General features: G+C 68.4%; 50 protein-coding genes (2 of these 50 running past the window's edge). 16 read left to right on the top strand and 34 right to left on the bottom strand.

Annotated elements, in window-relative coordinates:
- Window positions 1-1,226, bottom strand: partial view of an ATP-dependent helicase gene (locus tag ET475_RS14260; RefSeq protein ID WP_129391671.1) — the start only. It extends 2,053 nt beyond the left edge of the window; the window shows 1,226 of its 3,279 coding nt (coding positions 1-1,226); it begins with the start codon at window positions 1,224-1,226; its stop codon lies beyond the left edge, outside the window.
- Window positions 1,223-4,366 carry an ATP-dependent helicase gene (locus ET475_RS14255; RefSeq protein ID WP_129391668.1) on the bottom strand — a complete coding sequence of 1,048 codons (3,144 nt, stop codon included), beginning with the start codon at window positions 4,364-4,366 and terminating at the stop codon, window positions 1,223-1,225. The genes ET475_RS14260 and ET475_RS14255 overlap by 4 nt, the downstream gene beginning before the upstream one ends.
- 141 nt (window positions 4,367-4,507) lie before the next feature.
- Between ET475_RS14255 and ET475_RS14250 the strand changes: the two genes are divergently transcribed.
- Window positions 4,508-4,732, top strand: a complete 225-nt coding sequence (locus ET475_RS14250; protein ID WP_129391665.1) for a DUF3107 domain-containing protein — start codon at window positions 4,508-4,510, stop codon at window positions 4,730-4,732.
- Window positions 4,732-5,022 (top strand): hypothetical protein, encoded by a 291-nt coding sequence (locus ET475_RS14245; RefSeq protein WP_129391662.1) that lies wholly within the window; start codon window positions 4,732-4,734, stop codon window positions 5,020-5,022. The genes ET475_RS14250 and ET475_RS14245 overlap by 1 nt, the downstream gene beginning before the upstream one ends.
- A gap of 9 nt (window positions 5,023-5,031) precedes the next feature.
- Here the strand turns inward: ET475_RS14245 and ET475_RS14240 are convergent, their stop codons facing one another.
- The gene (locus ET475_RS14240; protein ID WP_129391659.1) at window positions 5,032-5,745 is read right to left on the bottom strand and encodes a ferritin-like fold-containing protein; all 714 of its coding nucleotides are present in this window, start codon (window positions 5,743-5,745) and stop codon (window positions 5,032-5,034) included.
- 176 nt (window positions 5,746-5,921) lie between these two features.
- Here ET475_RS14240 and ET475_RS14235 point away from each other — a divergent pair, with 176 nt between their 5' ends.
- Window positions 5,922-7,424 (top strand): DEAD/DEAH box helicase, encoded by a 1,503-nt coding sequence (locus ET475_RS14235; RefSeq protein WP_129391656.1) that lies wholly within the window; start codon window positions 5,922-5,924, stop codon window positions 7,422-7,424.
- 29 nt (window positions 7,425-7,453) lie between these two features.
- Here ET475_RS14235 and ET475_RS14230 read toward each other — a convergent pair whose 3' ends face one another.
- Window positions 7,454-8,314 (bottom strand): PHP domain-containing protein, encoded by an 861-nt coding sequence (locus tag ET475_RS14230; RefSeq protein WP_129391653.1) that lies wholly within the window; start codon window positions 8,312-8,314, stop codon window positions 7,454-7,456.
- Window positions 8,315-8,378: 64 nt separating this feature from the next.
- Here ET475_RS14230 and ET475_RS14225 point away from each other — a divergent pair, with 64 nt between their 5' ends.
- The 3 genes from ET475_RS14225 to ET475_RS14215 are packed head-to-tail and all read left to right on the top strand — an operon-like array spanning window position 8,379 to window position 11,412.
- Window positions 8,379-9,398: an endonuclease/exonuclease/phosphatase family protein gene (locus ET475_RS14225; RefSeq protein ID WP_129391650.1), complete on the top strand. Its 1,020-nt coding sequence runs from the start codon at window positions 8,379-8,381 to the stop codon at window positions 9,396-9,398.
- A gap of 46 nt (window positions 9,399-9,444) precedes the next feature.
- Window positions 9,445-9,945 (top strand): adenylyltransferase/cytidyltransferase family protein, encoded by a 501-nt coding sequence (locus tag ET475_RS14220; RefSeq protein WP_207205358.1) that lies wholly within the window; start codon window positions 9,445-9,447, stop codon window positions 9,943-9,945.
- 57 nt (window positions 9,946-10,002) lie between these two features.
- The gene (locus ET475_RS14215; RefSeq protein WP_129391647.1) at window positions 10,003-11,412 is read left to right on the top strand and encodes an aminopeptidase P family protein; all 1,410 of its coding nucleotides are present in this window, start codon (window positions 10,003-10,005) and stop codon (window positions 11,410-11,412) included.
- Between the two features lie 10 nt (window positions 11,413-11,422).
- Here ET475_RS14215 and ET475_RS14210 read toward each other — a convergent pair whose 3' ends face one another.
- Window positions 11,423-12,535, bottom strand: coding sequence for a citrate/2-methylcitrate synthase (locus ET475_RS14210; protein WP_129391644.1), 1,113 nt, complete (start codon window positions 12,533-12,535; stop codon window positions 11,423-11,425).
- A gap of 84 nt (window positions 12,536-12,619) precedes the next feature.
- Here ET475_RS14210 and ET475_RS14205 point away from each other — a divergent pair, with 84 nt between their 5' ends.
- The gene (locus tag ET475_RS14205; protein WP_129391641.1) at window positions 12,620-13,810 is read left to right on the top strand and encodes a citrate synthase; all 1,191 of its coding nucleotides are present in this window, start codon (window positions 12,620-12,622) and stop codon (window positions 13,808-13,810) included.
- 43 nt (window positions 13,811-13,853) lie between these two features.
- Here the strand turns inward: ET475_RS14205 and ET475_RS14200 are convergent, their stop codons facing one another.
- Both ET475_RS14200 and ET475_RS14195 read right to left on the bottom strand, forming a co-directional pair.
- Window positions 13,854-14,495, bottom strand: a complete 642-nt coding sequence (locus tag ET475_RS14200) for an alpha/beta hydrolase family protein (RefSeq protein WP_242497650.1) — start codon at window positions 14,493-14,495, stop codon at window positions 13,854-13,856.
- Between the two features lie 13 nt (window positions 14,496-14,508).
- Window positions 14,509-15,465, bottom strand: a complete 957-nt coding sequence (locus tag ET475_RS14195) for a general stress protein (RefSeq protein ID WP_340638620.1) — start codon at window positions 15,463-15,465, stop codon at window positions 14,509-14,511.
- A 75-nt stretch (window positions 15,466-15,540) separates the two neighbouring features.
- On the opposite strand from ET475_RS14195, the gene ET475_RS14190 reads away from it, so the two are divergent.
- The 3 genes from ET475_RS14190 to ET475_RS14180 are packed head-to-tail and all read left to right on the top strand — an operon-like array spanning window position 15,541 to window position 18,512.
- Window positions 15,541-16,824 carry a magnesium transporter gene (locus tag ET475_RS14190; protein WP_129391634.1) on the top strand — a complete coding sequence of 428 codons (1,284 nt, stop codon included), beginning with the start codon at window positions 15,541-15,543 and terminating at the stop codon, window positions 16,822-16,824.
- Window positions 16,825-17,337, top strand: coding sequence for a DUF1003 domain-containing protein (locus ET475_RS14185; RefSeq protein ID WP_129391631.1), 513 nt, complete (start codon window positions 16,825-16,827; stop codon window positions 17,335-17,337).
- The gene (locus tag ET475_RS14180; RefSeq protein WP_129391628.1) at window positions 17,334-18,512 is read left to right on the top strand and encodes an Mrp/NBP35 family ATP-binding protein; all 1,179 of its coding nucleotides are present in this window, start codon (window positions 17,334-17,336) and stop codon (window positions 18,510-18,512) included. Before ET475_RS14185 ends, ET475_RS14180 begins: the two co-directional genes overlap by 4 nt.
- Here the strand turns inward: ET475_RS14180 and ET475_RS14175 are convergent.
- Window positions 18,503-18,952 carry a hypothetical protein gene (locus ET475_RS14175; protein ID WP_129391625.1) on the bottom strand — a complete coding sequence of 150 codons (450 nt, stop codon included), beginning with the start codon at window positions 18,950-18,952 and terminating at the stop codon, window positions 18,503-18,505. The two genes, ET475_RS14180 and ET475_RS14175, sit on opposite strands and share 10 nt — an antisense overlap.
- A gap of 89 nt (window positions 18,953-19,041) precedes the next feature.
- Window positions 19,042-19,392, bottom strand: a complete 351-nt coding sequence (locus tag ET475_RS14170; protein WP_129391622.1) for a twin-arginine translocase TatA/TatE family subunit — start codon at window positions 19,390-19,392, stop codon at window positions 19,042-19,044.
- Window positions 19,393-19,469: 77 nt separating this feature from the next.
- Between ET475_RS14170 and ET475_RS14165 the strand changes: the two genes are divergently transcribed.
- Window positions 19,470-20,111: an O-methyltransferase gene (locus tag ET475_RS14165; protein ID WP_129391618.1), complete on the top strand. Its 642-nt coding sequence runs from the start codon at window positions 19,470-19,472 to the stop codon at window positions 20,109-20,111.
- Between the two features lie 52 nt (window positions 20,112-20,163).
- Here ET475_RS14165 and ET475_RS14160 read toward each other — a convergent pair whose 3' ends face one another.
- The 3 genes from ET475_RS14160 to dapE form a co-directional block, all read right to left on the bottom strand.
- Window positions 20,164-20,334: a DUF3117 domain-containing protein gene (locus ET475_RS14160; RefSeq protein WP_084515728.1), complete on the bottom strand. Its 171-nt coding sequence runs from the start codon at window positions 20,332-20,334 to the stop codon at window positions 20,164-20,166.
- A gap of 83 nt (window positions 20,335-20,417) precedes the next feature.
- Window positions 20,418-21,641 carry a hypothetical protein gene (locus ET475_RS14155; RefSeq protein WP_242497648.1) on the bottom strand — a complete coding sequence of 408 codons (1,224 nt, stop codon included), beginning with the start codon at window positions 21,639-21,641 and terminating at the stop codon, window positions 20,418-20,420.
- Entirely contained in the window at window positions 21,623-22,699 is a 1,077-nt protein-coding gene (dapE, locus tag ET475_RS14150; protein WP_129391615.1) for a succinyl-diaminopimelate desuccinylase, read from the bottom strand. The genes ET475_RS14155 and dapE overlap by 19 nt, the downstream gene beginning before the upstream one ends.
- A gap of 62 nt (window positions 22,700-22,761) precedes the next feature.
- On the opposite strand from dapE, the gene dapD reads away from it, so the two are divergent.
- Entirely contained in the window at window positions 22,762-23,715 is a 954-nt protein-coding gene (gene dapD / locus ET475_RS14145) for a 2,3,4,5-tetrahydropyridine-2,6-dicarboxylate N-succinyltransferase (protein WP_129391612.1), read from the top strand.
- 777 nt (window positions 23,716-24,492) lie between these two features.
- Here the strand turns inward: dapD and ET475_RS14140 are convergent.
- Window positions 24,493-25,461 (bottom strand): hypothetical protein, encoded by a 969-nt coding sequence (locus ET475_RS14140; RefSeq protein ID WP_129391609.1) that lies wholly within the window; start codon window positions 25,459-25,461, stop codon window positions 24,493-24,495.
- 433 nt (window positions 25,462-25,894) lie between these two features.
- Between ET475_RS14140 and ET475_RS14135 the strand changes: the two genes are divergently transcribed.
- Window positions 25,895-26,347, top strand: a complete 453-nt coding sequence (locus tag ET475_RS14135; RefSeq protein WP_129391606.1) for a MarR family winged helix-turn-helix transcriptional regulator — start codon at window positions 25,895-25,897, stop codon at window positions 26,345-26,347.
- Window positions 26,344-30,156: an ABC transporter ATP-binding protein gene (locus tag ET475_RS14130; RefSeq protein ID WP_129391603.1), complete on the top strand. Its 3,813-nt coding sequence runs from the start codon at window positions 26,344-26,346 to the stop codon at window positions 30,154-30,156. Before ET475_RS14135 ends, ET475_RS14130 begins: the two co-directional genes overlap by 4 nt.
- A 13-nt stretch (window positions 30,157-30,169) precedes the next feature.
- Here the strand turns inward: ET475_RS14130 and ddaH are convergent, their stop codons facing one another.
- From ddaH to ET475_RS14040, 18 genes are all read right to left on the bottom strand, one after another.
- Window positions 30,170-30,931 (bottom strand): dimethylargininase, encoded by a 762-nt coding sequence (ddaH, locus tag ET475_RS14125; protein ID WP_129391600.1) that lies wholly within the window; start codon window positions 30,929-30,931, stop codon window positions 30,170-30,172.
- Window positions 30,931-32,229 (bottom strand): citrate synthase, encoded by a 1,299-nt coding sequence (locus tag ET475_RS14120; protein WP_129391597.1) that lies wholly within the window; start codon window positions 32,227-32,229, stop codon window positions 30,931-30,933. The genes ddaH and ET475_RS14120 overlap by 1 nt, the downstream gene beginning before the upstream one ends.
- 113 nt (window positions 32,230-32,342) lie before the next feature.
- A complete protein-coding gene (gene dapC, locus ET475_RS14115; RefSeq protein ID WP_129391594.1) occupies window positions 32,343-33,452 on the bottom strand; it encodes a succinyldiaminopimelate transaminase in 1,110 nt (369 codons plus the stop codon).
- A 2-nt stretch (window positions 33,453-33,454) separates the two neighbouring features.
- Entirely contained in the window at window positions 33,455-33,775 is a 321-nt protein-coding gene (gene fdxA / locus ET475_RS14110) for a ferredoxin (RefSeq protein ID WP_129391591.1), read from the bottom strand.
- A 9-nt stretch (window positions 33,776-33,784) separates the two neighbouring features.
- Window positions 33,785-34,174 (bottom strand): DUF6113 family protein, encoded by a 390-nt coding sequence (locus tag ET475_RS14105; RefSeq protein WP_129391588.1) that lies wholly within the window; start codon window positions 34,172-34,174, stop codon window positions 33,785-33,787.
- Between the two features lie 574 nt (window positions 34,175-34,748).
- Window positions 34,749-35,063: an AzlD domain-containing protein gene (locus tag ET475_RS14100; protein WP_129391585.1), complete on the bottom strand. Its 315-nt coding sequence runs from the start codon at window positions 35,061-35,063 to the stop codon at window positions 34,749-34,751.
- Window positions 35,060-35,803 (bottom strand): AzlC family ABC transporter permease, encoded by a 744-nt coding sequence (locus tag ET475_RS14095; protein WP_129391582.1) that lies wholly within the window; start codon window positions 35,801-35,803, stop codon window positions 35,060-35,062. Before ET475_RS14095 ends, ET475_RS14100 begins: the two co-directional genes overlap by 4 nt.
- Before the next feature lie 132 nt (window positions 35,804-35,935).
- Window positions 35,936-37,849: a translational GTPase TypA gene (gene typA, locus ET475_RS14090; RefSeq protein WP_129391578.1), complete on the bottom strand. Its 1,914-nt coding sequence runs from the start codon at window positions 37,847-37,849 to the stop codon at window positions 35,936-35,938.
- A gap of 624 nt (window positions 37,850-38,473) precedes the next feature.
- Window positions 38,474-40,180 (bottom strand): ABC transporter family substrate-binding protein, encoded by a 1,707-nt coding sequence (locus ET475_RS14085; protein ID WP_165310944.1) that lies wholly within the window; start codon window positions 40,178-40,180, stop codon window positions 38,474-38,476.
- A gap of 55 nt (window positions 40,181-40,235) precedes the next feature.
- Window positions 40,236-42,344 carry an ABC transporter ATP-binding protein gene (locus tag ET475_RS14080; protein WP_129391572.1) on the bottom strand — a complete coding sequence of 703 codons (2,109 nt, stop codon included), beginning with the start codon at window positions 42,342-42,344 and terminating at the stop codon, window positions 40,236-40,238.
- Window positions 42,337-43,269: an ABC transporter permease gene (locus tag ET475_RS14075; protein WP_129393996.1), complete on the bottom strand. Its 933-nt coding sequence runs from the start codon at window positions 43,267-43,269 to the stop codon at window positions 42,337-42,339. Before ET475_RS14075 ends, ET475_RS14080 begins: the two co-directional genes overlap by 8 nt.
- 7 nt (window positions 43,270-43,276) lie before the next feature.
- The gene (locus ET475_RS14070; RefSeq protein WP_129391569.1) at window positions 43,277-44,257 is read right to left on the bottom strand and encodes an ABC transporter permease; all 981 of its coding nucleotides are present in this window, start codon (window positions 44,255-44,257) and stop codon (window positions 43,277-43,279) included.
- Window positions 44,258-44,519: 262 nt separating this feature from the next.
- Window positions 44,520-45,050 (bottom strand): hypothetical protein, encoded by a 531-nt coding sequence (locus tag ET475_RS14065; RefSeq protein ID WP_129391566.1) that lies wholly within the window; start codon window positions 45,048-45,050, stop codon window positions 44,520-44,522.
- Window positions 45,047-45,577 (bottom strand): PH domain-containing protein, encoded by a 531-nt coding sequence (locus ET475_RS14060; protein WP_129391563.1) that lies wholly within the window; start codon window positions 45,575-45,577, stop codon window positions 45,047-45,049. Before ET475_RS14060 ends, ET475_RS14065 begins: the two co-directional genes overlap by 4 nt.
- 26 nt (window positions 45,578-45,603) lie before the next feature.
- Window positions 45,604-47,274 (bottom strand): dipeptide ABC transporter ATP-binding protein, encoded by a 1,671-nt coding sequence (locus tag ET475_RS14055; RefSeq protein ID WP_129391560.1) that lies wholly within the window; start codon window positions 47,272-47,274, stop codon window positions 45,604-45,606.
- Window positions 47,271-48,209, bottom strand: coding sequence for an ABC transporter permease (locus ET475_RS14050; RefSeq protein ID WP_129391557.1), 939 nt, complete (start codon window positions 48,207-48,209; stop codon window positions 47,271-47,273). Before ET475_RS14050 ends, ET475_RS14055 begins: the two co-directional genes overlap by 4 nt.
- Window positions 48,199-49,128, bottom strand: coding sequence for an ABC transporter permease (locus tag ET475_RS14045; RefSeq protein WP_129391554.1), 930 nt, complete (start codon window positions 49,126-49,128; stop codon window positions 48,199-48,201). The genes ET475_RS14050 and ET475_RS14045 overlap by 11 nt, the downstream gene beginning before the upstream one ends.
- Before the next feature lie 173 nt (window positions 49,129-49,301).
- Window positions 49,302-50,936, bottom strand: coding sequence for a peptide ABC transporter substrate-binding protein (locus ET475_RS14040; RefSeq protein WP_129391551.1), 1,635 nt, complete (start codon window positions 50,934-50,936; stop codon window positions 49,302-49,304).
- 173 nt (window positions 50,937-51,109) lie between these two features.
- Here ET475_RS14040 and ET475_RS14035 point away from each other — a divergent pair, with 173 nt between their 5' ends.
- Both ET475_RS14035 and ET475_RS14030 read left to right on the top strand, forming a co-directional pair.
- Entirely contained in the window at window positions 51,110-51,922 is an 813-nt protein-coding gene (locus tag ET475_RS14035) for a CPBP family intramembrane glutamic endopeptidase (RefSeq protein ID WP_422879917.1), read from the top strand.
- 251 nt (window positions 51,923-52,173) lie between these two features.
- On the top strand, window positions 52,174-53,256 hold the full coding sequence (locus tag ET475_RS14030; RefSeq protein ID WP_129391548.1) for a hypothetical protein: 1,083 nt from the start codon (window positions 52,174-52,176) through the stop codon (window positions 53,254-53,256).
- 636 nt (window positions 53,257-53,892) lie between these two features.
- On the opposite strand, the gene gcvP is transcribed toward ET475_RS14030, so the two are convergent.
- The 3 genes in view from gcvP to ET475_RS14015 are tightly spaced (at most 50 nt apart) and all read right to left on the bottom strand, a layout consistent with a single transcriptional unit that may run on beyond the window.
- A complete protein-coding gene (gene gcvP / locus ET475_RS14025) occupies window positions 53,893-56,715 on the bottom strand; it encodes an aminomethyl-transferring glycine dehydrogenase (RefSeq protein ID WP_242497859.1) in 2,823 nt (940 codons plus the stop codon).
- 50 nt (window positions 56,716-56,765) lie between these two features.
- Window positions 56,766-57,143: a glycine cleavage system protein GcvH gene (gene gcvH / locus ET475_RS14020; RefSeq protein ID WP_129391542.1), complete on the bottom strand. Its 378-nt coding sequence runs from the start codon at window positions 57,141-57,143 to the stop codon at window positions 56,766-56,768.
- Window positions 57,140-57,671, bottom strand: the final stretch of a protein-coding gene (locus ET475_RS14015) for a glycine cleavage system aminomethyltransferase GcvT (protein ID WP_129391539.1). 638 nt of this gene lie beyond the right edge of the window; the window shows 532 of its 1,170 coding nt (coding positions 639-1,170); its start codon lies beyond the right edge, outside the window; it ends in the stop codon at window positions 57,140-57,142. The genes gcvH and ET475_RS14015 overlap by 4 nt, the downstream gene beginning before the upstream one ends.

Here is a 57,671-nt window from a genome sequence, read left to right as displayed (position 1 = left end):
GCCGCCAGCGGCGTGAGCACCGCGCCGGCGGCCGACAGCACGCGTGCGCTGTTGCGCCAGCTGGTCATCAGCGAATACCGGCCCGCCGCACCGTCGGGGGCGAACGCGCTCTGAAAGCCGCCGAGGTTTCCCGCGCTGGCGCCGCGCCATCCGTAGATGGCCTGGTGCGGGTCGCCGACGGCCATCACCGTCGCTCCGGCGAAAAGTCCCGACAGCAGTCGGGTCTGCACGACCGAAGTGTCCTGGTACTCGTCCAGCAGCACCACCCGATACCGACCCCGCAGCTCAGCAGCCACCGCCGGATGGGAGTCGACGACTTCGAGAGCCCCGGCGACCTGATCAGAGAAGTCGAGCACGCCCAGCCGCCGCTTCTGCACCGCGTACTCCCGCGCCAACTCGACCAGGATCTCGAGGGCGTCGACATTCGTCGACGCCGAGGCGACACCGGCGTAGACGGTCGTTCCTTTTCGCGTGGAGGGCGCCTCGAGCACGCGGCGGAACCGGGCCGGGAAGGCGGCGAGCTGGTCGAGGTCGACGAGGTTGTCGACGGCGTCGCGGGCGATGCGCAGGGCGGCATCGATGACAGTCCGCGGGGCGCGGTCGATGTTCTCCAGCCGTTCGTCGTCGCAGCCGAACACGACCCGGCGCATGAGCAGCCACGCCGCCGTCTCGCTCATCACGACCGCCTCGGGGTCACGTCCGATTCGCACCGCGTGCTCCCGCACGATCGAATCGGCGAAGCTGTTGTAGGTGGCCACCGTCGGCCGATGCAGCAGGGTTTCGTCGTCGCCGACAGCCGGCTCGGCGCCGATCCGTTCGGCGAGGTCGGCCATGGCCTTCCGCCGTGCGCGATCCGAGCCCCCGTCACGTTCGAGGTCGGCGAACACCTGCAGCGCGCCGTCGGCGTGCAGCCGGGGCAGGTGCGGCAGAAGACCTTTCCGCTCGAACTCTGCGAGGCGTGCCAGCCGGCGCTGGATGCGCTCGGCCAGTTCGCCGGCGGCCTTGCGGGTGAAGGTGAGGCCGAGCACCTGATCACGTCGGACGATGCCGTTGGCCACGAGCCAGACGACGCGGGCCGCCATCGTCTCGGTCTTTCCGCTGCCGGCGCCGGCGACCACCAGCGCGGGAGCCAACGGCGACGCTATCACTTCGGCCTGCTCGGCCGTCGGGGCGAACTGCCCGAGCGCGGCCGCGATGAGGCCGGGGGTCAGCAGTGGCGCGCTCACGACGCGCTCACCACCCCGATGGTGTGGATGCGGCACAGCCCGTGACTGTGCTCATCGCGGCAGTGCTCTTCGAACGGGGCCGTGAAGCGCGCCGCCTGCATCACCTCCACCGCCGCGCGCACCCGTTCCGTGAAGGCGACGCGGGTCTGATCATCGAAGGGCGGCTGCCAGGGCTCGGCGTACTCCTTGCCCTTGGCCGACGGCCGCAGGACCAGCAGCTTGGCGCCTCCGGGGGCGAGTCCCGACGTTCCCTCGATGGTCCCCGACTCGAAGGCGAGCTGGTAGGCGGCCAGCTGGGGGTTGTCGACGACCTTTGCATCGCTCTGCGGCTCGCTCTTGCCCGTCTTCAGGTCGACGATGACCACCCGCCCGTCGGCGGTGAGTTCGACGCGATCGATGTACCCGCTCAGCAGTGCCCGATACGGTGCATCCGCGTCGATGGCGACGGGCACCTCGAAGTGCGGCTCTGCCTCGAGCAGCCGGCCGCCGGATGCCTCGAATCGGTGCAGATACACCGACAGACGATGCACCAGGTCACGGGCCTGTCGTCGCGTGGCGCGGTCGAGCCACGGCGCGTCGAAGTCCAGTTCGCCCCACCGCTGTTCCACGATCTGCCACAGCTGCTGCTCGTCAGGGCCGGCGGCATGCTCGAGGGCCGAGTGGATGATGGTGCCCAGTCCCGCCGTCGCGCCGCCCGCGTCACCGCCGAGGTCGCCGATGACCCAGTCGAGCTGACAGGTCTCCAGCGCCGCCAGGCGCGACGGCGAGACCCGCACATCCTCCCTGTGCAGGTCGCGCAGCGGCGCGCTCGAGGTGGGGTCGGCCAGCCCGTACCACTGCAGCGGATCCGCCCCCGGCACGTCGGCGGCTGCCAGGAGCGCCAGCTGACCGGCGGCGTGTGCGCGCCGGACGCCGTCATGCACCATGCGCGGATCGGTCAGCGTGCGCCGGTGCTCACAGACCAGCCCGCGCAGCGAGAGCGGATGCTCGGCCAGATGCCCCGGCGGAGTCGGCTGTGGGAGAAGCTCGAAGAAGGCGCTGGGGCCGGTGTCATCGTCGTCGACGGCGGTGACGATCAGACGCGAGCGCGCACGCGTGACAGCGCGTGCGAAAAGCCGCAGCTCGTCGTGCATCGCCTGCCGTCGCCGGTCGAGCACATCGGGCGAGCCCGCGTCAGCCGGATCGCGCGCGATGGCGTCGGCCAGTCGCCAGGTGTCCAGCAGGCTGCCGCGCAGCCGGGTGTTGGGCCACACGCCGTCTTGCACGCCGGCGACCACGACGGTGTCGAATTCGGCCCCCAGCGCGGCGGCGGGGGTCAAGACGGCCACGGCCTCGGAACCCGCGTCAGCTTCGAGGCGGTCTTCGGCGACATCGCTGTGCAGGATGCCGCGAATGAAGATCATCGGATCATCGGCTGCGGCATCCTGTCGCTCACCGAACCTCTTGGCGGCTTGAAACAGGGCGACAACGGCATCGAGGTCGCGATCTGCCTGTTCGGCGAGCGGTCCATTGCCCCGCCTCGCCTGCGACCACACGCGCGCCAGGCCCGATCCCTCCCACACCGTCCAGAGCAGCTCGTGGGCGCTTGCGCCCAGGGCGCGCTGCTCGCGCACCCGGTGCAGCGTACGGGCGCACCGTGCTGCACGACGCGCCTCGCGCATGTCGATGAGATCGAATTCGAGAGGATGCCGCATCGCAGACAGCAGCAGCTCCTTGCCGGACCGCAGGCCCTCGGCACGCAGCTCTTCATGTCGCAGCGCGGTGCGCAGCCGCCGCAGCTGCACGGGGTCGAACCCGCCGACGACGCCGCTCAGCGCATCGGAAACGTCATCTGCCGTCCAGGCCTGCGGGTCGAGCGCGGCGAGCTCGACCACGCGCAGCAGATCTTGCACCGGGCGCAGCTCACCGAGGGCACGGCCCGGGCCGGCGGCGCGCGCGGGCACTTCACGGGCCGAGAGCTCCGCTTCCAGAGCCGCCACCTGCCGGGTGTCGTGTGCTATCACGGCGCACGCGCTCCACGGCACGTCGTGGCGCACGTGCCGCTCGCGCAGCAGACGCGCTATCACGTCGTATTCCTCAGCCGCTGAGCGCAGCAGCATGGTCTGCACTGATCCGTCGTCGTCGGCTCCTGCGGGCGGCCGTCGATGGGCGACCCCGCCGGCGGTGCCGATGTGGGCTGTCACGGTGCGCGCCAGATCGGCCTGAAAAGCAGTGCCACGGTGCACCGTGGCCAGCACGTGCCCCGCACCCAGTGCACGCTGCAGGCGGGCGAAGTTCTCGGGCGTCGCCCCGCGGAAGGCCCCCGCTCCGACATCGGGATCGCCGAACGCGAGCACCGCGACGCCCGCGGCCCGGCACGCCTCGAGCAGTTCGATGCCCCCGAGGGTGAGCTCCTGCGCGTCATCGACGAGCATCGCGCGCGGAAGCAGGCCGCGCACGGACTCATCGCCCGTGCGCACCAGCCCGACAGCCTCGCGTATCAGCCCGGCCGCGTCGCGATGCGCGCCGCGCATATCGGCGCGCACCTGCACGTACTCCCGGAAGAACGAGGCCACCGCCCCCCAGGTGTCGATGCTGAATCGCGCACCCAGTGCCGCCAGCCGATCAGGTTCGACGCCCAGGGTCGTGCATTCGGCCAGAAATGCCCGCATCTCGCTGCGGAAGCCCCTCGTCGCACGCACGTCGGCAGAAAGCCAGGCAGGCCAGCGCACGACGCCGGCGGCCTCGTCTTGCGCATCACCGTCGAGCAGATCGCGGATCAGCTGGTCTTCATCGCCCCCGGTCAGCAGCCGGGGTGGTTCGCCGCCCGCGCGCACCTGTGCGGCCCGCACCAGCCGGAAAGCGAAGGATGCCACCGAATGCGCCAACGCACCCGAGGTCGCGCGTTCGACGGCAAGCCCCAGCCGGTCGCGCAGCACAGTGGCCGTCACCCGACTCGGCGTCAGCACCAGCACATCGTCGGGCTGCCCTGCCCTTGCCAGCGCCTGCACCCGTGCGACCAGTGCAGTGGTCTTGCCGGTCCCCGGCGCGCCCACCACCGTGCCCGACGATGCCGCAGGCAGGTCGACGATCGTGCGCTGCGCGGGGTCGAGGGGGTCGACGGCGGCCAAGGCGGGCGGCGTGCGGGTGGTGCTGTCCATTGTTCTGCCACGCTAGCGCCTGACACCGACACCGGCTGCCGGCGCGTTCGCGCAGAGCGTGCGGTGCCCGAGCCGAGGTGGGGTGAGGGTGCCGTAGAGTCGTCACATACCCGCCCGAACGGCATGGAAAGGCAGTGATCCGTGGAGATCCGCATCGGCATCGTGAACACCGGACGTGAACTGAACTTCGAGAGCGACGACACGGCCGACGCCGTGCGCGCCACAGTGACCCAGGCACTCGAGTCGGGTGCTCCGCACGTCACGCTCAGCGACGCCAAGGGCAACTCCTACATCGTTCCCACCGCGGGTCTCGCGTACGTCGAGCTGGGCACCGAAGACGTGCGCAAGGTTGGATTCGTCGCCTGATGGAGATCGTCCTCGCCCTCATCTACGGGGCGGCGATCGGCGCGCTGGCGCACTTCACTGTTCCCGCACGCGACACCCGCGGCGCGGGCCTGGGCCCCATCGTGGGCGCTGTGGTCGGATGCGCCGTCTGGGCGCTGCTGACCTGGCTCGGAGTAACCACAGCCTCGGCCTGGCTGTGGCTGGCCGCCGCCTTCGTGCCGGCCGCGATCGTGTACGCGCTGTTGCCGCTGCTTGCCCGCATCCGCAACGCGCACGACGAGCGCGAGCGCAAGCGCCTGCGCATCGCCTGACGGGCCGCCTCAGGCGGTCAGTCCCATCGCCTGCATACGACGCGCGTGCGCGGCCAGCAGCTCGGTGAAGACCGGCTCGACCTGCTCGGACGCCGCCGCGTCCAGCATCCGCTCGCGCAGGGCTGCCCGCGCGATCAGGATGGTGTCACCGACCAGGCGCCTCCCCCACATCGCCAACAGCGAGCGCAACTCGTCATCGTCGGCGATGGCCTCGGCGACGAGGTCGACGATGGCCTGCCGATCATCGTCGGCTTGAAGGATGCGCGCCACCCGCGCGCCGGTCTCGCCGTAACTGTGCGAGAGGGCGTCGTAGAAATCGTCGAGCATCCCTGCCGTGATGTGCACCGACAGCATCGTCTCGTGCCGGCGCACGCCGTGCGTGGCCGCACGGAAGGCGTCCAGCGGCTCACGGAACGGCAGCATGAGCGCGGTGGGATCTCCCTCGCGCTCACGGATCAGTGCGACGATCTCCCGATGCTTGGTCAGCGCCGCACCGGCGGCCTTCGACAACGCTTCTTTGTGGGCGAGATCGGGCGTCGCGGTGATCAGTTCGCTCAGCGTCTCGAAGACGCCCAGCTGCAGATAGGCAGCCTGCCCGAGGAAGGTGTCCGCATCGGGCGCCAACGCCTCGAAGGCGACGCGAATGGCATCGCCCTGCTCGCCACGCGAGCGCAGACGCAGCACCCGCGCCGCAGGCCGGCGACCTCTGAACCACCCGAACACGCGTTACAGCCTACGGCCCTGCGCGGCGTGCCCGGGAGTCGTCAAGACCCCCTCGGGTAGACTCGTGCCGTCCCGGCGACGGATCGGGACCCCGCGCCTGGCTGACGACGAAAGGGCGTGGACCTTTTCGCACGGCGGTTCCGAACCGCCTCTGACATCAGACAGGCACATCTATCGTGACGACTTTCGCCGACCTCGGCGTGGAACAGGACATCGTTCAGGCGCTGTCCGCACGCGGCATCATCGACTCGTTCCCCATCCAGGAGCAGACCATCCCCCTGAGCCTTCCGGGCCAGGACATCATCGGCCAGGCCAAGACCGGCACCGGAAAGACCTTCGGCTTCGGCATCCCCGTCGTCCAGCGTCTCGGTCTCGATCCCGAGCCGGGGGTGAAGGCGCTGATCGTGGTGCCCACTCGTGAACTCGCGGTGCAGGTGTACGAAGACATCGACATGCTCACTTCCAACCGCGCCACCAGCGTCGTGGCCATCTACGGCGGCAAAGCCTACGAGGGACAGATCGAGCAGCTGCGCGCGGGCGCACAGATCGTCGTGGGCACCCCCGGGCGACTCATCGACCTGGCCGGGCAGCGTCTGCTCGACCTGTCGAACGCGCACGAGGTCGTGCTCGATGAGGCCGACAAGATGCTCGACCTTGGCTTCCTCCCCGACATCGAGAAGATCTTCCAGAAGGTTCCGGCGGTCCGTCACACGCAGTTGTTCTCGGCCACCATGCCCGGCCCGATCGTCGCCCTGGCCCGCCGGTTCATGTCGAGCCCGATCCACATCCGCGCCTCCGACCCCGACGAGGGCATTGCGCAGGCGAACATCCGCCACCTCGTCTACCGCGCCCACGCGCTGGACAAGGACGAGGTCATCGCACGCATCCTGCAGGCCCGCGACCGCGGCAAGACCGTCGTGTTCACGCGCACGAAGCGCGCCGCTCAGAAGCTCGTCGACGAGTTGAGCGACCGCGGCTTCAACGCGGGCGCCGTGCACGGCGACATGAGCCAAGAGGCGCGGGAGCGCTCCATGGCGGCGTTCAAAGCAGGCAAGCGCGACGTACTGATCGCCACGGAGGTCGCCGCGCGGGGCATCGACGTCGATGACGTCACGCACGTCATCAACCACACCGTGCCCGACGATGAAAAGGCGTACCTGCACCGGGTCGGACGCACCGGCCGTGCAGGCAAGACAGGCATCGCGGTGACCTTCGTCGACTGGGAAGACCTGCACAAGTGGGCCCTCATCAACCGGGCGCTGGAGTTCGGCAAGCCGGAGCCGATGGAGACGTATTCGTCCAGTCCGCACCTGTACGAAGAGCTCGACATCCCCGAGGGCACCAAGGGCCGCATAGCGACGGCGCCGCGCACGCAGTCGGTGAAGACGCAGAAGACCCCGGCACGGGCGACGGATGCCGCAGCCGAGGGCGAGGCGGGCACGAAGCGTCGTCGCCGCCGGCGCCGAGCCGACGAGCAGGACCGCGTCGGCTCTACGTTCGAGCAGGGCGAAGCCAACCCGGCCGAAGAGTCCTCCGCAGCGTCGGAGGACGTGACCGGTGACGGCGCCGGCACGCACGACGGTGCGGGCAAGGAGCATCACGACGGCAAGCCGGCTGCTGCCCGGCGTCGGCGTCGGCGGCGCCGTTCGGGCGCCGGTTCACCGACACCCGGTGCCTGAGGCCTGACGCCCGCCGTCGCCGGCGGGCTTTAGCTGTAGATCGGGGCCGTCCCCGACGCGGTGTCGATGATGCGCTGCACCATGTCGTCGCTCGTGGTGTTCTCGCCGGGCAGGTTCGGCTTGCCCGCGCCGTGATAGTCGCTTGAGCCGGTGACGATCAGAGCGCGCTCGTCGACAAGTCGCCGCAGTGTGCGCACCCCCTCCGCCCTGTTCTCGCGGTGGGCGAGCTCGAAGCCGGCCAATCCCGCATCCAGCATCCTTCGCAGAACGTCATCGGGCAGCACCCCCGCACGACCGGCGGGGTGCGCCACGATCGGCACTCCCCCGGCCCCGACCACGAGACGCACCGCGGTGACCGGATCGGGGGCGTACAGAGCGACGTAGTAGTCGCCGCGTGGATTGAGGATGCCCGAGAAGGCCTCGGTGCGATCGCGCACGTGGCCCTTGGCCACCAGCGCATCGGCGATGTGCGGACGACCCACGGTTGCGCCGTCGCGGGTATGCGCGAGGATGTCGGGCCAGCTGAGGTCGTAATCGCGCGCGATCCGATCCGCCATCGTGCGCGCCCGATCCAGACGCGAGGATCGCACCCGCGTGACCTCGGCCCGCAGCGGTGCGTCATCAGGATCGATGAGATACGCGAGCACGTGCACGCTGCGCCCGTGATAGCGCGCCGACATCTCCATGCCCGGCAGGAACGTCATACCCAGCGATGTCGCCGCCGTGGCGGCCTCGGCCCACCCGTCGGTCGTGTCATGATCGGTCAGTGCCGCGGTGCGCACTCCGTGCTCGTGCGCGGATCGCATCACCTCTGCCGGTGTTTGGGTGCCGTCGGAGCGCTCCGAGTGCAGGTGCAGATCACTCGGACCCCGAAACTGGTGGGCGGCCATGATCCGAGGGTAGCGCGGGCGCCCCGTGCGTCGATCTCACAGGCTGCTGACCTAGAGTCACCTCGTGCTTCGCCTTCTCGGGATCCTGGTGACGGTGCTGTGCGCCATCGGCGCAGCCATCCTGAGCTGGCCGCAGTTCTTCCACCTCGAACGGACCTGGCCGATCGCACAGCTCGTGGCTTTCCGCGGGATCATCGTGCTGGCCTGCGCGGCGGTGCTGGTGGTCATGCTGCTTCTCATGCTTATCCGGCCGCTGCGCGGGTTCGCGGCATCCATCGCTCTCATCGCCGTGCTGGCAGGAGCGGCCAATGCGGGGATCATCGCCTCCCGCGGGCTGGGAAACGATGCCCTGCCCGCCAAGACCTCCCAGAGCCTGCGCGTCATGACGTGGAACACCGCGGGCTCGGCCACCGACCCCGACACCATCGCTCGCACGGCCGTGGCCATGGACGCCGACATCGTGACACTTCCCGAGACCACCATCGACACCGGCGAGAAGGTGGCCATCGCGATGCGCGGGCTCGGTCATCGCATGTGGGCCTACCACACCCAGTACGGCGAGCACGGTTGGGATGCCAGTTCGACGACGGTGCTCATCTCGCCCGACCTCGGCGACTATTCCGTGGTCGAGTCCACCTCAGACGGCACCACGAACACATCGACGGTGCCCTCAGCGGTGGCCATGCCCGTCGACGGCGACGGGCCGATCATCGTGGCCGCCCACGCCGTGGCACCGCGCCAGTCGTACATGGCCAGCTGGGAGAACGACCTGCGCTGGATCGCGAATCAGTGCGCAGCAGACAACGTGATCATGGCCGGGGACTTCAACGCCGGCATCGACCACATGGCAGCCCTCGGCGTGGACGGGGCCACGATGGGCCGCTGTCACGACGCCGCCTCGGCGACGGGGACCGGGGGCGTGGGAACGTGGCCGACCGACATGCCCGCGCTGTTGGGTGCCCCCATCGACCACGTGATGGCCACGGATGCCTGGATCCCGACCGGCTCGGTGGTGCTGACCTCGCTCGACGGCAGTGGCAGCGACCACCGACCGCTCGTGGTGCAGCTTGACCGGGCGAAGTGAGGTCATCACGGCGCGCAGTGTCTGTGGCGGCCGATAAAGTTCTCACGTGCCTGATCACCGAGAAGATGCGACGACGTCCGCTGACGTGAAGAAGCCGCAGGATTTCAACCCCGGTCCGCGAGTGGGGATCACTTTCTCCACTTTCGACCTGCTGCACGCCGGTCACATCATGATGCTGGCCGAAGCCAAGCGGCAGTGCGACTACCTGATCTGCGGGCTCCAGATGGACCCGACGATCGATCGGCCGGAGAAGAACGCACCGACCCAGACCGTCGTCGAGCGCTACATCCAGCTGCGTGGCTGCCAATATGTCGATGAGATAGTGCCCTACTCGACCGAGCAAGACCTCGAAGACATCCTCCGCTCGTTCAAGCTCGACGTGCGCATCGTCGGCGACGAGTACCGCGACCGTGACTTCACCGGCCGTGCGTACTGCGAGCAACGCGGCATCGAACTGTACTTCAACGGCCGAGATCACCGGTTCTCCAGCTCGGGGCTGCGCAAGATCGTCGCTGCCCGAGAGGCCGAGCGCATCGCACGGGCGTAGCCCTGCCGCGCTCGCCGATCCGGGGTCCGCGCATGCACGACGTGCGACACTGGAAGCATGAGCAGCACAGGCGAGACCACCACCGCCACCGCGGCGGCCACTGACTCGACGCAGAACCGCAAGCAGCCGTTCCCGCAGGGGTTCCTCGACACGATCTCAACCGGGTGGGCGGCACGGCCCGAGACGGCACCGCCGGCCCGAGACCAGGCACCGTACGCCGCGGCACGGCGTACGAAGCTTTCGGCGCAGTTCCCCGGCAAGCGGCTCGTGGTCCCCGCCGGCGAACTCAAGCAGCGCAGCAACGACACCGACTATCCATTCCGCGCGCACGCGGCCTTTTCGCATCTGACCGGCTGGGGCAGTGATGCCGAGCCGGGTTCGGTGCTCGTGCTCGACCCGACCGAGGGCGGCCACACCGCCACTCTCTACTTCCGCGAACGGGCCGACCGCACCACGCCGGAGTTCTACGGGGATGCGACCATCGGCGAGTTCTGGATCGGGCCACGTCCCTCCGCCGCCGGGGTCTCGGCCGACCTGGGACTGGCCACCGCGCACATCGATGACTTCGAACAGCACGATGACGACCTCGTCGTCGACGAGGACGCCGCCCTCACGCGTGCCGTCTCAGAGCTGCGGCTCGTGAAAGACGAGTACGAGCTTGCACAGCTGCGGCTGGCGATCCGCGTCACCGCCGACGGATTCGACGACATCGTGCGCGAGTTGCCGGCGATCATCGAACACCCGCGGGGAGAGCGCATCGTGGAGGGCGTCTTCCACCGCCGGGCCCGCAGCGAGGGCAACTGGGAGGGCTACGACACGATCGCCGCATCCGGCCCGCACGCGTGCTACCTGCATTGGACGCGCAACGACGGCGCCGTGGTGCCCGGTGACCTCATTCTCATCGACGCCGGCGCCGAGATGGACAGCCTGTACACGGCCGACATCACCCGCACCATCCCGGTGTCGGGCACCTTCAGCGAGATCCAGCGCAAGGTGTACGAGACCGTGCGCGAGGCCGCCGATGCCGCATTCGCCGCCGCCCGGCCCGGCGTGACGTTCCGCTCGGTGCACGAGACGGCGATGGGCGTGATCGCGCGACGCACGGCCGAGTGGGGGCTGCTGCCGGTCAGCGCCGACGAAGCCCTCGACGCCGACCGCGGCGGTCAGCACCGCCGCTACATGGTGCACGGGACCTCACATCACCTCGGCATCGACGTGCACGACTGCGCGCAGGCGCGCCGGGAGATGTACTACGACGGCATCCTCGAACCGGGCATGGTCTTCACCATCGAACCGGGCCTGTACTTCCAGATCGACGACGAGACCGTGCCGGCGGAGTACCGGGGCATCGGCGTGCGCATCGAAGACGACGTGCTGGTCACGGCCTCTGGCGTGGAGAACCTCTCGGCGGCACTGCCCCGCACCGCCGACGAGGTCGAGGCCTGGGTCGCGCGGCTGCGCAGCTGACGCACGCCGGTCAGCGCAGCGGTGGCCCCACGTAACGCGACGCCGGCCGGATGATCTTCGGATCCGCCGCCTGCTCGAGGGCGTGGGCGCTCCACCCGACGGCGCGGGCCATCGCGAACGTAGGCGTCATGAACCGACGCGGGATGCCGCACAGCTCCATCACGACCGCGGCGAACAGTTCGACGTTCGCATGCAGGGCCCGACCGGGCTTGAGTTCTGCGAGTACGCGCTCGGCGACACGTTCATAGGCCACCGCCAGCTCGACGCGCGGTCCACCCTGCTCCAGAGCCAGTCGCCGCAGCAGCTGCGACCGCGGGTCGACCGTGCGGTACACGGCGTGTCCGAATCCCATCAGCCGCCGCCCAGCCGCGAGCTCCGCACGGACCCAGGGCTCGATGTCGGATACCTCGCTGAAGCTGTCCAGGGCTTCCAGCGCCCGCGCCGGAGCTCCACCGTGCAAGGGACCGGTCAAAGCGCCCAGCGCGCCGGTGAGGCACGCGGCCATGCCCGCGCCCGTCGACGCGATCACCCGCGCGGTGAATGTGGAGGCGTTGAAGCCATGATCCATGACCAGAATCAGATATGCCGTGAGCGCCCGTCGCGCCCAGGCATCCGGATCATGACCTGTCATCGCCGTCAGATGGTCGGCGACGAGGCCTTGGCCCGACGGCACCGGCAGCGCACCCGCGCACCCCGCGAGCACGGTGGGCACGATGGCAGCGAGTTCGAGCGCGGCATCCCGCCGCTGCGCCTCACCGAGACCGTACGAGGCGCCCATCCCGCGACGGCTCGCCAGCAGCGGCCACACCGCCGTCAGCACCGAGATCGGGTCCTGATCAGCGCGCAGCACGGCGGCCAGCACCGTCTGCAGGTCATCGCCGTGCGAGATCCGCGAGATCTGGCTGAGGAACGCTGTGCGCGCGGGCGCGTCGGGCAGACTGCCGAAGAGCATCAGGTGCCAGACGTCTTCGAACGTGCTGTCGGTGGCGAGCGAAACGGCGTTGTGGCCGCGGTAGTGGAACACGCCCTCCGCACCGCGAACATCGCTGATCGCCGTGTCTGCCACAACCACGCCGGCCAGGCCTCGGGGTGCGATCACAGGCACGGGTTCGGTCTCATTCATCAGCCTCTCCTTCCGCTTTGCGCCGGTGCGCTACCGTCAGTGTCGGAACATGATCGATACTTCGTCAATGTTGATCGGATCAATATGACACTCCCCCCACGTCTGACCGCCGAGCAGACCGCACACCGGCTCGGGATCAAGCCGGCCACGCTCTACGCCTACGTGTCCCGCGGGCTTCTGAACCGTGAACGCTCAACGAGCGGCTCCACCTTCGATCCGATCGAAGTCGAGCAGTTCGCCGCTCGGCGACGTCGCACCGGCGCGCCCGACACCGTCCACGCAGCCGGATCGCCGCTGATGGTGATCGACACCGATGTGGCCGTGGTCCTCGACGACGAGCTCTTCTTCCGCGGCGAGGATGCTGCCCGCCTTGCCGCCACGGCGACACTGCCCGATGTGGCGCGCGCGTTGTGGAGGATGAACGAGCCGTGGCCGGTCGCCGATGTGCGAGACTGCGCCGCCATCGCTCGTGCTGTGGCCGCTCTGCCATCCGGAGCTTCGTTCGTCGACAGGCTGCGCGTCGGCGTCGCCGTGCTGGCTGCCACCGATCCGCTGCGGGGCGAGGCGAGCTCCGGGAGCGTGCGGCGGGCCGGCGCACGCATGCTCGTGAACCTTCCCGACGCCCTCGGCGACGAGCAGCACGACGCTCCCGACCTCTGGCGTGCGCTCTCGTCACGCGAGGCGAACCCCGCCGATCGCCGCGCACTTGAGGCCGCTCTCGTCGTGTGCGTGGATCATGATCTGGCGGTGTCGACGATGGCGGCACGCATGGCGGCCTCCGCTCGCGGCTCGGCCTACGCCATGGCGTCGGCCGCTCTGGGTGCTTTCGACACACCGATGCACGGAACCGCCGGCGATGCGGCGCGCGAACTCATTCTCGACGTCATGAGCGGTACCGATGCCGAAGCCGCCGTGGCAACGGCGGTGGCACGCACCGGCCGTGGGGTGCCGGGCTTCGGCCAGCCGTTGTATTCGGCAACCGATGCGCGCGCGGCGATACTTCTGCCGCTCGTGTACGCCATGTCGGACACACAGCCGCTGCGCGATGCGGTGGATACGCTGACTGCGCTGCTGGTACGGCGTGCCGGGCTGCATCCGAATCTCGACCTGGCACTGGCCGCATTCACCATCGGTGCGCAGATGCCCCCGGGGGCGGGGACGGCCGTGTTCGCCCTGGGCCGCCTCGTCGGTTGGGTCGCGCATGGCCTGGCCGAATACGCCGAGCCGCCGATGCGGCTGCGCCCGCGCGGCCGCTACGTCGGCCCGCTGCCGTGAACGGCCCGGTCAAGGGTGGGTGCACGCCGGACACGCGCAGGCATCACACCTGGGCGCGCATCCACTCCGCCGCGATAGCGGCGATCTCGACGCCGATCTGGGCGGCCGGGCGACAGTGGCGTGCAACCTCGAAGCCGTGCCCGCCCCCGTCGATCCAGCGCAGCCGGGCGCGAGGGCACGAGGCTACGGCGCGCTCAAGCTGGTCGTGCGGAGCGACGAACGGGTCGCGGGTACCCGACACGAACAGCTGCGGCGCCGTGATCGCCGGCAGATGGTCGGCCCGCAGTCGATCGGGATTGCCCGGCGGATGCAGCGGATAGCCCAGGTACACAAGGCCGGCCACGTCGAACCGTCCGTCGGCGGCCGCCATCGACGCCATCCGTCCGCCGTAGGAACGGCCGGCCGCGAACACCGGCGCGTCATCAGGGGCGGCATCCCGCACCGCGCGCCATCCTGCCATGGCGTGCGCCGCAGGTCCAGGCACGCGGCGACCCTGCTGCGCATACGGCAGGTTGAAGCGCACGCACCGGGCACCGGCTGTGGCCAGAGCATCGGCGAAGCCGAGCAGGAACGGATGATCGAAGCGCGTACCCGCGCCGTGCGTGAGCAGCACCGTGGCCCAGGGTGACGCGTCCGGCTCGTGCGTTGCCGTGTCGACATCGACGACGCCCCGAGGCAGGGCCACCCGAACGGGGGCTTCACTGGCGGCGATCGTCGTCTCCGTCGGGGAGGGTGGACTCGTCGGGGTGCTCGAGCTCCGGGGCGCCATCCGGCTGCTCGTCCGGCGCCTCGGGAGCCGGCTGCCCGTCCGGGTGCGGCTGCTCGTCCGGGTGCGGCTGCTCGTCCGGCACCTCGGGGGCCGGTTGCCCGTCGGGGTGCGGCTGCTCGTCCGGCACCTCGGGAGCCGGCTGCTCACTCGCCGGAGTCGCCTCGGGCGCCGGCTCGCCATCTTCTGGCGTGCTCTCGGACGCTGCGGGATCGGGCTGCGCGGCGTCGGCCTGAGCCTTCTCGGGCAGACGCTGCCCGTATCGCGGCGGGTCGTCAGTGCGCACGCCGAACTGCGGGGGCGGCGGCACCACCCGCTCACCGTAGCGCGGCGGCTCTTCATGGCGCTGACCGTATCGGGGCGGGTCATCGCTGCGCTCGCCATACTGCGGAGGGGCGCTGGGGTTCGACTCCTGCGGCCGCGCGACGGTGGTCACCGGCCCGAGCACCTCGCGGGCGCGATGGATGCTGGTGGGCAGCACCGTGACCTCGTAGTGGTCGGCGATCACCTGCGTGACCGAGGCGAAGTCGCGGCGCCGTCGCACTATCGCGTATCCGCCGATGCTCAGCAGCATCCCGAGCGCCACCCCGACGAACAGCACACCGATGAACGCCGACAACGGCGCGGCGCTGTTGCCGAGCACGAAGATCGCCGAGAAGAACAGACCCAACAGCAGGCCGTTGATGGCACCACTGCGCGCGGCGGTCGCATAGCCGAGCTTTCCGGTGACGCGCTCCACCGAGCGCAGTCCGCTGCCCACGATCGCGATGTCACGGGCAGGGATGTCGGCGGCCACGAGGGCCGAGACCGCCTTCTGCGCGCCCTCGTACGTCGGGAAGCTCGCGACGGTCTCGCCGATCGCTCCGCGTCCCTGTCCCAACCCCGGCATAGTCACCACTCCATCTTGTCACGGCGGCACGACGCATTTCCGGATCGGAACACCTCAGACGGCTACGCTGGGAGAGTGAGCACGCAGAGGGTTTTCGTCGCGCGGCTGGCCGGCTGCACGGTCTTCGACCCCGCGGGCGACCGGGTCGGGCGCGTCCGCGACGTCGTCGTCATCTACCGCAAAGACGATCCCCCGAGAGTCATCGGACTCGTGGTCGAGATCCCCGGGCGACGCAACGTTTTCCTGTCTATCGGCCGGGTCACCTCGATCGCCACCGGGCAGGTCATCACGACGGGGCTCATCAACGTGCGCCGCTTCAAGCAGCGCGGCGGCGAGGTACGGGTGATGGCCGAGTTGCTCGGTCGTAAAGTGTTCTTCCGCGACGGCTCGGGCCACGCGGTCATCGAAGATGTCGCCATCGAACAGGACCGCCTGGGCATGTGGAGCGTAGGGCAGCTGTTCCTGCGCAAGCCGAAGACCTCGGCATCGCCGTTCGCGAAGGGGCCCACGACGTTCGCCGAGTGGTCCGATGTGCGTGAGCAGCAGAACCCCGGTGAGGCGCAGTCGGCCGAACAGTTGGTGGCGACCTATTCCGAGCTCAAGCCCGCCGACCTTGCCAACACGCTGCTGGACCTGCCCGACGAACGACTGCTCGAGGTCGCCGAGGAGCTGCCCGACGATCGCCTCGCCGATGCCCTCGAAGAGATGCCCGAAGACGATCAGGTGCACATCCTCGAACAGCTCGGCGACGAGCGTGCCGCCGACATCCTCGACGCGATGGAGCCCGACGACGCCGCCGACGTGCTGGGCCAGCTGCCCGAGACGAAGCTCGAGAAACTCCTCGATCTGATGGAGCCCGAAGAGGCCGACGACGTCCGCGCGCTGCTGAAGTACGGCCCCGATACCGCCGGCGGCCTGATGACCAGCGAGCCCATCGTGCTGCCCGCCGATGCCACCGTGGCCGAGGCACTCGCGCTGATTCGCCGGCATGAGCTGCATCCGGCCCTAGCTGCGGCGGTGTTCGTCACGCTGCCGCCGTACGAGACGCCCACCGGGCGCCTGCTGGGAACCGTGCATTTCCAACGGATGCTGCGCTATCCCCCGCACGAACGACTGGGTGCGATCATCGACGATGCCGCCGATGCGGTACCGGTCACCGCGTCGGCAGCCGAGGTGGCACGGCTGCTGGCCAGCTACAACCTCGTCTCGGTGCCGGTCGTCGATCCGGCCCAGCGCCTGGTCGGCGCGGTCAGCGTCGACGACGTGCTCGACTACCTGCTGCCCGAGGACTGGCGTTCGCAGGACACCGATGTCGAGCCCGTCCCCACCACCACCGCGAGCATTCCGAGGAGGCGCTAGATGGCACGCACGACAAACCGCGTGGGCCTGGACGCGCCCCGGGGACGCAGCGGCATGCGCGCGCGCCCCGCACAGCCCTCACGCGACCGCTTCGGGCGTTTCACCGAGTGGGTGGCCCGGGCCATGGGCACCCCCACGTTCCTGGCCCTGCTGACGATCTTCTGCGTCGCCTGGATCGCCTGGAACACTCTGGCCCCGGAGCCGTTGCGGTTCGACTCGCAGGTGTACGGGTTCACGGTGCTCACCCTCGTGCTCTCACTGCAGGCGTCGTACGCGGCTCCCCTGATCCTGCTGGCGCAGAACCGTCAGGACGACCGCGACCGCGTGCAGATCGAGCAAGACCGCCAGCGCGCAGAACGCAATCTCGCCGACACCGAGTACCTCGCCCGTGAGATCGTCGCGCTGCGCCTGGCACTGACCGAGCTGACCGAGCAGGTGATGACCCGCGAGGCCCTGCGCCACGAGTTGAAGGCGCTGCTGGACGAACGCGACGACGCCGGCAGCGCGTCGTGACCGCCCTCGCCGACGCCGTGCGCTCGGCGGTCGGGGCCGTGGTCGACCCCGAGCTGCGCCGATCGATCGACGACATGAACATGGTCCGCGAGATCACGGTCGACGAACGTGGCACCGCGCACGTGTCCATCGTGCTGACGGTGGTGGGCTGCCCGATGGCCCAGAAGATCGAGACCGATGTGGCCACCGCCGCGGCATCCGTTCCCGGGGTGAACGAGGTCGACGTCACGGTCGGCACCATGGATCCGGCCGAACGCGCCGCGCTGGTCGAGCGGCTGCGTGGCGCACGCGGCCGACGCAGCGCCCCGTATTCAGGCTCCTCGCGCACCCGGGTCATCGCCGTCACCAGCGGAAAGGGCGGGGTGGGCAAGTCCACGCTGACCGCGAACCTTGCCGTCGCCCTCGCGTCGCGGGGGCACCGCGTGGGTCTGGCCGACCTCGATGTGCACGGGTTCTCCATTCCCGGCCTGATGGGCCTGGTCGATGCGACCGGTGCCATGCCGCGCCCGACCCGCATCGACGACATGATCCTGCCGCCGGTGGCCCACGAGGTGAAGACGATCTCCATCGGCATGTTCCTGCGCGAGGGTGCCGAGCGGCAGGCCGTGGCCTGGCGCGGCCCGCTGCTGCATCGCACCGTGCAGCAGTTCCTCGCCGACGTGCACTTCGACGACATCGACGTTCTGCTGCTGGACATGCCGCCGGGCACCGGTGACATCGCGATCACGGTCGGGCAGCTGCTGCCCGACGCCGACGTGCTGGTGGTGACCACCCCACAGCCGGCGGCCGCCGAGGTCGCCGCCCGCAGCGGGCTGGTGGCCCGCCAGACCGGTCAGCGCGTGCTCGGTGTGGTTGAGAACATGGCCCCCATGCCCCTGCCCGACGGCACCGTCTTCGATCTGTTCGGCGCCGGCGGCGGCCAGGCCGTCGCCACCGCGCTGAGCACTCCCGACGAGCAGGTGCCGCTGCTCGCGTCGATTCCGCTGAGCCCGGCACTGCGACGCGATGGGGATGCCGGTACCCCGGCGGTTCTCGCAGACCCGCACGATGCGGCATCCCTGGCCCTGACAGCGCTCGCCGAGCGGATCGACCTGCTGCCTGCGCGCCGCCGCGGTGCCCAGAACATCGGCCACACCGGCGACCCCTCGGGGGCCAGAGCACAGCCTCAGAGGTAGTCGTCGGGCGCGAGTACGCGTACGCCCCGGTCGTGCAGCAAGAACTGCGCGCGCACCCGCACACCGTGTCGCACGCATGCCGCGCCGAGCTCGCGCGCCCACGCGCGCTCCTGCTCACCCACCCGCGGGCCGCCCCGGCGCTCCCATACGAACACCGCCTGGGCGAATTCGCAGTGCTCCATCAGGAAGGCTATCCGCGCGGCGAGCAGCTCGGCGTGCGTCACGGTGCCCAGATCATCGGTGTGGGTCTGGTGGCATGGGTCCACCGGCAGATCGTCACACGGCATCAGGGTCGGTGCTTGAACGTCGTGCTCATCGAGGAACATCATCCAGAACTGGCGGAGGTTCGCACGTTCGAGCAGAAAGAGCACGCGCTCGGTCAACAGGGTGTCATCGGTCAGCGGCGCATCTTTGTCGGCCGCCAGAGTGTCGTTCGTCATTCCTCCAGCCTGCACGTCGACGATCACGCGCGGGATGCCGCAGCCCAATCTGTGCACAACTCGCGGTGTGCGCCCACCTGGGGAGGAGTTCAGGTGGCCTCGGAATCGAACGGGGGCACGGTGCCGGGGCGGAAGGCCTCGGGCTGTGCCGCCACGGGAGCCGGTGCCGCCGGCGCCGCGGGCCGGGCCGGAGTGTCATCGAGCAGGGCTTCGCGGATGATGCGGCGTGGGTCGTACTGGCGAGGGTCGAGGGTGCGCCAGTCCACGTCGTCGCCCAGCTCGTCCTGCATGCGCTCCTTGGCGGTGCCCAGCAGCTCCCGCCCGCGCTTGACCGCGCGTGCGAGCATCTCCGCGTATTTGGGAAGACGGTCGGGCCCCAGCAGAAGCGCGGCGATCACACCGATCACCAGGAGCTTCTCGAAGGTCAGCCCGAAGATCATGACTTCAGATTACCTGCCGCGTCTGCCGGTTCGGCCCACGCCGCTCGCGTACGCTGGGAGCGGAGGTTGGTGCACACATGAGCGAGCAGGACGCGAACCAGCGGTTCGTCCAGGAAGCGACGGCCGAGCCCGACCACATCGCCCGTGCGCGCGCGCACGCGCTCGAGTTGGGAGCCGCGCCGATCAGCCCCGCTGTGGGCGCCCAATGCGCAGTGATCGCCGCGGCCACCGCGGCCCGCAGCATGATCGAGATCGGCACGGGCGCCGGGGTGTCGGGCCTATGGTTGCTGCACGGGGCACCACGTGCGATCCTGACCACCATCGACAGCGAGCCCGAGCATCTCGGCGCCGCACGGCAGTCGTTCACCGCCGCGCGCATTCCGGCGGCGCGTACGCGCTTCATCACGGGGCGGGCCGCCGAAGTGCTGCCCCGCATGAACGAGGGTGCCTACGACATCGTGTTCGTCGATGCCGACGCCGAAGGCGTGATCGAATACGTGGAGCACGGGCTGCGCCTGGTTCGCCCGGGAGGAACCGTGCTCGTGCCGCGCGTGCTTGCCGGCGGCGCCGTCGCCGACCCGGTGCGTCGCGACCCGGTCACCAGCGCCTATCGGTCTCTCATCCAAGAGACGCAGTCCTCCCCCGCCGTGATCGGTGCGCTCTCGCTGAGCGGCGAGGGGCTGCTGCAGCTGACCACCGTGCACCCCGACGAGGCCTGACACACGTCAGCGGCCGGTCTTCCGACCGGCCGCTGACGTGGAGATCTGTGAACTAGGCGTTCACGACACCGCCGAGCACGTCGTAGAGCTCCTTCGCTTCCGCGTCGTTGACGGAGACGACGAGACGTCCGCCCCCTTCGAGCGGAACGCGGACGATGATCAGACGCCCCTCCTTCACAGCCTCCATCGGGCCGTCTCCGGTTCTCGGCTTCATGGCTGCCATCGTGGCTCCCTTTCGTCGCTGGTCTGTCTCGTTAGTTTACCGTGCCGTTTCGGCCCGCCGGCAATCAGCCGTCACCAGCCGACTCAGGGGATCTGCCAGAACGTATTCCCGAGTGCGTACATGTTGTAGATCCACCACCACTGTCCCACGACACACGCCGCGAGCACCCCGCAGCGCCAGGTGCGAGACCTCGGCACCGCTGCCGCGCCCCACAGCGGTGAAAGCGGCAGGAGCAGTCGGAACACACTCGATTGCGGAAAGAACACCGCGAACAGGTAGAGCAGGTACGACGCCGACCACAGCCGCACGTCCGTGCCCAGTCGCCGTACCCGCGGGCCGAACAGCAGCAGCGCGGCGATGAGCACCACGAGCGCCCCGAGCGCGATGTATCCGGCGGTCGCGCCCAGCCCCCACTGCCCGAACCAGAAAGCCGCGGCATCCCAGAATCCGCGGAACGGGGCGAACGAGCCGTCATCGCCGGTGATCCACCCCCGGCGCCAGCTGAGCTCTGTCGCCATGTACGCATCGGCCCGCCCGGTCACGGCGGCGGCGATCACGGGCCACGCGAAGCCGGCGATCGCCGCCAGCAGGCCGTTCAGCACGATGTGCACGACCTCGCTCGGTCGCAGACGTTCGTCTCGCCGCCGCACCCAGCGGACAATCCCGTGCAGGGCGAGGAACAGCGCGAAGGCGAGCGCTCCCGGGCGCGTGAAGGCCATGAGCAGCACCAGTGGATACAGCCAGGCGTATCGACGTCGGGCCACCAGCCATAGAGCGGCGAACAGCATCAGCAGGAACAGCGACTCGGCGTAGGCCACCTGGAACATCGCCGCCAGCGGCGCATTCGCGAAGAACACGACCGCCCACATCGAGGCGATCGCGCCGATCCGCGGCCGCAGAAGCAGGTACAGCACGAGAGCAGCCAGGTACCCGGAGACCAGGGAGATCAGGATGGCTGCGACCTGCCATCCGATGCCCGTGCCGCCCAGCAGCCGCGCCAGATACGGGTACACCGGCATGAACGCCCACTGGTTCTGTGTGACCTGCCCCGCCTCATCCAGCGGGAGCGAGCTCGGATAACCGTGCACCGCGATGTACCAGTACCACTGCGCGTCCCAGCCCATCAGCAGGGTGCCCAACCGTGGGCGTTCGCCGTACCGCGAGCTGGCCGTGGACAGCTGGGCGGCACCGGCGAAGAGCCCTGTGGTGATCACCCGCCCGATCAGATAGATGATCGCGATGCGCATCGCGGCCGGGAGTCGCTGCCATCCGCGGGTGCGATCCCGGCTCACCTCGGCGAGAGCCACGCTCGCAGACCCTGCTCCACGGCCTCGATCTGCGCGATCGGCACCCGCTCCTCGTCATGGTGTGCGAGCAGAGCGTCACCGGGGCCGTAGTTGACGGCCGGGATCCCGAGGGCAGAGAACCGCGCGACGTCGGTCCACCCGTACTTCGGGCGAGGCTCGGCCCCCACTGCGGCCAGGAACTCCTGGGCCAGCGGTGCGTCCAATCCCGGACGGGCACCGGCAGCGGCATCCGTGATCTCCACTTCGAAGCCCTCGAACACGTTGCGTACGTGATCGGCGGCCTGCGCAACGGTGTGGTTCGGAGCGAAACGGTAGTTGACCTCGACCTCGCACAGGTCGGGGACGACGTTGCCGGCGACCCCGCCGCCGATGCGCACGGCGTTGAGTCCTTCGCGGTACACGAGCCCTTCCACCGCCACATCGCGCGGGCGATACTCCGCAAGCCGCGCCAGCACGGGCGCCGCGGCATGGATGGCGTTCTCGCCGATCCACGATCGCGCGCTGTGGGCACGCACGCCGTGGGTGCGCACCACCGCTCGCAGCGTGCCGTTGCAGCCGCCCTCGACCTGGCCGTTGGACGGCTCACCCAGAATCGCGAAGTCGCCGACGAACAGGTCGGGTCGGTTCTGCGACAGGCGGTTCAGGCCGTTGCTGGCGGCATCCACCTCTTCGTGGTCGTACCACATCCAGGTCAGGTCGACCCGTGGATCGACGAGCTCGGCGGCGAGCTTGAGCTGCACAGCCAGCCCCGACTTCATGTCGACTGTGCCGCGCCCCCAGATGTACGGCTCGCCGTCTTGCTCGATGTTGCGCGTGGGCACGTTGCCGTTGATGGGAACCGTGTCGATGTGCCCTGCGATGACCACGCGCTGCGCCTTGCCGGTGTCGGTGCGGGCGACGAGGGTGTCGCCATCGCGGGTCACCTCGAGATGCGGGTACCGCGCGACAGCCGCCTCGATGGCGTCGGCGAGGGATGCCTCATCGCCGGACACGCTCGGAATGTCACAGACCGCCCGGGTCAGATCGGCAGAGGTGGCGGTCAGATCGAGCTCCGGCATCCCTCGAGTCTAGCCACGTCACCGTGGCGTCCCCTGTCCGTGACGACCGCTAGCGTAAAGGGATGAGCGAGAAGCGCACTGTCTTCGCAACCGGACTGACCACCATCGCCTCCGACGGCACGGTGCTCGACGCGTGGTACCCCGCTCCGCGCTTGGGGATCGCCGACGGCACGACCCAGGCCACCCGTGCTGCCGAGCTGCAGGGATCGGTCGGCGACGACCCCCGGCGCGACGTGCGGGTCGAGATCGTCGAGCTTGAGATCGATCTCGACGCGGCGCCGGCCTCGACGGCCGACGTGTACCTGCGCCTGCATGCGCTCTCGCATCGCCTGGTCGCGCCGAACCAGCTCAACCTCGACGGGATCTTCGCGTTCCTGCCCACGGTCGCCTTCACGAACGCCGGTCCGGTGCACCCCGATCATCTCGACCGGCTGCGCCCGGGACTGCGCGCGGCCGGCATCCAGGTGCAGGGGCTGGACAAGTTCCCGCGGCTCACCGACTACGTCACCCCGCCCGGCGTGCGCATCGGCGACGCCTCGCGCGTGCGCCTGGGCGCGCACCTGGCGCCGGGAACGACCGTCATGCACGAGGGATTCGTGAACTACAACGCCGGCACTCTCGGGGCTTCCATGGTTGAGGGGCGAGTCTCGCAGGGCGTCGTCGTCGGCGATGGCAGCGACATCGGCGGCGGGGCATCCATCATGGGCACCCTCTCGGGCGGCGGCACCCATCGTGTGTCGATCGGTCAACGCTGCCTGCTGGGCGCCAATGCCGGCATCGGCATCTCGCTAGGCGACGACTGCGTCGTCGAGGCCGGGCTCTACCTCACCGGCGGCACCAAGGTCGTGCTCGCTGACGAACCTGTGCGCGCCGACGGCACGCGCCCCACGGCGAAGGCATCGACCCTGTCGGGGGGCGATCGGCTGCTGTTCCGCCGCAACTCGCTCAGCGGAGCTGTCGAGGTGTTGCGCCGCGCCGGCGCCGGTGTCACTCTCAACGAGGCGCTGCACGCCTGAGCGGGAGGGCGCGGGCGCTGGCTGATCGGGGCGGGGCGGCCGCGGTTCGCCGTTTGGCCGCTTGAGCGTTTGGTCGCTTGGTCGCTTGGTCGCTTGGTCGCTTGGCATGTTGGCCGCTTCGCTTGGCCGCTTCGCTTGTTGACCGCTTCGCTTGTTGACCGCTTCGCATGTTGGCCGCTTCGCATGTTGGCCGCTTCGCATGTTGGCCGCTTCGCGTCCTGACCGCTTCGCTTGGCCGCTTCGCCGCTTCGCGTGTCACAGAAAACGTGGGTTGCCGCGCAAGAGGTCGCCCGTTCTGTGACACGGCGCCGGACGGTGTCACACCACGCACGGGTGCGGGCAGCAGCATCCCACCACTTCTGTGACAGGGATGCCGCGGGCCACACAGATGCCGCCGCCCACCGGGGTACCGCGGCCCACCGGGATGCCGCGGGCCACCGGGGCGCCACCGCCCACCCAGACTCCCCGGGCCGGGCGTGTCACAGAAAATGCGGGCTGCCGCGCAAGAGGTCGCCCGTTCTGTGACATGGCACCGGACGGTGTCACACTACGCACGGGTGCGGGCGGCAGCATCCCACCACTTCTGTGACAGGGATGCCGCGGGCCACACAGATGCCGCCGCCCACCGGGGTACCGCGGCTCACCGGGGTACCGCGGCCCACCGGTGCCGCCTACCCGCCCAGCCCCCGGCCCATCACTACCCGCCCAGCCCCCGGCCCAGCCCCAGCCCACCGGTGCCGCCGCAGCCCACCGGGGCGCGGCCCACCAACCAGCCCGTCAGGCTCCCGGGCGCCAGCCGGCGGCGATGAGTGCTTCGGCCACTTTGCGCACGGCAACCGATGGATTCGGACGCAGGTGATGGCTGAGGATCCGCACGTGGTTCCAGCCCTGCCCACGGATCGCGTCCCACCGGTCGGCGTCGCGCGCGAACTGCTCCTCGTCGAAAGCGTGCACCCGTCCGTCGCTTTCGGGACAGACCCGATACTCCGGGTAGGCGAGATCGAGGCGCGCCACGAACTCTCCGTTCTCGTCGGTCAGCACCCAGTTCAGCTCGGGCTCGGGCAGACCTGCCCGCACGAGCACCAGTCGCAGCTTGGTCTCTTCGGGCGTCTCAGAGCCCACGCGGATCTCGCGTAGCGCACGCATGAGCTTTCCGCCGGGAACATCGCCGGCCACCCGAACCTCGGCCCAGAGATCTTCGAGCGTCACAAGCCGATTGCGCGGCAAGATCAGGTGGTCGCCGAGCGCGATCAGATCATCCAGATCCCACCGGGCACCCACCTGGCGCCACAGCCGAGCGGGGTTCTCCGTGCGCAGCCCCTCCGCGATCCGGAAGGAAGATTCGCGCTGCTGCAATCGGTGCCCGATCATCCCCGCTCGCCGCGGCTGCCCGGCCGGTCTGCGCGCCGAGACGTCCACCGCGCGTTTGTCTGCCGTGGTGTACGGCAGCGGCCCGCCGATGATGCCGACACCGACGTCGTGACTGAAGAACTGCTCCGGCGTGAGCACGGGAGCGACCTCGCGTGCTCGGGCGATCATCTCGTCGCGCAGACGAATCATCCGCTGCGACGGCGTCTCCTTCTCTGGAACGACGGAACGATGCGGATGCGTCGTGCGCGCGCCGCGCGTCGGGATGACAAGGTCGCTCGCCCGCAAGCGAGACCGACTGACGCCCTCCGCTCGTGCTTCTGCGACGGAGAATGGGCGGCCGATGAGCTGCGCGGGCAGAGGTGCTGTGCGGGTCATGGTTCCATCCGACATCCTCGCCGGGGCGGTTCGGGATGCTGCGCACCAATATGTGGATAACTGGGAGTTCCTGTCTGTCTGTGGAGGAGACGCGGGATGTCGCACCTCGGGTGACCTCGCGGCCCGTGACCAGCACCATCTGTGACACACCCGCACCGCGCGTCACAGAACAGGCGCCCCTACCCGGCGACATCCCGCACTTTCTGTGACACGCTCGACGCTCGCCTCACAGCACAGCCACGCCCCCACCGCGCGTCACAGAACAGCCACGCCCGCACCGCGCGTCACAGAACAGCCGCCCTCACCCCGCGATATCCCGCACTTTCTGTGACACGCTCAATGCGCGCCCCACAGAACACTTTCTGAGACACACCGCCGCGGGCAGCGAGCACAGAACGCACCGGTACCACCGAACAGGGTGCAGAATGGTTCGGTGACCGAACCAAATGACGACGCCCGCGCAGCGACATTGACGTTCGCCCGCATGGCGCGGATGCTCGAGCGTACCCTGCAGCACCACGCTCCGCTCAGCCTGAGCGACTATCGGATCCTCTCGGCGGTCGCCGACGGCGAGGCGCGCGCCTCGCGCCTGGCCCAACGCCTCGCGGTGGGCAAGCCGAGTGTGAGCGCATCGGTGGACTCGCTGGTTCGACGTGGCCTGCTCGCCCGTGCCGGGGGCGCCGGCGATCAGCGCGCCATCGACCTGCGCATCACCGCCGAGGGCGACCGCGTGCGTTTCGACGCCGAGCGCGCTCTTGTCGCGCTGGTCACCGAGGTCGCCGAGCACACCTCCGAACCCACTGCGACAATGGCCGCCATCGCAGCCTTCGGCGCCGCGCTCGAAGAGCGACAGGCTCAGATCCACCCGACCGGACGTCGCGCATGAAGGCATCCGAGCCCGGGTGGGTGCGTCGACTGGGCGGGTATCTTCTGCGCCACCGGCGCCACCTCGTGATCGCCCTGAGCGCCGCTGCGCTGGGCGCTGCCTGTCAGGTGGCCACGCCTCTGGTCGCGCGCACGATCGTCGACGACGTGATCGTGAGCGGCACCGCTCCGTTGCTGCCGTGGCTGTTGCTGTTGATCGCCCTGGCGGTGCTGGGGTTCGGCTTCGCCTATCTGCGCCGCTACCGGGGCGGACGCATCGGACTCGACGTGCAGAACGACCTGCGCAACGACATGCACGACCGTCTGCAGGGCATGGATGCCGCAACCCTGGCCACCATGCCGACCGGTCAGCTGGTCGCCCGGGCGAACTCCGACACCGGGCTCGTGCAGGGGCTGCTCAACTTCGTGCCCATGGTCGGCGGCAACGTGCTGATGATGGCGTTGTCGCTCATCGTCATGTTCATTCTGTCTCCGCTGCTGGCCATCATCAGTCTCGCCATCGTGCCGGCGCTGATCGCCATCAGCTACCGCCTGCGCAGCCGCCTGTTCCCGGCGAGTTGGGACGGCCAGCAGAAAGAGGGCGAACTGGCCGGCATCGTCGACGAAGACATCGCCGGTGTGCGGGTGGTCAAGGCGTTCGGCCAGGAGCGGCGCGAACTGCGCCGGCTGACGGATGCCGCGTCCCGGCTGTACGGCTCCCAGATGCGCGCTGTGCGCATCCAGGCGCGCTACCAGCCGTTGCTTGAGGCCGTGCCGGTGCTCGGGCAGGTGGGCATTCTCGCCCTCGGCGGCTGGCTCGCCCTGAACGGCTCCATCTCACTGGGCACCTTCCTGGCCTTCTCCACCTACATCGCCAAGCTGATGGCGCCCTCGCGCCAGTTGGCGGGCATGCTGACGATCGCCCAGCAGGCGCGCGCCGGCGTGGAGCGCATCTTCCAGCTGCTCGATCTGCAACCGACCGTGGTCGATGCCCCCGACGCGATCGAGCTCGACGAGCGGCCCGGCGCCATATCGTTCGACCACGTCACGTTCGCGTACCCGGGCGGCGCCCCGGTGCTCGACGACTTCTCACTCACGATCCGCCCCGGCGAGAAGGTGGCGCTGGTCGGTGCCAGCGGCAGCGGCAAGTCGACGGCGGGCAGGCTGCTCACTCGGTTCTACGATCCGGATGCCGGGGCGGTCACGATCGGCGGACGGGATGCGCGGGGCGTCCAGCTCGCCTCGCTGCGCCACCGCGTGGGGATGGCCTTCGAAGACGCCTTCCTGTTCTCGGAGTCGGTGCGGGACAACATCGCCTATGGCGCGCCCGATGCCACCGACGAGCAGATCGAACAGGCTGCGCGCGCCGCGCGGGCACACGAGTTCATCACCGCGCTCCCCCACGGCTACGACACCGTCGTCGGCGAGCGGGGGCTGAGTCTGTCGGGCGGGCAACGACAGCGCGTGGCGCTCGCGCGCGCGATTCTGCGGGATCCCGCGATCCTCGTGCTCGACGACGCCACCAGCGCCGTGGATGCCCGCACCGAGCAGACCATCCACGACGCGCTGCGTTCGGTGATGCAGGACCGCACTGTGCTGCTTATCGCCCACCGGCACTCCACGCTGCACCTGGCCGACCGCATCGTCGTGCTCGAGGGCGGCCGTATCGTGGCCGAGGGCAGCCATGACGAGCTCATCGACGCCAGCCCCACCTATCGGGCTCTGTTCGGCGATGGTGAGGTGCCCGACGAGGCGCCGGACGAGCCGGTCCGATCCCCTTCGTCTGGCTCGCCGAGCGCCACCGCTGTACGAATTGTCGTGCCCGCATCGTCGGCCGTCGCCTCCGCCCCGCCCGCCACGCACGCGGTGCAGGCGCCGAGCCTGGGAATGGGGCTGGGCGGCTCCAGCGGTGGCGGCGGCCTGCGCGGAAGCCTCGCGCCCACACCGCAACTTCTCGCGCAGGTCGAGAAGCTCCCGCCGATCGTCGATCACGCCGACCTCGACCTGGCCCACGAAAGCCTGCGGCGCAGCGACTTCAGTCTCGGAGCGCTCCTGCGCGAGTTCCGTCGGCCGCTCCTTTTCGCGCTTGTTTTCGTCGTCCTCGATGCGCTTGCGGGCCTGCTGGGCCCCGCGATCGTGAAGACCGGCATCGACGAGGGCGTGGTCACCGGCACCGCGCACGTGCTGTTCGCGGCATCCGCCCTCTACCTGGTCATCGCGCTCGGCGACATGATCACCGGAATGGCCGAGTCGTTCATCAGCGGGCGCGTGGCGCAGCGCATCATGCTCTCGCTGCGTGTGCGGGTGTTCGCCCAGCTGCAGCGACTCTCGCTCGACTACTACGAGCGTGAGATGGCCGGGCGCATCATGACCCGGATGACCACCGACATCGACCAGTTCGAATCGCTGCTGCAGAACGGACTGCTGGGCGCCTTGGTCGCCGGTGTCACATTCGTCGGTGTCGCCGTCGCCCTGGTGGTCGTGGATGCCCCCCTGGGCCTGGCAGTGCTCTCGATCATCATCCCGTTGGCGCTGGCCACCGTGTGGTTCCGCCGCCGCGCATCGCGGCTCTACGACCTGGCGCGCGAGCGGATCGCCGTGGTGAACGCCGCCTTCCAAGAGAGCCTGGCCGGCGTACGCGAGTCGCAGGCATTCACTCACGAGCACGAGACGATGCGCACCTTCCACGGCCACGGTGCCGCATACCTGCGCTCGCGGGTGGCCGCTCAGCGCCTGGTGGCGATCTACTTTCCGTTCGTGCAGTTCCTCTCGGCGATCGCCGACGTGATAGTGCTGGGGCTCGGGGCGTCGCTGATAGCCCACGGGCAGCTCACGGCCGGAGCTCTCATCGCCTTTCTGCTGTACATCGACATGTTCTTCTCCCCCATCCAGCAGCTCTCGCAGGTGTTCGACGCGTGGCAGCAGACCCGCGTGTCGGTGGCGCGGATCGCCGAGCTCATGCGCCTGGACACCCTCACGCCCGATGCCGACCACCCGCGGCCCGTCGATGCGCTGGCCGGCGATATACACCTCGACGACGTGCACTTCGCGTATCCCACGGAAGCGGTCTCGTCGCGCCTGCGGGGTCCGCGCGATGTGAAGCGCCTCGCCGAGGCGGCGCCGGTCGCGCGGCCCACCGAGGCACTGGGCGGCGTCGAACTCGGCATCCGGCCCGGTGAGACGGTGGCCTTGGTCGGCGAGACGGGCGCGGGAAAGTCGACCGTGATGAAGCTGATCGCCCGGTTCTACGATCCCGATCGCGGTGCCGTGCGCGCCGACGGCGCCGACCTGCGCACCCTCGATCTGGCCGGGTACCGCGCACGGCTGGGTTATGTGCCCCAGGAGTCGTTCCTGTTCACCGGCACGATCGGCGAGAACATCGCCTATGGGCGACCGGATGCCACTGCCGACGACGTCGCACGGGCGGCACGCGCCGTCGGGGCCGAGGCGATGATCACGGCGCTTCCCGACGGCTACGCGACCGCGATCTCGGAGCGCGGCACCTCACTCTCAACGGGGCAGCGGCAGCTGATAGCCCTCGCCCGCGCCGAACTCGTCGACCCGGCGATCCTGCTGCTCGACGAGGCGACCTCGAACCTCGACCTGGCCAGTGAGACCCGTGTGACCGAGGCCATGCACCGGCTCGCGCGCGACCGCACGACGGTGATCATCGCACATCGGCTGCAGACGGCCATGGGCGCCGATCGCATCCTCATGCTCAGCCACGGCCGCGTCGTCGAACACGGCACGCACGACGAACTGCTGGCCGCCGACGGGGCTTACGCGGCGATGTGGCGGGCGTTCGAGCTCACCAGCTCAACGGCGGGCTGAGCGGCGGGCTGAATCAGTCGCGCACCCGCACCGACAGGCACGTGACGCAGCCCTCGAGCTTCTCGAACTCGCTGATCGGCACCGCAACGACATCCAGTCCCCGATCGCGCAGCAGATCGGCGGTACGCGGCGCCGCCGCAGAGATGAGGACGCTGTGCTCATCGAGCACCACGACCGCGCTGCCTTCCGGCTCGGCAATCCCGAGAAACTCGGGATACACCGACACGTCGTCGACCAAAGGCTCGTATCCGATGACGGTGCCGTCGGGCAGCGCCGTCACGCCGGTCTTCAGATGCAACACCTTCGTGATCGGCACCGCAACGACATCCCATCCACGCGGCGTCAGCAGCGTGCGCAACTGGGCGATGCCTTCGTCGTTCGTGCGTGATGAGCGCCCGACGTAGACGGTACGACCCACTTTGAGCACGTCGCCGCCCTCGAGGGTGCCGGGCGCCTGGATGGCAGCGGTTTCGATTCCGGATGCCTCCACCACCCCTTGTGCCGTCTCGATCTCGCCGCGGCGCGAGTCGGCCCCGGGCCGGGTGATGACCGCGAGATCGGAGAAGATGACCACGACGTCTTCGACGAACACTCCATCGGGGTGATCGTCGGCCGCGGGAAGCGGAACGATCTCCCAGCCGCGGGTGCGGAAGGCGTCGACGTACCCTTCCCACTGCGCAAGCGCCAGCGCGGCGTCGGCGGGCACCCGCTCGAGGTGGGTCAGCTCACCGTCGGCCAGTCGCGGTGAGGGGCGCCGGACCAGAAGCCGCGACATCAGCCGATGCCGGGGTAGCTGCGCTCGGGAGAGCCGACGTACAGCTGCTGGGGGCGCCCGATCTTCGTCTGCGGGTCGTTGACGGCCTCGCGCCACTGCGCAAGCCACCCGGGCAGGCGCCCGATCGCGAACAGCACCGTGAACATGCGGGTCGGAAAGCCCATGGCCTTGTAGATGACGCCGGTGTAGAAGTCGACGTTCGGATAGAGCTTGCGCTCCACGAAGTAGTCGTCGGCCAGGGCGATCTCCTCAAGCTCCTTGGCGAGATCCAGCAGCGGATCCTTGACGCCGAGTTCGCGCAGCACCTCGTCGGCCGACTCTTTGACGAGCTTGGCGCGCGGGTCGTAGTTCTTGTAGACCCGGTGGCCGAAGCCCATGAGCTTGACGCCGTCTTCTTTGTTCTTGACGCGCTCGACGAAGCGCTGCACGCTCTCACCCGAGTCGCGGATGCGGGCCAGCATCGTCAAGACAGCCTCGTTCGCGCCGCCGTGCAGCGGGCCCGACAGCGCCTGGATGCCGGCCGAGATCGACGCGAACTGATTCGCTCCGGTCGAACCGACCAGACGCACCGTCGAGGTCGACGCGTTCTGCTCGTGGTCTTCGTGCAGGATCAGCAGCAGCTCGAGCGCCTTGGACATCACCGGGTTCACTTCGTACGGCTCGCTGTGCACACCGAAGTTGAGCTTGAGGAAGTTGTCGACGAAGCTCAGTGAGTTGTCGGGGTAGAGGAACGCCTGACCGACGCTCTTCTTGTGCGCGTATGCCGCTATCACGGGCAGCTTCGCGAGCATGCGCACGGTGTTCAGCTCGACATGCTCGGGGTTGTGCGGGTCGGTCTGGCCCTCATAGTAGGTCGACAGCGCCGAGACCGCCGATGAGAGCACCGACATCGGGTGAGCGGTGTGCGGCAGCGCCGAGAAGAAGTGCTTGAGGTCTTCGTGCAGCAGGGTGTGCCGCCGGATGCGGTCGTCGAAGTCGGCCAGCTCAGACGCGGTGGGCAGTTCGCCGTACAGCAGCAGCCAGGCGACCTCGAGGTATGAACTGTTCTTTGCGAGCTGGTCGATCGGGTACCCGCGGTACCGCAGAATCCCCTGCTCGCCATCGATGTAGGTCACCGCGGACTTGGTCGCCGAGGTGTTGACGAAGCCGTAATCCAGGGCGGTGTGCCCCGTCTGCCGGGTCAGGGTCGAGACGTCGATGCTCGGGTTGCCGTCGATGCCCCGAAGAACGGGGAACTCGGCGGTTCGGCCTGCGATGGTGAGGGTGGCGACGTCCGCCTGTGCTCCCGCGTCGGACACGAGGCCTCCTTGTGATTCGTGGCATCCGGGGTCCCATACAGCCTAGTCCGCCCCTGGGCACACTGAGACATCCGCCAAAGGGCAGCGGGTCTGACTAGCGGAAAGCTACGAAGTCAGTCGGCGCCGCGCAGTCGCTGCGCGGCGGCCTCGATGCGCTCGTCGGGGGCGGTCAGCGACAGCCGGATGTGCCGTGGAAAGTGCGGGCCGTAGAAGTGGCCAGGCCCTGCGAGGATTCCGAGGCCTGCCAGCCGATCAAGGCTGTCCCAGGCATCCTTCCCCTCCGTCGCCCACAGATACAGGCCTGCCTCGCTCCCTTCGATGCGGAAGCCGGCGGCTTTCACGGCGGGAACAAGGATGTCGCGGCGACGGCGGTAGCGCTCCTTCTGGACGGCCACGTGCTCGTCGTCGCCCAGAGCTGCCACCATCGCGTGCTGCACGGGGTGAGGCAACATCAGGCCCAGGTGCTTGCGCGCGGTCAGCAGACGCGCGACCAGCCGTTCATCGCCGGCGAGAAAAGCGGCGCGGTACCCGGCGAGATTGGATTGCTTGCTCAGCGAGTACACCGCCAGTACACCCGTCGGGTCGCCATCGGTCACTCGCGCGTCGAGGATGGACGGGATCGGCTCGGTGTTCCAGGGAGCCTCCCAGCCGAGCTCTGCGTAGCACTCGTCACCGGCGATGACGGCGCCCAGCGCGCGGGCGCGCGCGACCGCCGCCTGCAGCGAGGGGATGCCGCGGACCCGCCCGTCGGGATTGCCGGGGCTGTTCAGCCAGACCAGCCGGGTGGCCGCGGGCCAATCGGCCGGGTCATCCGAGGCGAACGGGGTCGCACCCACCAGGCGCGCCCCCACCTCGTAGGTCGGGTAGGCGGCACGCGGGTGCACCACGACATCGCCGGGGCCGAGCCCGAGCAGCAACGGCAGCAGGGCGACGAGTTCCTTCGAGCCGACGGTCGGCAAGATCTGTGCGGGGGTCAGCCCCGGTACGCCGCGTCGACGGGCGAACCAGTCGGCGATGGCCTCGCGCAGCGCGGGCGTTCCGACCGTCTGCGGGTAGGCGTGCGCATCGGTGGCTGCCGCCAGCGCGTGGCGGACCACGTCGGGCGTGGCATCCACCGGCGAGCCGATGGAGAGATCGACGATGCCGCCGGCATGCGCGCGAGCGCGCGCCGCATATGGTGCGACGGCGTCCCAGGGGTAGTCGGCGAGGTCGGCGACGCCCACGATCAGCCGTTCTGCGGAGGCAGGGCGGCCACGATGGGGTGGTCCTTATGGATCACGCCGACCTTCGCTGCCCCTCCCGGCGACCCGAGGTCGTCGAAGAACTCGACGTTGGCCTTGTAGTAGTCGGCCCACTCTTCGGGCAGGTCGTCTTCGTAGTAGATCGCCTCGACGGGGCAGACCGGCTCGCAGGCGCCGCAGTCGACGCATTCGTCGGGGTGGATGTACAAGGATCGATCGCCTTCGTAGATGCAATCGACCGGACACTCGTCGACACAGGCGCGGTCCTTCACATCCACACAGGGCAGGGCGATCACATACGTCACGGGGCCAGTCTAGTTGTCTGCGTCGACGGTCGTCCTCGACAGATCCGGCCAGGCGACCACGACCGTCGCGAGGAAGGCCATCCCGATGCCCCAGACCAATCCGAGGTTGACAGCACCCTCTTCCACGGCCGGCACGACGACCGATCCGCCGGGGCCGGTGCCCGAGAACATCACGGTCGCCGCGAGGGCTCCCACGCCTCCGGCCAGCGTCGTCCAGCGATCGCCGGTCATCCCGCGCATGGCGACGAACATCGCGCCGATGCCCAGCAGTGCGAGAATGACCCCGACCGGAAACACACCGAGCCGGTACGCGTGCGCGATGGTGCCGGCTGTGCCGTAGACGGCGCCGATCGCCAGGGCGATCACCCAGACCAGCACTCGCAACAGCGTGTTCTTCACCGCGTCAGTCTACGTCGCCCTTTCTGTGACGCGCGGCGGCCGCCCCGCTCGGAGGTTTGTCTGTCACACACATGGCGGCCTGCTGGCCCCTTCACCCGGCTGTACTGTGACACGCCGAGGGATGAGTATGAGCCATCCGTACCCACCCCACCCGGAGGCGTGTCACACAAAAGGCGGCCAGCCGGCCCCCTCACCCGGCCGTTCTGTGACACCCCGAAACGCCCCCACCCCACCCGCGGGCGTGTCACACAAATGGCGGCCTGCCGGCCCCCTCACCCGGCCGTTCTGTGACACGCCGCGGGGTATGTCACAGAACAGGGCAGAATTCCAGCCCGGATGTCGCCCGTTCTGTGACACGCGGCGGGATGGGTGTGAGCCATCCGGTCACACCCCACCCGAGGGCGCAACCGACCGGCGCCCACCCGCGGGCGTGTCACACAAATGGCGGCCTGCCGGCCCCTCACCCACCCGTTCTGTGACACGCCGCCATGCGTGTCACAGAACTAGGCAGAATCACGGCCCGGATGCCGCATATTCTGTGACACGCCGCGACACGTGTCGCACAACGGGCGCCTCAGGCCGCCCATCCCCACAGCCGCAACAGTGCGGCGACCACGGCCGCCGCCACCACGACCACGAGGAACGGCGCACGCAGCAGGAGCAGGACGGCAGCGACGGCGACGGCGGGGACGCGGGCATCGACGACGATGGTCTGCCCGGCACCGAGCGTCTGCACTGCCACAAGCGCCGCCAGCAGCGCCACGGTGAGGAGGTCGGCGGTGCGCGCCGGGCGCGGGGCCTGCATCACGCGTGCCGGGACGAGATAGCCCAGCGTCTTCAACGCCACGCAGATGATGGCCGCCACCAGCACGGCATTCCACAACGTCACGGCAGGCCCTCCCGTTCGGCGACATCGTCGGGCTCGGCAGACGGTACCTCGTCGCGGGCGAGCCAGTTGAACCAGCCCACGACGATGGCGACCACGGCGGCTGCGAGAACCGGGATGCCGGGCATGAGCGCCGGCGTGAGCATGGCTGCGATCACCGCGGCCGCGATCCCCACCGCTATCGCCTGCCGGCGCCGCAGCCGCGGCCACAGCAGAGCCAGGAAGGCGGCCGCGGCCGCGGCATCCAATCCGTAGGTCTTCGGATCGCCGAGCACGTTGCCCAAGAGAGCTCCGGCCAGGGTGGTGAGGTTCCAGCCGATGTAGATGCCGAGCCCGGTCACCCAGAAACCCCACCGCTGCGCGTGGGTGCGGGTCTGGCCCAGGGCGACGGCCGTGGACTCGTCGATGGTGAAGTGCGCTGCGGCGGCGCGGCGCCAGAATCCCCCACCCAGCAGCGGCGCCATGCGCATGCCGTAGGCGATGTTGCGCACACCCAGCAGGGCAGAGGAGGCTATCGCCGCGGGGATCGCGGCCAGTCCCCCGCTGCCGATCACCCCGATGAAGGCGAACTGCGAGCCACCGGTGAACATCACCAGGCTCAGCACGCACGTCTGCCACACATCGAGACCGGATGCCGTCGCCAGCGCGCCGAACGAGATGCCGTACGCGCTCGTGGCCAGGGCCACACCCAGCCCGTCACGCACCGCGCGGCGGCGGGCCGCGGCATCGGTCCCCTCACTCACCCGAAGAGCCTACCGGCGCCCTGCCCCGGCAATTCGATATGGAATTGCCCAGACCACATCAAATTTCCAGAAAACTGGTGTGGTCTGGCAAATTCCATATCGAATTTGCCGGGTGGATCTTTGCCGGGTGGATCAGGCCGAGGCGTCCTGGCGCTTCAGGCGGGCGGTGGCGCGGGCGCGGTCGTGCTGGTCGAGCACGACCTTGCGGATGCGCACGGTCTCGGGGGTGACCTCGACGCATTCGTCGTCGCGGGCGAACTCAAGGCTCTCTTCCAGCGACAGGATGCGCGGCGGCGTCATCGACTCGAAGGTGTCGGCGGTCGACGAGCGCATGTTGGTGAGCTTCTTCTCTTTGGTGATGTTCACGTCCATGTCGTCGTTGCGCGAGTTCTCGCCGATGACCATGCCCTCGTACACCTCCTGCGTGGGCTGCACGAAGAACGACATGCGCTCCTGCAGGGCGATGATAGCGAACGGCGTCACCACACCCGAGCGGTCGGCGACGATCGACCCGTTCTGGCGGGTCACGATGTGCCCGGCCCAATCGTCGTACCCGTGCGAGATGGCGTTGGCGATCCCGGTGCCGCGGGTGGTGGTGAGGAACTCGGTGCGGAAGCCGATGAGTCCGCGCGACGGGACCATGAACTCCATGCGCACCCAGCCGGTGCCGTGGTTGGTCATGTTCTCCATGCGCCCCTTGCGCGCCGCCAGCAGCTGCGTGATGGCACCCAGGTACTCTTCGGGGGCATCGATCGTGAGCTGTTCGAACGGCTCCTGCAGCGTGCCCCGCTCGTTGCGACGCGTGACCACCTGCGGCTTGCCGACGGTCAGCTCGAAGCCCTCGCGGCGCATGTTCTCGACGAGGATCGCCAGGGCCAGCTCACCGCGCCCCTGCACCTCCCAGGCGTCGGGGCGGCCGATGTCGACGACCTTGAGCGAGACGTTGCCGATCAGCTCGCGATCGAGGCGGTCCTTGACCATGCGGGCGGTGAGCTTGTGGCCCTTGACCTTGCCGGCCAGCGGCGAGGTGTTGGTGCCGATCGTCATCGAGATCGCCGGCTCGTCGACGTGGATGGCCGGCAGCGGCCGCACGTCGTCGGGATCGGCGATGGTCTCACCGATGGTGATGTCTTCGAAACCGGCGATCGCGACGATGTCGCCGGGGCCGGCCTCCTCGGCCGGATACCGGTCGAGCGCGCGGGTCTTGAGCAGCTCGGTGATGCGCGCGTTGGTGTGCGAGCCGTCGTGACGCACCCAGGCGACCGTCTGCCCCTTGCGCAGCGTGCCGTTGAACACGCGCAGCAGCGCCAACCGGCCCAGGAACGGCGACGAGTCGAGGTTCGTCACCCACGCCTGCAGCGGCGCCTCGTCGTCGTAGCTGGGTGCCGGCACGTGCTCGAGGATCGCCTCGAACAGCGGCTCGAGGTCGTCGTTGTCGGGAAGCTCGCCGTTGGCGGGGCGGGTGCGGGATGCCGCGCCCGCCCGCCCGGACGCATACACGACAGGCACGTCGAGGAGGGCATCGACATCGAGGTCGGGAACGTCGTCGGCGAGGTCTGAGGCCAGCCCCAGCAGCAGGTCGTGGCTCTCCTCTTCGACCTCGGCGATGCGGGCATCGGGGCGGTCGGTCTTGTTCACCAGCAGGATGACGGGGAGCTTGGCCTCCAGCGCCTTGCGCAGCACGAAGCGCGTCTGCGGCAGCGGCCCCTCTGAGGCATCCACCAGCAGCACGACGCCGTCGACCATCGACAGGCCGCGCTCGACCTCACCGCCGAAATCGGCGTGGCCGGGCGTGTCGATGACGTTGATGGTCACCGGAACATCGGTGTGCACCCCGTTATAGGTGATCGCCGTGTTCTTCGCGAGGATCGTGATGCCCTTCTCGCGCTCGAGGTCATTGGAGTCCATGGCGCGCTCTTCGACGTGCGCGTGGTCGCCGAACGAGCCGGTCTGACGCAGCATGGCGTCGACAAGAGTGGTCTTTCCGTGGTCGACATGAGCGACGATAGCGACGTTGCGCAGGTCTGTGCGGTGGGCAAGGGACATGGCCGAAGCACCTTTCGGTGGGAAGAAGAGGGATGCGGGGGCCCTGTCTTGCAGCAGGTTCGCGACGCGGCGGAGAACGCAGAAAGGCGCCCGCCCCACATCGATTCTATCGGTGTGGAGCGGGCGCCCCGTTCAGGATGCCTTCAGTTCGCATGCCAGCAGGGGCTCTGGCACAACGAGCCGCCAAACACGATGGGAGCGGCAATTGGAGGATGAACCTCTACGAATGCATCCCTCGACGATCGAACTCACCCCGCTCCTGACGGCTCGACCTCCCCACAACTCGTTCCCAGCCGATGGGCGATGCGCCCGTTGTAAAAGCATCGTGCCCCCACTACAGTGTGGGAGCAACGCCGTTGAAGAGAAAGGAGAGTCCGATGGAGTACCGTCTTTCAAAGCGTAGCCTGACTGCGGTTATCGCGATATTGTTTGCCTTCGCGGTTGCGGGAGTTGTAGTTGGCAGCGCTAATCAAGTGCCAACGACCAACGTTGCATGTGTGAACGCCTATGGGCAGACCATCACGCCCTTCCCATGCATCACCTGACTATCGATTCACAACTGAAGGTGGGGTGGTCTCGGTTTACTGAGATCACCCCACCTTCAGTTCGGTTGGCTATGTGGCCTTACTTTGTGAAGCCGACCTTGGTCCAGTCAGAGGCCCAGCCCATGAAGGTACTCGGACCGTAGTTGGCCAGGTTCGAGTCGACGATGGAGATGTTCGGCGACGGGTAAAACGGCAACATCGGCATGTAGTCCGCGATGACCTCGTTGATCTGCTGCGTGATCTTCAGGCGCTTCTCCGGGTCGAGCTCAGCGTTGGCCTGCGTCCACAGGTCACCCAGACGGTCATCCGACACGAACGCGAAGTTCTGGCCGTTTCCACCCGGCTTCTGGGCCGGGTAGAACAGCGACTCGGTCGAGGAGACCGGGAACAGCGTGCCCTGCCAGCTGAACGTGGCCATCTCGTACTTGCCGTTCTGGATGTTGGTGAAGTAGTCGGCGCTCGGAACCTCGTCGAGGGTCACGTCGATGTCGATCTTCTTCAGCGAGGACTGGATCTGCTGAGCACGCAGCTCGTTCGACTTTGTCCCCTGCGGCACGATGACCGAGAGCTTGAGCTCGGTGCCATCCTTGGTCCACTTGCCGTCGGCGTTGGCCCAGCCGGCGTCGGTGAGCAGCTTCTTGGCCGCGTCAAGGTCGTAGGGCAGCTTCTCGCCGACGGTGTCGGTGTAGCCCTTCTGGCCCGGCATGTAGATCCAGTTGCCGTTGGTGGTCGCCTCAACACCCAGCGGCGAGTTCGCCGTCTTCGAGATGAGCTCACGGTCGATCGCCTGGGCGACGGCCTTGCGCACGTTGGCGTCATCCAGCGGCGCCTGCAGACCGTTGAAGGTCACCTGCGAGTAGGTCAGGCCACCGGAGTTGAGCGCCTTCGCGCCCGACTTCTTCAGCGCTGCCGTGTAGGTGTCGACGTCCTGAACGTTGTCAACGGCATTGATCTCGTTGTTGGCGAAGGCCTGCGCCTGCGAACCCTGGTCGATGACCGTCCAGGTGATCTTGTCGAGCTTGGGCGCGTCACCCCACCACTTCGGGTTCGGCGTCTCGGTGTAGACCTTGGCGTTGTTGTCGATCTTCGACATCACGTACGGTCCGCTCGAGGGCAGCGGCTTGGTCGTGTAGCCGCCCCACTTCGCGGGGTCCTTCGCGATGTCAGCGGGAACGGCCGGCTGGGTGAGCAGTGCCTGCCAGTCGGCGTAGGGCGACGAGAACGTGAACGAGAACTCGTAATCGCTCTTGACGTCGAAGCTCGCGACCTTGTCGAAGCCGGCCGACGAGGCGATGTCGAACTTGTCGTTCTTGCCGCTCAGCGCGGCGAACGTCGCCTCGTAGTCGTTCGCGGTCAGCGGGGTGCCGTCTTCCCACACCGCCTTGTCGTTGAGCTTGACGTCGACCGTCTGCGGGTCGTCGCTGGTCAGCTCGATCGAGGTGGCGTAGTTGGGGTCGGGCTCGACGGCGCCGTCCTTGGTCGCCTTGTAGGGGGTGCCCATGATGGGCGCCTGCATGTTGACGACCTCGACGTTCGCACCGAGCGAGGTGGCGATGTTCCAGTTTCCCTCATCGGTGCCGCTGGACAGGACGGCCAGGCTCAGCGTGCCCCCCTGCTCCAGGTTCGACGCGGGAACATCGGTCCAGCCGACGAGCGGCAGCTGCGGGGCTTCGGTCTCACCTGCTCCGTTGGTGGGCTTGGCGTTGGGCTGTGCGCAGCCGGCCAGTGCAAGACCGGCGACGCTGAGCACAGCGACAGCCGCAAGAGCTGTGGTTCTGCGGTTCATGTGCTTCCTCTTCTTCTGAATGTCCCGCCGTTGGGGGCGGGAGTCGAAACGGCCGTCAACCGACGACCAATGTGTTCCGATCCACGTGATGGCAGGCGACAAGGTCGCCGTCGTGGTCGACGAGTTCGGGATCGCTCGCATCGCAGAGCGCGCGCTCGGCATCGCCGAGAATCCGATACAGCGGGCAGCGCGTGCGGAAGCGGCATCCGTCGATCCGCTCCGCCGGGCTGGGCAGGTCGCCCTGCAACAGCACGCGCTCTCGGGCGCGCTCGATCGCCGGGTCGGGAATCGGAGCCGCTGACATCAGTGCCTGCGTGTAGGGATGCTTCGGTGTGTCGAAGACCTGGGCGATGTGGCCGTACTCCACGATCTTGCCGAGGTACATGACCGCGACGTCGTCGGCAATCTGGCGCACAACGGCCAGGTCGTGGGCCACGAAGATCAGCGAAAGGCCGAGCTGGTCGCGCAGATCCTGCAGCAGGTTGATGACTCCCGCCTGGATCGAGACATCCAGTGCCGAGACCGGCTCGTCGAGCACGAGCACCTTCGGGTCGGTCGCCAGTCCCCGCGCGATGCCGATGCGCTGGCGCTGACCGCCCGAGAACTCGTGCGGGTAGCGGTCGAGCATCGACGGGTCAAGTCCCACCAGATCGAGCAGCTCCCTGACCCGCTCGTTGCGCTTCTCGCGCGAGACGCCCTGTGCCAGCAGCGGCTCGCCGACCACATCGGCGATCGGCAGGCGCGGGTCGACAGCGGCCGCAGGGTCTTGGAAGACGATCTGGATCTCGCTGCGCAGCTGGCGGCGGGCGTGCGCCGTCAGCTTGGCGACATCCTTGCCCACGATCTCGATCGAGCCTGACTGGGGCTTGACCAGCTCCATGAGCTCGAGGATGGTCGTCGTCTTGCCGCACCCCGATTCGCCCACGATCGCCAGCGTGCGTCCCGGCTTCAGCGAGAACGAGACACCGTCGACGGCGCGGACGGTACCCACTTGGCGGCGGAAGACCCCGCCCTTCATGAGCGGGAAGTGCTTCTTGAGGTCGTCGACCACCAGCACCGGAGGCGCATCGGCGGGCACCTCGCGGGCCACCAGCGCCTCGGGCCGCGGGAAGATGTCGGGTCGGGTCAGCTCACCCGAGAGGATCTCACCGGCCCGGTGGCACGCCGACACGTGGCCGTCGGGGCCCCCGTGCGCCACGAGGGCGGGCTCCTCGGTACGGCAGATGTCGATCGCAGCTGGGCAGCGCGCGGCGAACGGGCATCCCCGCGGCAGGTTCGCCAGCGAGGGCGGGCGCCCCTCCAACTGCACGAGCCGGCTGGTGCCCGCTGTGCGGATGTTCGGCACCGAGCGCAGCAGCCCGATCGTGTACGGCATGGTGGGCTCGGTGAAGACCTGATCGACTGTGCCCGACTCGACGAGCTTGCCCGCGTACATCACCGCGACACGGTCGGCCTGACCGGCGACCACTCCGAGGTCGTGCGTGATCAGCGAGACCGCGGCCCCGGTGATCCGCTTGGCCTCCTGCAGCACCTCGAGGATCTGCGCCTGAATCGTCACGTCGAGGGCCGTGGTGGGCTCGTCGGCGATGATCAGGCGCGGATCGTTGGCGATCGCCATCGCGATCATGGCGCGCTGGCGCATCCCACCGGAGTATTCGTGGGGGAAGGCCTGTGCACGCCGCGTGGGGTCGGGTATGCCGACGATCTTCAACAGCTCGACCGCGCGAGAGGCGGCCGCCTGCTTGCTCAGCGCACGGTCGTGCAGCCGCAGCGCTTCGGAGATCTGATCGCCGACGGTGTAGACCGGAGTCAACGCCGAGAGCGGATCTTGGAAGACCATCGCTATCTCACTGCCGCGGATGCGGCTGAGCGCACGGTCGTTCATCGTCAACAGCTGCTTGCCGTTGTAGAGGATCTCGCCCTCGACCACCGCGGTGTCGGGCAGCAGCCCCATGATCGCCAGCGACGAGACCGACTTGCCCGATCCCGACTCACCGACGATGCCGAGGAACTCGCCCTCGTCGATCGTGTAGCTGATGTCACGCACCGCGCGCACATCGCCCGAGCGCTGCGGGAAGGTCACCGAGAGGTTGCGCACCTCCAGCAGCGGCGCTCCCCGGCGGGGTGTGGCCGCGGGTTGCGGCTGTGCGAGTGTCTCAGGCACGGTTCACCCCCGAGGTGGGGTCGATGGCGTCGCGCAGGGCGTCACCGACGAGGCTGATGGCCAGCAGCAGCAGAATCAGCGTGCCGGCCGGAAAGAGGAAGAGCCAGGGTCGCGTGGTCGCCGCCGATTGGCCATCGGCCAGCAGCGTGCCCAGCGAAACAGCGGGCGGCTGCACCCCGAAGCCGAAGAAGCTCAGGCTTGTCTCGGCCAGGATCATGGCCGCGATCCCCAGCGTGGCGTCGATGATCAGCAGCGACGCCACGTTCGGGATGATGTGCCGGCGCACCACCGACCAGGTGCCGAAGCCCATGTAGCGGGCGGCCTTGACGAATTCACGCTCGCGCAGCGACCGTGTCTGGTTTCGGATCACCTGCGCCATGATCATCCACCCGGTCACCGCCAGGAAGATCATCATCACGACCCAGCTGCCCTTGGTGAACGGGTACAGCAGGATCAGGATGAAGAACGCCGGCAGCACCAGCAGCAGGTCGATGACCCAGGCGATCGTCTTCTCGCCCCAGCCGCCCAGATACCCGGCGGTGGCACCGAGGACGCCGGCGATGAGGGTCGAGGCAGGCCCGGCGATGAAGCCGATGATGAGCGATTTCTGCAGGCCCGAGACGATCTGCGAGAACAGGTCGTGGCCCAGGATGTCGGTGCCGAACCAGTGCAGGATCGTCGGCGGATAGTTCATGTTATCGACGTCTTGATCGGTGGGCGACCACTGCGTGAGCAGCTGGCCGAACACCGCCCACAAAACGAACAGGACGAGAACGACGGCGCCGATCCAGAAGCGCGGTGTGTGCTGCAGGCGGCGCCAGATGACGCGCCCGCGCGAGGCCGGCTTGGCGGCCAGCACAAGACTGACCTCTTCGGGATCGCTCACCACGGTGTCGGACTGGGCGAGCAGGTCTGCTTCGGGCATGGCCATCTCAGCGCCTCACTCTCGGGTCGAGCGCCGCATACAAGATCTCTGACAGCGTCGAGGAGCACAGGATCAGAATTGCGACGAAAAGCGTGGAACCGGCCACGGCATTGATGTCGTTCTGCTGGATCGACTGGATGGCGAGCTCACCCATGCCGTGCCAGCTGAAGACGATCTCGAGCATCGCGGAGCCCGCCACCAGCGTGCCGAAGCTGTACGCGAAGAACGTCGACATCGGAATCAGCGCAATGCGTACGCCGTGCCGCACGAGCGCCGACCCGCGGGTGCGCCCCTTCGACCGCGCGGTGCGGATGTAATCCGCGCCCAGCACGTCGAGCATGGCGTTGCGCTGGTACCGGCTGTACGACGCAGCCCCGACGATCATCAGCACGAGGGTCGGCAGGAATGCGTGCGATATTCGGTCGCCGAATTGTGGCCAGAAGCCGTCAGGCGCATTGGCGGAGTATTGCCCGCTGAAGGTGATGAGCTGCACGCCCAGAAGGTTGTTCAGATCGGTCGCCACGATCATGAACAGGATGCCCATGACGAACGTCGGCGTGGCGAAGACGATGTACGACAGGATCGTCACCGTCTGGTCACTGAGCTTGTACTGGCGCACCGCACCCCACACGCCCAGGATCACGCCGAGCACCGCGCCCAGGATGGAGCCGATCAACAGCAGCTGCAGACTCACCCCGGCGCGCACGATGAGCTGCTGGGTGACCGGCTGATTTCCGACGGTCAGGCCAAGGTCGCCGTGGAAGATGTTCGTGAACCACGTCCACACACGCTCGATGAGCGGAACCTGTGGGTTGACTCCCCAGGTGTCCAAGAGGTGGTCGATCGACGACTGCGGCGGACGAGGATGCCGGCTCTCCAGCTCCCACACGGGGTTCAGTCCGATGCTGGCCAGGACATACGCCAGAGAGGCTGCCACTGCCGTCAGGATCAGATAGTTGAAGATCCGCCGGATGATGTAGATGGTCATGCGCACCACCTGCGGGTGGCGATCTTGTATGACCGCGTGCGGGGCGCTTGGGGCGCACCGATCGCGGTGTTTTCGGTGGTCACGTCTGTGAACATTTCCTTGCTCGTCGAGCGCCGACTCGTGATCGACGACGATGTCGATGCCGAAGCCATCTCGGCGCAGACCCGTATGGGGCCGGCGTCCACTCTAATCGACATCCCGGTCTCTTCCTGTCTTGTCATCAATTCTTTATCCGAATGTTGGTTTGGTGTGACACCGGGTGTCAAAACACGAGGGCCGCAGTCGCGCCCAGCAGAAGAATCGCACCCGCGATGATCGCGGGAAGATCCCATCCCCGACGTACGTCTCCCCCGGTCGCGGATGAGGACTGCCACGCGGTGCGCAGCAGCTCTAGCGCCGTGTCGCTGACCTCGGCGCCACGATGTCGTCCTGCCCGGGGCGCGAACGGACTGCCCCAGCATTCCACCGCACCACCGTCATCGAGGACCAGCCTCAGCTGCGCGTGCCGCTCGATGGACACTATCCGCCCCCAGGGCACGTCGATCACACGAAGCAGGTTGCGCGCGCTGACACCGGCGCGATCGAACCGGATGCTCATCCGCACCAGGAACACCCACGCGGCCCAGAGCACGAAAAGGAACACTCCTGCCACCCGCAGACCCAGCTCCCACCGGCCACGCAACAGGGCATCGCCCACGAACAGCGCACCGGCCCCGGCGAGGGCGATGAACGCGACGAGCGAAGAGGTCGCGCGCAAGACGACTGCACCACCGGCATCCAGGTCCTTCATCATGCCGCAGGCCCCGCGACGACGATGGCGATGACCGCCCATGCCATCAACACCGCCAGAGCCACCAGCGCCGGCACGTCCCAACCGTGCCGCACCGGCGCGCCGGAGGGGGCAGCTGCAGCCTCGTACAGCCGCTGCGCGTACTCATACTGCGCACGGATGTGCTCGGGGGTGCCTTCGGCTCGGGCTGAGCGGCGCACGCTGCGCGACTCGAGCGGACCGCCCAGCGCCCGCACCAGTGAATCGTCGTCGAGATCGAAGACCACCTGCCAGCGCCATTCCAGGGCCCGCACGCGCTCCCACGGCACCCGGATCACCCGCAGCAGGTTCTGCACGGTCGCCCCCTGCTCATCGACCTCGAGCGATGACGCGAAGGCGGACACATACACTCCCCACAGGGCCAGCAGCGGCCAGGGCGCCAGCAGCAACGTCTCACCGAGACCCCCGCGAACGAGAGCATCGCCGAGGAGGAACACGACGACCAGGGCGCTGATCCCGAAGATCGGCAGGGCCGAGCCGGGCCGGAACACTCTGCGGCCCGGAGTCTGTTGGCTCTTCAGTTGTGACCACCGCCCAGCGGGATTCTCGCACCCGGGATCGCATCGAGAAGTCTCTGCGTGTAGTCCTCTGCGGGGTTCGCGAAGATCTCGTCCACTGTGCCGTGCTCGACCACGCGCCCCTTTTCCATGACGCACACGTTGTCGGCGACCACGCGCACCACGGCCAGGTCGTGTGTGATGAACAGGTAGGTGAGGTCGAGTTCGTTCTGCAGGTCGGCGAGCAGATTCAGGATCTGATCCTGCACCAGCACGTCCAACGCCGAGACGGCCTCGTCGAGCACCAGGATGTCGGGCTTGAGCGCGAGTGCGCGGGCGATGGCCACGCGCTGCCGCTGGCCGCCAGACAGCTCGTTGGGATACCGGCTGGCCAGCTCCTGCGGCAGCGAGACCTGATCGAGCAGCTCGATGACGCGTTCGCGGCGTGAGGGCTTGTCGCCGACGTCGTGGATGTGCAGCGGCTCGGCGATGGTGTTGCCGATGTTGCGCAGTGGGTCGAGCGAGCCATAGGGGTCCTGGAACACCGGCTGCATGCGCCGGCGCAGATCGAGCAGCTCGCGGCCGGACAGACCGGCCGAGTTCTTGCCGTCGATCTCGATCAGCCCCGAGGTGGCGTCCTCGATCTTCAGGATCATCTTCGCGACCGTCGACTTACCCGAGCCCGACTCGCCGACAAGTGCGAGCGTCTTTCCCTTCGGAATGTCGAAGCTGACAGCATCCACGGCTCTGAACGGCACCGAGCCGAATCCCCCGGTGCGGATCTTGTAATCCTTGGTCAGATCGCGCACCCGCACGGCAGGCACGACATTCTGATCGGATTCGTGTTCGATCCCCCGCCGCTCGGCGGTGGCCTGGATCCGCTGCGACGCGATACTCGGCGCCGCCGCCACGAGCTTCTGCGTGTAGGGGTGCAGCGGGTTCTCCAGAATCTCGCGGCTCGGTCCCGCCTCGACGATGCGGCCGTGCTGCATGACCACTATCTTCTCGGCCCGCTCGGCGGCCAGGCCGAGGTCGTGCGTGATCAGCAGCACCGAGGTGCCCTTCTCGCGGGTGAGGCTGGCCATGTGGTCGAGGATCACGCGCTGCACCGTGACGTCCAGTGCACTCGTGGGCTCATCGGCGATCAGCAGCTTCGGGTCGGCGGCCAGGCCGATGCTGATAAGGGCCCGCTGGCGCATTCCGCCGGAGAACTGGTGCGGGTACTGATGCAGACGCCGCTCGGCATCGGCCAGGCCGGCCTGCTTGAGCACCTCGATGGCGCGGGCGGTCACGGCGCGTCGGCCGTGGGCGATGCCGTTGGCGCGAATGGCCTCTTTCACCTGGAAGCCGATCGACCAGACCGGGTTCAGGTTCGACATCGGATCCTGCGGCACGAAGCCGATCTCGCGGCCGCGCACCCGCTCCATCTGCGAGCGGCTCAGCGAGGTCAGCTCGCGTCCGTCCAGCAGGATGCTGCCGGCGGTGACCCGCCCGGTGCCGGGAAGCAGGTCGACGATGGCCGCGGCCGTCGTCGACTTGCCCGAGCCCGACTCGCCGACGATGGCGAGGGTCTCGCCGGCATACAGGTCGAGGTCGATGCCGTGGAGCACTTCGTTGACCGTCTTCTGATGGCGGAAGGCCACCTTCAGGTCGCGGATGCTCAGCAGCGGAGTCTCGAGGCTGTCACTCATCGCTGGGCCCTCGCTCTCGGGTCGAGGGCGTCTCGGATGAGCTCACCCAGCATGACGAACGCCAACACCGTGACGGTCAAGAAGATCGAGGGATAGATCAGCGACATCGGTGCGACGCGGATCTGCGACTGCGCACTGCTGATCTCGGTGCCCCAGGAGATCGTGTCACCCAGGCCCACACCCAGGAAGGCCAGCGTCGCCTCGGCGACGATGGCCGCCGCCAGGCTCAGGGTCGCGACCACCAGCAGCGGTGCTATCGCATTCGGGATGACGTGCGAGAGCATCGTGCCGAAATTCGACTTGCCCAGGGCCCGGGATGCCGTCACGAAGTCGGCTTGCCGCACTCTGAGCACCTCTGCCCGTACAACTCGCGCCGTGGACGCCCACGCGAATCCGCCGATGGCCACGGCCAGGGTCAGCACGTTGCGGTACTGCGCGAACACCGTCATGACCACCACGGCGGCCAGGATGTAGGGGATCGAGAAGAAGATGTCGCCGACGCGGGAGAGCACCGAGTCGAGCCATCCGCCGTAGTATCCGGCGAAGGCGCCCATGATCAGGCCGATGACCGATCCGATGATCGTGGCCAGAAGGCCCACCGACACCGAGACCCGGGTACCCCACACGATGCGCGCGTAGATGTCGCATCCCTGGAAGGTGTACCCCAGTGGATGCCCGCGTGCGGGGCCCGCGTTCGAGAAGTCCAGCGAGCACTGCTTGGGGTCGATGTGGGTGAAAAGCGTCGGCACGAACGACATCAGCAGCACTATCACGATGATCGCGATCGAGATCCAGAAGGTGGGACGTTTGCGGATGTCGCGCCAGGCGTCCGACCACAGGCTGGTGGGCTTGGCCGCCACCTTGACCGCGTCGACCGAGACCGTGGTGGTCTCGACCGGGGCGACGTAGTGCGTCGGCAGGCTGTCACTTGACATAGCGGATCCTCGGGTCGAGCAGCCCGTAGAGCAAGTCCACGAGCAGGTTCACCAGCACGTACAGGATGACGAACACGGTGACGAACGAGACGATCGTCGGCCCTTCATGCTGCAGCGTCGCGTGGTAGAGGGTGTTGCCGACGCCGGGGATGTTGAAAACCGCCTCGGTGACGGTGGCACCCACCAGAAGAACACCGAAGTTCGTCGCCGAGTTCGTGATCACCGGGATGAGCGAGTTGCGCAGCACGTGGATGGGAAGAACGCGATTGCGCGACAGGCCCTTCGAGTACGCGGTGCGCACCCAGTCCTGATTCATCGTGTCGATCACCGAGCCGCGCATGAGCCGCATGCTGGTGGCGAAAAGACTCACCCCGAGCACGAGAGCCGGCAGCCACAGCCCGTTCCAGCCGTTGTCGGCGCCGACGGTCGCGTTGAACCAGCCGAGCTTGATGGCCAGGAAGTACTGGGCAACGAAGCCGAGAACGAAGACGGGGACCGACAGGAAGACGAGCCCCGCCATGAGCGCACCGTGGTCGAACAGCTTGCCCTTGCGCAGCGCCGAGATCGTGCCGATGATGATCGACAGCACGAACTCGATGGCGATGGACATGACCGCCAGTCGCGCCGTGACCGGCAGTGTGCGGGCGAGCACGTCGTTGACCGACTGGCCCGAGAACGTCGTTCCCATGTCTCCGCGGAAGATGCCCGACAGGTAGAACCAGTACTGCACGAGGAACGGCTGATCGAGGTGATACTGCGCGCGCAGCTGCTCGAGCAGCTCAGGGGTGGGCTGTTTGTCGCCGAACAGCGCGGCGATCGGGTCGCCGGGCATGGCGAACACCAGGAAGTAGATGAGCAGCGTGGCGCCGATGAACACCGGAATCAGCTGCAGGACGCGTCTGACGATATATGCGAACATGCGCCCTCCCTTCGGGTACAGGGATGCCTCTCACCGCATCGCAGAGGCTGCCGTGCAGCGTTGTGCACTGCCGACATCCTCCCGCGAAAAACGCGCGAGTGCGAGAGCTGGATGGCACGCCGCGAGGCGGTGACGTGATCGTCACCGCCTCGCGGGTCGGATCCCTCGGGCGGTCAGCCCTTGGTGATCTCGTAGTACAGCGGCACGGAGTTCCAGCCGAAGGTGACGTTGTTCACGCCCTTGCCGAAGCCACCGGTGACGTTGGAGTACCACAGCGGGATCGCCGGGAGGTCCTTGAGGAGGATCTCCTGCGCCTTCTGGTAGTCCGCGATCGCCGTGTCCTGATCGGCTGCCGACGCACCCGATGCCAGCAGCGCGTCGAACTGCTTGTTCGAGTAGTCGGTGTCGTTCGAGCTGGCACCGGTCGAGTACAGCGGCTGCAGGAAGTTGTACATGCCGGGGTAGTCGGCCTGCCAACCGGTGCGGAACGCCGTCTTGATCTTGCGGGCGTTCACATCGGCGCGCAGCGTGGCGAAGTCGACGTACGACTTACCCGACGCGTCGATGCCCAGCGTGTTCTTGATCGAGTTCGACACGGCGTCGACCCACTCCTTGTGGCCGCCGTCGGCGTTGTACGCGATCTGGAAGCTGCCACTCCACTTGGAGATGGCGTCGGCCTCGGCCCACAGCTTCTTGGCCTCGTCGGCGTTGTACTTAAGCACATCAGCACCGGCGAGCGAGTCCGACCACCCGTTGATGACCGGCGAGGTGAAGTCGCTGGCAGGGGTGCGGGTGTCGTTGAAGATCGTCTTCGTGATCTGCTCGCGGTTGATCGCCAGCGAGATGGCCTGCCTGCGCAGCTCACCCTCCTGGCCGGTGAAGTGCGCGGCGTCGCCCGGGATCGAGAACGACTGGAAGATCGCGGCCGGCTGGTTGACCGCGCGGTCGCCCAGGTCACTCTCGAACGTCGCGAACGCCGACGGCGGAATCGCGTCGAGCACGTCGAGATTGCCGCCCTGCAGGTCGGCGTAGGCCGAGTCCTGCGAGGCGTAGAACTTGATCGTGATGCCACCGTTCTTCACCTGGCGTCCGCCGGTGTAGCCGTCGTTCTTCACGAGGTCGATCTGGATGTCGTGCTGCCAGGCCGAGTCGCTGGCCAGCTTGTACGGGCCGTTTCCGATCGGGTGCTCGCCGAACGACTTCATGTCGTCGAATGCAACCGAAGGCAGCGGGTAGTAGGCCGAGTAGCCCAGGCGCTGCGACCAGTCGGCTGCCACCGGCGAGTTCAACTTCACCGTGAAGGTGTAGTCGTCGACCTTCTTCAGACCGGTCAGCTCCGAGTCCTTGGCCGGGTCGAAACCTTCGATGTCAGCGAACCACGACGAGTTCAGCTGCTTGTTCGAGAACTTCGCGCCGTACTGCCATGCGTTGATGAAGCTGTCGGCGGTCACCTCTTCGTCGTTGGTGAACTTGTTGCCCTTCTTGAGCTTGATCGTCAGGTTCGACGGGTCGTCGACCGTGATCGACTCGGCCATGTCGTTGACGAGCTTGCCGTCGCCGTCGTAGTAGGCCAGACCTGCGAAGACGGAGTCGAGGATCTTGCCACCGCCGACCTCGTTGGTGTTGGTGGGGATCAGCGGGTTCTCGGGCTCATTGCCGTTGACCGTGATGATCGCCGAGGCGTTGCCCCCGCCGTTCGTCTTGCCGTTGTCGCCCGTGGTTCCGCCGCCGCCCGCGCAACCGCTGAGGGCGATGACGCCCGCAGTCAGCAGCGTGAGAGACGCGAGGGCGATCTTGCTGCGCTTCACGTGTCCTCCTGTGAAAGGGATGATGACCGCGTACTCATGGTGCGCAGCGATGCGCACCGCAACGTCGCGGTGATGACGTTTACCATAGGCATACTGATGGCTCTGCTCCAAATATCGGCCAAAACCGTTACACACCTTTTACCCTGAACGTCTCACATGTGACAATCTGTGGAGTGTCCGACTCACAGGCGATCCCGACCCCGTCTCGCACCCGCCTGTGGTGGGAGATCGGCCTGGTGCTGGCGTGCACACTGGGTCAGTCGGCGGTGTACTCGCTGATTCTGCTCGTGCGCCGGTTTCTGGCGAGCACCCCCTTGGGCGATCAGTCGACGGCGTTGAACCCATCGCAGGCCGCCGAGGCGTTCTGGGACATCCTCTACCAGCTGCTCGACATCGGCTTCTCGCTGGCGTTGGTCGGCCTGGTCGTCTATCTGCTGTGGGATCCGGGCTGCAGCGCGTTCCGCCGAATCGGGCTCGATGTGCGCCGGCCCGGCCGCGACCTCGGCTCGGGTGCGCTGATTGCCCTGGTGATCGGCGTGCCGGGCCTGGGCCTGTATGCGATCGGGCGCGTCATCGGGATCACCGTGCAGGTTTCGGCATCCCCTCTCGACCCTTCCTGGTGGACCATCCCCCTTCTCGTGCTGTCTGCCGTGCGTGCGGCGCTGCAGGAGGAGGTCATCATGATCGGCTACCTTTTCACCCGGCTGCGGCAGATCGGGTGGGGCGACTGGCGGATCATCCTGGTCTCGGCGGCGATCCGCGGCTCGTACCACGCGTACCAGGGCGTCGGACCGATCTTCGGCAACTTCGTGATGGGCGTCGTGTTCGGCTGGTGCTACAAGCGGTGGGGGCGCGTCATGCCGCTCGTGGTGGCGCACACAATTCTGGACGTGGTCTCTTTCGTGGGCTACCCGCTGGCCGCAGCGTGGTGGCCCGGCGTGTTCGCGCCCGCGCCGGCACCGTCGCCGTCGCCCACCGCGAGCTGACGCGCGCGGCGCGGCATCCCGCCCCCGCCGGCGCCGCGGCAGCGCGCGCCCCGCATCGCGGCGCTCCGCATCGTGGCGCTCCGCATCGCGGCGCTCCGCATCGCGGCGAAACGTACCCTGCCGCGCGAAACACCACGCAACGCGGTGAGTCTCACGCGCTGACGTATGTCTCGCGCGCATCGCAGGCCGCGGGCAGACGACCGGGACCCGCACGCTGGCCGAACGCGTTATCCACAGATCGCACATCAGCCATGCCGAAGGCCACCGCGATCGGGCATCGTGTCGTGCATGGAAATATCTGCCCGACTCTCGAGACGACGCTGCAGCTCCTGCCCGCTCCGATCGAACTGTACCGGGTCGCCGACGAGGGGCCGACGGGCCGAAGGTTGCGCGACGACCCCGCCTATCACCGGGTGCGTCACGGCGTCTACGCGCCGTCTGCGGCCTGGCGCGACCTCAAGCCCTGGGAGCGCTACTTGGCCCGGGTGCACGCGTACGCGCTCAGGCATCCCGATGCGATCTTCTGCTTGGAATCCGCCGCGGTCTTATGCGGTCTGCCGGTCTTCGGCGAGCCACGCGACATCCACGTCTTCGATCCGGATCGGCGCGGGTCCCAGCGAATCGGCGATGTGCTCGTGCACACCGGCAAGGTCGACCGCGCTCTCGCGCGCGCGGACCATCTGCAGGTGGTCGACATCACCGATACCGTGCTGGACCTCGCACGGATGCTGCCGCCCGCCTTCGGGCTCAGCTGCGTGGACACCGCCCTGGGATCGGCATTCGGAATCGAGCGGGACACGCTGCGCGAACGCGCGCAAGAACTGCGCAGCCCACGAGGGACGCAGCGGCTGAAATGGGTGCTGGACAACGCCGACCCGGCGAGCGAGTCACCGGCCGAGACTGTCAGTCGCGCGGTCATCCTGTGGTGGGGACTCGAGATTCCCGAGTTGCAGGTCGTGTTCCACTACGAGGGATGCGAGGACCGCGTCGACTTCTACTGGCGGCGGCTGCGACTGATCGGCGAATGCGATGGCGAGAAGAAGTACAGCGACAGCGACCCGAAGAAGGCGAAGCGGCAACTTCTTCAGGAAAAGGAACGCGAGGATCGCCTACGGCGCCATGAAGGCGGGATGACGCGCTGGGGGTGGTCGGTGGCCATGCGCGGCGCGCCCTTGCGTGATCGTCTGGCACTGGCCGGTGTGCCGCAGGTTCGGCCCGTGCAGCATGCCATGCTCGCGACGCTTCTCACGCATCCGCGGTCGTTCCCTCCGGGCCAGAGGCTACAGGTCGAACGCGACCGTCTCGCCGACGAGGGCGGAAGGGCCGCTCGCTGAGAGCCCAGCGCCGAGTGCGGTGTGCGCGAGCGAATCCTGGCGCGGGCTCCCAGCCGGTGCCGGCGAGACTCACACCAGCGCGCGAAACACAGCGCGTTGCGGTGAGTCTCGCGCGCCAAGGCAAGTCTCGCCAACCCCCGCCCCGCGCCAAGGCGAGTCTCGCGCGACCCCGCCGGCACGACCCCGGCGAGACTCACTCCAGCGCGCGAAACACAGCGCATTGCGGCGAGTCTCGCGCGCCAAGGTGAGTCTCGCCAGCTCCGCCCCGCGCCAAGGTCAGTCTCACGCGCCAAGGCGAGTCTCGCGCGACCCCGCCGGCACAACCCCGGCGAGACTCACTCCAGCGCGCGAAACACCGCGCGTTGCGGTGAGTCTCACGCGCCAAGGCAAGTCTCGCCAACCCCGCAGGCACGACCTCGGCGAGACTCACACCAGCGCGCGAAACACCGCGCGTTGCGGCGAGTCTCACGCGCCAAGGCGAGTCTCGCGCGACCCCGCAGGCACAACCCCGGCGAGACTCACTCCAGCGCGCGAAACACAGCGCATTGCGGCGAGTCTCGCGCGCCAGGGCAAGTCTCGCCAACCTCCGCCCCGCGCCAAGGCGAGTCTTCTGCGCCGAGGCGACGCGCGCGGGCGCTACGCGAACGCCTCCACCGGCGGGCAGGCACAGACCAGGTGCCGGTCGCCCCAGGCCTGGTCGATGCGGCGCACCGGCGGCCAATACTTGCTCCGCACCAGCGAGGCGACCGGGTACACGGCCGTCTCGCGCGAGTACGGGTGCGTCCACTCCCCCGCAACCACCGACTCCGCGGTGTGCGGCGCGTTCACGAGCGGATTGTCGTCGGCCGGCCACTCCCCGGCAGCGACTGCCACGGCCTCGGCCTTGATCGCAATCATGGCTTCGATGAACCGCTCGAGCTCGTCGAGGTCTTCCGACTCGGTCGGCTCGACCATGAGCGTGCCTGCCACGGGGAACGACATCGTCGGGGCGTGGAATCCGTAGTCGATGAGGCGCTTGGCGACATCGTCCACGGTGATGCCGGTCTGCTCGCGCAGCGGCCGCAGATCGAGGATGCACTCGTGCGCCACCAGCCCTGACTCGCCCGTGTACAGCACCGGAAAGTGCTCACGCAGTCGCGCGGCGAGGTGGTTCGCAGCCAGCACGGCAGCCCCGGTCGCCTCGGCCAGGCCCGACGCACCCATCATGCGCACGTACGCCCACGAAATCGGCAGGATTCCGGCCGAGCCGTAGGGCGCCGCCGACACCGGCCCGCCCTCGAACCGCACGCCTCCGGCGTGGTCTGCGCGCTGCGCGAGCGGATGCGACGGCAAGAACGGTGCCAGGTGCGCCTTGGCACCCACCGGTCCGACCCCCGGTCCCCCGCCTCCGTGCGGGATAGCGAACGTCTTGTGCAGGTTGAGGTGCGACACATCGCCACCCAGGTCACCGAACCGCGCGAAGCCCAGCAGCGCGTTGAGGTTCGCCCCGTCGACATACACCTGCCCGCCCGCGTCGTGCACTGCCTGGGCGATGGCGACCACGTCCTGCTCGTACACGCCGTGCGTCGACGGATAGGTGATCATGAGCGCGGCCAACTCCGCCGAGTGCGCAGCGATCTTCGCGCGCAGATCGCCGAGGTCGACGTTGCCTTCATCGTCGCAGGCGACGACCACCACCGAGAACCCCGCCAGAACCGCGGATGCCGCATTCGTGCCGTGCGCCGACGACGGAATGAGGCACACCCGGCGCCCGGTGTCGCCGTTCGCGTCGTGGTAGCCGCGGATCGCCAGCAGCCCCGCCAGTTCGCCCTGCGAACCGGCGTTGGGCTGCAGCGACACGCTGTCGTACCCGGTGACCTCGGCCAGCCAGATCTCGAGCTGCTCGATCATGGCGAGGTATCCGCGCACGTCCGCTTCGGGCGCGAACGGGTGCACGTCGGCGAACTCAGGCCAGCTGATGGCGGCCATCTCGGTGGCGGCGTTGAGCTTCATGGTGCACGAGCCCAGCGGGATCATGCCACGGTCCAGCGCATAGTCGCGGTCGGCGAGCTGCTTGAGATACCGCATCATGGCTGTCTCGGAGCGATGCGTGTGGAAGACGGGATGCGTCAGGTAGTCGTCGTCGCGCTTCAGCGCGGCATCCATCTTCGCCAGCGGCTCGAACCCGTCCCAGAAAAGCTCGCGCTCGCCGTGCTCATCGGCCTCGGGTGCACCGAACGCCCAGGCGACGGCGGCCAGGTCGGCGGCGGTCGTGGTCTCGTCGACCGAGATTCCCACCGTGGCCTCGTCGGCCCAGAACAGCTGGTATCCCTTCGAGCGCGCCCGCTCGATCACGGTACGCGCAGTGCCGGGCACGGTGACCCGCAGCGTGTCGAAAAAGGCGTCGTGGTGCACGTTCTGGCCGTAGTCGCGCAGCCGCTGCGCAAGCGCCTCGGTCTTCCGCGACACCGCCGAGGCGATCGCGCGCAGCCCCTCGGGGCCGTGGTAGACCGCGTACATCGCGGCCATCACAGCCAGCAGCACCTGTGCGGTGCAGATGTTGCTGGTCGCCTTCTCGCGCCGGATGTGCTGCTCGCGCGTCTGCAGCGCAAGCCGGTAGGCGGGGTGCCCGTCCGCGTCCTGCGAAACGCCCACCAGGCGACCCGGCAGCTGGCGTTCGAGCCCCTGCCGCACAGCCATGTAGCCGGCGTGCGGCCCGCCGAAGCCCATCGGCACCCCGAACCGCTGCGTGGTGCCCACCGCCACGTCGGCGCCGAGCGACCCGGGCGGGCGCAGCAGCGTGAGAGCGAGCAGATCGGCGGCGACAACGGCCAGTCCTCCGGCCAGATGCGCGGCGTCGATGACCGCCGACGGGTCCCACACGCGCCCCGAAGCGCCCGGATATTGCACGAAGACCCCGAACAGTTCGTCGGGCAGTTCGGCGCCATCGGCGAGAGCGAGCTCGACCAGGTGCACGCCGACGGCGGCGGCGCGCGAGCGCAGCACGGCCTTGGTCTGCGGCAGCGCATCGGCGTCGACGACGAAGACATCGGTCTTGGCCTTCGAGGCACGCCGGGCCAGCAGCATCCCCTCGGCCACCGCCGTCGACTCGTCGAGCATCGACGCGTTCGCGGTGGCGAGGCCGGTCAGATCGGTGACCATCGTCTGGAAGGTGATCAGCGCCTCCAGCCGCCCCTGCGAGATCTCGGGCTGGTAGGGCGTGTACGCGGTGTACCACGACGGATTCTCGAGCACGTTGCGCGCTATCACCGACGGCGTGAAGGTGTCGTAGTAGCCGAGCCCGATCATGGCGCGCGCGGGCCGGTTCTGCCCCGCCAGCGCACGCAGTTCGGCGAGGGCTTCGGCCTCGGTCGCAGGCTCGGGGATGTCGCTGGTCGAACGGGGTGTGGAGTGGATGGATGCCGGCACGGCGGCCTTCACGAGCGCGTCGACACTGTCGTAGCCGAGGCCGTCGAGCATGTGCCACTGCGCGGCGCCGTCGGTGCCGATGTGGCGCGAGGAGAATCCGGTCACGCGGCGCCGCCGGTGAGTTGCTCATAGGCGGCCCGGTCGAGCAGCTCGACGGTCTCGGTGCCGCGGATCTTCAGCAGCCAGCCGGCGCCGAACGCGTCGGAATTTATCGTCGACGGGTCGTCGTCGAGCGCCGCGTTGACCTCGACGACCTCGCCGGAAACGGGCGCGTACAGCTCGCCCACCGACTTGGTCGACTCGATCTCGCCACAGACGTCGCCGGCAGTCACGGTGCTGCCCACGTCAGGCAAGTCGACGAAGACGACGTCGCCGAGCTTGTCGGCGGCGTAGTCGGTGATGCCCACGGTGGCGACATCGCCGTCGCGGTCGATCCATTCGTGCTCGGCCGTGTAGCTGAGGCTGTTAAGGTCGGTCATTTCGTCCTCCGGTAGAAAGGCAGTTCGGTCACGGTGGCCGGCACGGCGGTGCCGCGCACGTCGATGAAAAGGTCGGTGCCGGATGCCGCGAAGGCGGGCGGCACGAAGGCCATGGCGATGGGATGCCCCAGGGTGGGCGAAAGTGCACCGCTGGTGATCTCGCCGATCGGGGCGTGGTCGGGGCCGAGCACGGCATAGCCGGCACGGCCGGCCCGGCGGCCGTCGGCGACAAGACCCACGAGCACCGGCGCATCGGTCAGATCGCGAGCCTCGAGCCCCGCCTTGCCGACGAAGTCGTGCTTGGCCATCACGGCGACCCGCCCGAGCCCTGCTTGGGCCGGCGCGATCTCTCGGCCCAGCTCATGGCCGTACAGCGGCATCCCCGCCTCCAGCCGCAGAGTGTCGCGGGCGGCCAGGCCCGCAGGGATCAGGCCGAGCGGAGCACCTGCACTCAGCAACCCGTCCCAGAGCGCGCCGGCCTGTGCGTTGCCGATCAGCAACTCGAAGCCGTCTTCGCCGGTATAGCCG

Source organism: Microbacterium protaetiae (genome assembly GCF_004135285.1).
GTDB lineage: Bacteria > Actinomycetota > Actinomycetes > Actinomycetales > Microbacteriaceae > Microbacterium > Microbacterium protaetiae.
Note: the sequence above shows the minus strand (reverse complement) of the source record. Positions and strands in the feature narration are given on the sequence as shown.

Coding starts and splice junctions, on each gene's coding strand:
- ET475_RS14170 (WP_129391622.1), bottom strand. CDS start 19,392: ATGATCTTCGGGCTGACCTTCGAGAAGCTCCTGGTGATCGGTGTGATC.
- ET475_RS14175 (WP_129391625.1), bottom strand. CDS start 18,952: ATGACGAACGACACTCTGGCGGCCGACAAAGATGCGCCGCTGACCGAT.
- ET475_RS14205 (WP_129391641.1), top strand. CDS start 12,620: ATGACACTCCCCCCACGTCTGACCGCCGAGCAGACCGCACACCGGCTC.
- ET475_RS14255 (WP_129391668.1), bottom strand. CDS start 4,366: ATGGACAGCACCACCCGCACGCCGCCCGCCTTGGCCGCCGTCGACCCC.
- ET475_RS14210 (WP_129391644.1), bottom strand. CDS start 12,535: ATGAATGAGACCGAACCCGTGCCTGTGATCGCACCCCGAGGCCTGGCC.
- ET475_RS14165 (WP_129391618.1), top strand. CDS start 19,470: ATGAGCGAGCAGGACGCGAACCAGCGGTTCGTCCAGGAAGCGACGGCC.
- ET475_RS14055 (WP_129391560.1), bottom strand. CDS start 47,274: ATGAGTGACAGCCTCGAGACTCCGCTGCTGAGCATCCGCGACCTGAAG.
- ET475_RS14140 (WP_129391609.1), bottom strand. CDS start 25,461: ATGACCCGCACAGCACCTCTGCCCGCGCAGCTCATCGGCCGCCCATTC.
- gcvP (WP_242497859.1), bottom strand. CDS start 56,715: ATGCTCGACGGCCTCGGCTACGACAGTGTCGACGCGCTCGTGAAGGCC.
- ET475_RS14045 (WP_129391554.1), bottom strand. CDS start 49,128: ATGTTCGCATATATCGTCAGACGCGTCCTGCAGCTGATTCCGGTGTTC.
- typA (WP_129391578.1), bottom strand. CDS start 37,849: ATGTCCCTTGCCCACCGCACAGACCTGCGCAACGTCGCTATCGTCGCT.
- ET475_RS14245 (WP_129391662.1), top strand. CDS start 4,732: ATGGAGATCGTCCTCGCCCTCATCTACGGGGCGGCGATCGGCGCGCTG.
- ET475_RS14185 (WP_129391631.1), top strand. CDS start 16,825: ATGGCACGCACGACAAACCGCGTGGGCCTGGACGCGCCCCGGGGACGC.
- ET475_RS14130 (WP_129391603.1), top strand. CDS start 26,344: ATGAAGGCATCCGAGCCCGGGTGGGTGCGTCGACTGGGCGGGTATCTT.
- ET475_RS14195 (WP_340638620.1), bottom strand. CDS start 15,465: ATGCCGGGGTTGGGACAGGGACGCGGAGCGATCGGCGAGACCGTCGCG.
- ddaH (WP_129391600.1), bottom strand. CDS start 30,931: ATGTCGCGGCTTCTGGTCCGGCGCCCCTCACCGCGACTGGCCGACGGT.
- ET475_RS14050 (WP_129391557.1), bottom strand. CDS start 48,209: ATGTCAAGTGACAGCCTGCCGACGCACTACGTCGCCCCGGTCGAGACC.
- ET475_RS14085 (WP_165310944.1), bottom strand. CDS start 40,180: ATGAACCGCAGAACCACAGCTCTTGCGGCTGTCGCTGTGCTCAGCGTC.
- dapE (WP_129391615.1), bottom strand. CDS start 22,699: ATGCCGGAGCTCGATCTGACCGCCACCTCTGCCGATCTGACCCGGGCG.
- ET475_RS14065 (WP_129391566.1), bottom strand. CDS start 45,050: ATGATGAAGGACCTGGATGCCGGTGGTGCAGTCGTCTTGCGCGCGACC.
- ET475_RS14160 (WP_084515728.1), bottom strand. CDS start 20,334: ATGGCAGCCATGAAGCCGAGAACCGGAGACGGCCCGATGGAGGCTGTG.
- ET475_RS14215 (WP_129391647.1), top strand. CDS start 10,003: ATGAGCAGCACAGGCGAGACCACCACCGCCACCGCGGCGGCCACTGAC.
- ET475_RS14075 (WP_129393996.1), bottom strand. CDS start 43,269: ATGCCCGAAGCAGACCTGCTCGCCCAGTCCGACACCGTGGTGAGCGAT.
- ET475_RS14030 (WP_129391548.1), top strand. CDS start 52,174: ATGCCGAAGGCCACCGCGATCGGGCATCGTGTCGTGCATGGAAATATC.
- ET475_RS14230 (WP_129391653.1), bottom strand. CDS start 8,314: ATGGCCGCCCACCAGTTTCGGGGTCCGAGTGATCTGCACCTGCACTCG.
- dapD (WP_129391612.1), top strand. CDS start 22,762: ATGAGCGAGAAGCGCACTGTCTTCGCAACCGGACTGACCACCATCGCC.
- ET475_RS14070 (WP_129391569.1), bottom strand. CDS start 44,257: ATGACCATCTACATCATCCGGCGGATCTTCAACTATCTGATCCTGACG.
- gcvH (WP_129391542.1), bottom strand. CDS start 57,143: ATGACCGACCTTAACAGCCTCAGCTACACGGCCGAGCACGAATGGATC.